Annotated in this window: 46 protein-coding genes and 4 pseudogenes; 39 read left to right on the top strand and 11 right to left on the bottom strand. The window is 33.4% G+C overall.

The features are described from left to right. The first annotated feature begins 146 nt into the window (after positions 1-146). Genes B5X64_RS19785 through B5X64_RS19775 form a run of 3 tightly spaced genes read left to right on the top strand, consistent with a single transcriptional unit; the run spans position 147 to position 6379 of the window. Positions 147-2426, top strand: a complete 2280-nt coding sequence (locus B5X64_RS19785; RefSeq protein WP_079466864.1) for an RHS repeat domain-containing protein — start codon at positions 147-149, stop codon at positions 2424-2426. Positions 2427-2434: 8 nt separating this feature from the next. Beyond that, complete coding sequence (locus tag B5X64_RS19780) at positions 2435-5995, top strand: DUF6443 domain-containing protein (protein WP_079466863.1); 3561 nt, start codon at positions 2435-2437, stop codon at positions 5993-5995. Then, positions 5996-6379 carry a hypothetical protein gene (locus tag B5X64_RS19775; protein WP_139377616.1) on the top strand — a complete coding sequence of 128 codons (384 nt, stop codon included), beginning with the start codon at positions 5996-5998 and terminating at the stop codon, positions 6377-6379. 55 nt (positions 6380-6434) lie between these two features. Here the strand turns inward: B5X64_RS19775 and B5X64_RS19770 are convergent, their stop codons facing one another. Next, positions 6435-6800: a helix-turn-helix domain-containing protein gene (locus tag B5X64_RS19770; protein WP_079466858.1), complete on the bottom strand. Its 366-nt coding sequence runs from the start codon at positions 6798-6800 to the stop codon at positions 6435-6437. A gap of 141 nt (positions 6801-6941) precedes the next feature. On the opposite strand from B5X64_RS19770, the gene B5X64_RS19765 reads away from it, so the two are divergent. The 7 genes and pseudogenes from B5X64_RS19765 to B5X64_RS19730 all read left to right on the top strand — a co-directional run bounded on the left by B5X64_RS19765 (position 6942) and on the right by B5X64_RS19730 (position 15110). Next, a complete protein-coding gene (locus B5X64_RS19765; RefSeq protein WP_228419032.1) occupies positions 6942-9317 on the top strand; it encodes a CHC2 zinc finger domain-containing protein in 2376 nt (791 codons plus the stop codon). Between the two features lie 148 nt (positions 9318-9465). Beyond that, on the top strand, positions 9466-10281 hold the full coding sequence (locus B5X64_RS19760) for a tyrosine-type recombinase/integrase (RefSeq protein WP_079466857.1): 816 nt from the start codon (positions 9466-9468) through the stop codon (positions 10279-10281). A 10-nt stretch (positions 10282-10291) separates the two neighbouring features. Continuing rightward, positions 10292-11179 (top strand): tyrosine-type recombinase/integrase, encoded by an 888-nt coding sequence (locus tag B5X64_RS19755; protein ID WP_079466856.1) that lies wholly within the window; start codon positions 10292-10294, stop codon positions 11177-11179. Positions 11180-12152: 973 nt separating this feature from the next. Beyond that, positions 12153-12329: pseudogene (locus B5X64_RS23405) on the top strand (RHS repeat-associated core domain-containing protein); the annotation flags it as partial. A 668-nt stretch (positions 12330-12997) separates the two neighbouring features. Beyond that, complete coding sequence (locus B5X64_RS19740; protein ID WP_079466861.1) at positions 12998-13771, top strand: hypothetical protein; 774 nt, start codon at positions 12998-13000, stop codon at positions 13769-13771. Between the two features lie 73 nt (positions 13772-13844). Continuing rightward, positions 13845-14036 (top strand): annotated as a pseudogene (locus B5X64_RS23400) (RHS repeat-associated core domain-containing protein); the annotation flags it as partial. A 690-nt stretch (positions 14037-14726) separates the two neighbouring features. Then, a complete protein-coding gene (locus tag B5X64_RS19730; RefSeq protein WP_139377616.1) occupies positions 14727-15110 on the top strand; it encodes a hypothetical protein in 384 nt (127 codons plus the stop codon). A 55-nt stretch (positions 15111-15165) separates the two neighbouring features. Here the strand turns inward: B5X64_RS19730 and B5X64_RS19725 are convergent, their stop codons facing one another. Continuing rightward, a complete protein-coding gene (locus B5X64_RS19725) occupies positions 15166-15531 on the bottom strand; it encodes a helix-turn-helix domain-containing protein (protein WP_079466858.1) in 366 nt (121 codons plus the stop codon). Positions 15532-15672: 141 nt separating this feature from the next. On the opposite strand from B5X64_RS19725, the gene B5X64_RS19720 reads away from it, so the two are divergent. The 5 genes and pseudogenes from B5X64_RS19720 to B5X64_RS19695 all read left to right on the top strand — a co-directional run bounded on the left by B5X64_RS19720 (position 15673) and on the right by B5X64_RS19695 (position 22120). Continuing rightward, positions 15673-18048, top strand: a complete 2376-nt coding sequence (locus tag B5X64_RS19720) for a CHC2 zinc finger domain-containing protein (RefSeq protein ID WP_228419032.1) — start codon at positions 15673-15675, stop codon at positions 18046-18048. A 148-nt stretch (positions 18049-18196) separates the two neighbouring features. Further along, positions 18197-19012, top strand: coding sequence for a tyrosine-type recombinase/integrase (locus tag B5X64_RS19715; RefSeq protein ID WP_079466857.1), 816 nt, complete (start codon positions 18197-18199; stop codon positions 19010-19012). A gap of 10 nt (positions 19013-19022) precedes the next feature. Then, positions 19023-19910 (top strand): tyrosine-type recombinase/integrase, encoded by an 888-nt coding sequence (locus tag B5X64_RS19710; protein WP_079466856.1) that lies wholly within the window; start codon positions 19023-19025, stop codon positions 19908-19910. Between the two features lie 973 nt (positions 19911-20883). Then, a pseudogene (locus B5X64_RS23395) lies at positions 20884-21060 on the top strand (RHS repeat-associated core domain-containing protein); the annotation flags it as partial. Between the two features lie 604 nt (positions 21061-21664). After that, positions 21665-22120, top strand: a complete 456-nt coding sequence (locus tag B5X64_RS19695) for a hypothetical protein (RefSeq protein WP_079466853.1) — start codon at positions 21665-21667, stop codon at positions 22118-22120. 76 nt (positions 22121-22196) lie between these two features. Here the strand turns inward: B5X64_RS19695 and B5X64_RS19690 are convergent, their stop codons facing one another. Together B5X64_RS19690 and B5X64_RS19685 are read right to left on the bottom strand one after the other, a co-directional pair. Beyond that, on the bottom strand, positions 22197-22388 hold the full coding sequence (locus tag B5X64_RS19690) for a hypothetical protein (RefSeq protein WP_079466852.1): 192 nt from the start codon (positions 22386-22388) through the stop codon (positions 22197-22199). After that, the gene (locus B5X64_RS19685; RefSeq protein WP_079466851.1) at positions 22388-22753 is read right to left on the bottom strand and encodes a helix-turn-helix domain-containing protein; all 366 of its coding nucleotides are present in this window, start codon (positions 22751-22753) and stop codon (positions 22388-22390) included. The genes B5X64_RS19690 and B5X64_RS19685 overlap by 1 nt, the downstream gene beginning before the upstream one ends. 134 nt (positions 22754-22887) lie before the next feature. Here B5X64_RS19685 and B5X64_RS19680 point away from each other — a divergent pair, with 134 nt between their 5' ends. The 12 genes and pseudogenes from B5X64_RS19680 (at position 22888) to B5X64_RS19625 (ending at position 32863) form a co-directional block, all read left to right on the top strand. Further along, entirely contained in the window at positions 22888-23193 is a 306-nt protein-coding gene (locus B5X64_RS19680; protein WP_079466850.1) for a CHC2 zinc finger domain-containing protein, read from the top strand. A 33-nt stretch (positions 23194-23226) separates the two neighbouring features. After that, complete coding sequence (locus tag B5X64_RS19675) at positions 23227-25185, top strand: toprim domain-containing protein (protein ID WP_079466849.1); 1959 nt, start codon at positions 23227-23229, stop codon at positions 25183-25185. Between the two features lie 152 nt (positions 25186-25337). Then, a complete protein-coding gene (locus B5X64_RS19670; RefSeq protein ID WP_079466848.1) occupies positions 25338-26162 on the top strand; it encodes a tyrosine-type recombinase/integrase in 825 nt (274 codons plus the stop codon). Next, entirely contained in the window at positions 26134-26988 is an 855-nt protein-coding gene (locus tag B5X64_RS19665; protein ID WP_079466847.1) for a tyrosine-type recombinase/integrase, read from the top strand. Before B5X64_RS19670 ends, B5X64_RS19665 begins: the two co-directional genes overlap by 29 nt. Before the next feature lie 1018 nt (positions 26989-28006). Continuing rightward, positions 28007-28192: pseudogene (locus B5X64_RS23215) on the top strand (RHS repeat-associated core domain-containing protein); the annotation flags it as partial. Then, positions 28190-28858, top strand: a complete 669-nt coding sequence (locus B5X64_RS19655; RefSeq protein WP_249414645.1) for a hypothetical protein — start codon at positions 28190-28192, stop codon at positions 28856-28858. The pseudogene B5X64_RS23215 and the gene B5X64_RS19655, both read left to right, overlap by 3 nt. A 4-nt stretch (positions 28859-28862) precedes the next feature. Further along, positions 28863-29228, top strand: a complete 366-nt coding sequence (locus B5X64_RS19650; RefSeq protein ID WP_123920745.1) for a hypothetical protein — start codon at positions 28863-28865, stop codon at positions 29226-29228. A gap of 78 nt (positions 29229-29306) precedes the next feature. After that, positions 29307-30194 carry an RHS repeat-associated core domain-containing protein gene (locus tag B5X64_RS19645; RefSeq protein ID WP_079466843.1) on the top strand — a complete coding sequence of 296 codons (888 nt, stop codon included), beginning with the start codon at positions 29307-29309 and terminating at the stop codon, positions 30192-30194. Further along, positions 30178-31071 carry a hypothetical protein gene (locus tag B5X64_RS19640; RefSeq protein WP_123920743.1) on the top strand — a complete coding sequence of 298 codons (894 nt, stop codon included), beginning with the start codon at positions 30178-30180 and terminating at the stop codon, positions 31069-31071. Before B5X64_RS19645 ends, B5X64_RS19640 begins: the two co-directional genes overlap by 17 nt. 24 nt (positions 31072-31095) lie before the next feature. Then, on the top strand, positions 31096-31683 hold the full coding sequence (locus B5X64_RS23275; protein ID WP_079466841.1) for a JAB-like toxin 1 domain-containing protein: 588 nt from the start codon (positions 31096-31098) through the stop codon (positions 31681-31683). Positions 31684-31788: 105 nt separating this feature from the next. Beyond that, entirely contained in the window at positions 31789-32280 is a 492-nt protein-coding gene (locus B5X64_RS19630) for an RNA polymerase sigma factor (protein ID WP_079466840.1), read from the top strand. Continuing rightward, positions 32270-32863 (top strand): hypothetical protein, encoded by a 594-nt coding sequence (locus tag B5X64_RS19625; RefSeq protein ID WP_079466839.1) that lies wholly within the window; start codon positions 32270-32272, stop codon positions 32861-32863. The genes B5X64_RS19630 and B5X64_RS19625 overlap by 11 nt, the downstream gene beginning before the upstream one ends. A 197-nt stretch (positions 32864-33060) precedes the next feature. On the opposite strand, the gene B5X64_RS19620 is transcribed toward B5X64_RS19625, so the two are convergent. After that, entirely contained in the window at positions 33061-33423 is a 363-nt protein-coding gene (locus B5X64_RS19620; RefSeq protein WP_079466838.1) for a response regulator, read from the bottom strand. 540 nt (positions 33424-33963) lie between these two features. Here B5X64_RS19620 and B5X64_RS19615 point away from each other — a divergent pair. Beyond that, positions 33964-34719 (top strand): ThiF family adenylyltransferase, encoded by a 756-nt coding sequence (locus B5X64_RS19615; RefSeq protein WP_079466837.1) that lies wholly within the window; start codon positions 33964-33966, stop codon positions 34717-34719. 29 nt (positions 34720-34748) lie between these two features. Here B5X64_RS19615 and B5X64_RS19610 read toward each other — a convergent pair whose 3' ends face one another. After that, positions 34749-35507 carry a helix-turn-helix transcriptional regulator gene (locus B5X64_RS19610; protein WP_079466836.1) on the bottom strand — a complete coding sequence of 253 codons (759 nt, stop codon included), beginning with the start codon at positions 35505-35507 and terminating at the stop codon, positions 34749-34751. A 153-nt stretch (positions 35508-35660) separates the two neighbouring features. Here B5X64_RS19610 and B5X64_RS19605 point away from each other — a divergent pair, with 153 nt between their 5' ends. From B5X64_RS19605 to B5X64_RS19580, 6 genes are all read left to right on the top strand, one after another. Further along, entirely contained in the window at positions 35661-36263 is a 603-nt protein-coding gene (locus tag B5X64_RS19605; RefSeq protein WP_123920742.1) for an N-acyl amino acid synthase FeeM domain-containing protein, read from the top strand. A 114-nt stretch (positions 36264-36377) separates the two neighbouring features. After that, entirely contained in the window at positions 36378-38549 is a 2172-nt protein-coding gene (locus tag B5X64_RS19600) for an outer membrane beta-barrel family protein (RefSeq protein ID WP_079466834.1), read from the top strand. Between the two features lie 69 nt (positions 38550-38618). Next, positions 38619-38798, top strand: a complete 180-nt coding sequence (locus tag B5X64_RS19595) for a hypothetical protein (RefSeq protein WP_079466833.1) — start codon at positions 38619-38621, stop codon at positions 38796-38798. A 97-nt stretch (positions 38799-38895) separates the two neighbouring features. Next, entirely contained in the window at positions 38896-40260 is a 1365-nt protein-coding gene (locus B5X64_RS19590; RefSeq protein ID WP_079466832.1) for a radical SAM/SPASM domain-containing protein, read from the top strand. Positions 40261-40269: 9 nt separating this feature from the next. Then, the gene (locus tag B5X64_RS19585; protein WP_079466831.1) at positions 40270-41211 is read left to right on the top strand and encodes a hypothetical protein; all 942 of its coding nucleotides are present in this window, start codon (positions 40270-40272) and stop codon (positions 41209-41211) included. After that, positions 41211-43403 (top strand): peptidase domain-containing ABC transporter, encoded by a 2193-nt coding sequence (locus B5X64_RS19580; protein ID WP_079466830.1) that lies wholly within the window; start codon positions 41211-41213, stop codon positions 43401-43403. The genes B5X64_RS19585 and B5X64_RS19580 overlap by 1 nt, the downstream gene beginning before the upstream one ends. A 1290-nt stretch (positions 43404-44693) precedes the next feature. Here B5X64_RS19580 and B5X64_RS19575 read toward each other — a convergent pair. The 4 genes from B5X64_RS19575 to B5X64_RS19560 all read right to left on the bottom strand — a co-directional run bounded on the left by B5X64_RS19575 (position 44694) and on the right by B5X64_RS19560 (position 47167). After that, positions 44694-45662 carry an alpha/beta fold hydrolase gene (locus tag B5X64_RS19575; RefSeq protein ID WP_079466829.1) on the bottom strand — a complete coding sequence of 323 codons (969 nt, stop codon included), beginning with the start codon at positions 45660-45662 and terminating at the stop codon, positions 44694-44696. 11 nt (positions 45663-45673) lie between these two features. Then, entirely contained in the window at positions 45674-46084 is a 411-nt protein-coding gene (locus tag B5X64_RS19570) for a nuclear transport factor 2 family protein (RefSeq protein ID WP_079466828.1), read from the bottom strand. A gap of 40 nt (positions 46085-46124) precedes the next feature. Then, positions 46125-46688: a TetR/AcrR family transcriptional regulator gene (locus B5X64_RS19565; protein WP_079466827.1), complete on the bottom strand. Its 564-nt coding sequence runs from the start codon at positions 46686-46688 to the stop codon at positions 46125-46127. A gap of 92 nt (positions 46689-46780) precedes the next feature. After that, a complete protein-coding gene (locus B5X64_RS19560; RefSeq protein WP_079466826.1) occupies positions 46781-47167 on the bottom strand; it encodes a tautomerase family protein in 387 nt (128 codons plus the stop codon). Between the two features lie 389 nt (positions 47168-47556). On the opposite strand from B5X64_RS19560, the gene nhaA reads away from it, so the two are divergent. Further along, complete coding sequence (gene nhaA, locus B5X64_RS19555) at positions 47557-48900, top strand: Na+/H+ antiporter NhaA (protein ID WP_079466825.1); 1344 nt, start codon at positions 47557-47559, stop codon at positions 48898-48900. Continuing rightward, positions 48893-50179, top strand: a complete 1287-nt coding sequence (locus tag B5X64_RS19550) for a DUF389 domain-containing protein (protein WP_079466824.1) — start codon at positions 48893-48895, stop codon at positions 50177-50179. The genes nhaA and B5X64_RS19550 overlap by 8 nt, the downstream gene beginning before the upstream one ends. 63 nt (positions 50180-50242) lie before the next feature. Here B5X64_RS19550 and B5X64_RS19545 read toward each other — a convergent pair whose 3' ends face one another. Next, complete coding sequence (locus B5X64_RS19545) at positions 50243-51013, bottom strand: 4-hydroxy-tetrahydrodipicolinate reductase (protein ID WP_079466823.1); 771 nt, start codon at positions 51011-51013, stop codon at positions 50243-50245. Positions 51014-51362: 349 nt separating this feature from the next. Between B5X64_RS19545 and B5X64_RS19540 the strand changes: the two genes are divergently transcribed. The 3 genes from B5X64_RS19540 to B5X64_RS19530 are packed head-to-tail and all read left to right on the top strand — an operon-like array spanning position 51363 to position 53818. Further along, a complete protein-coding gene (locus B5X64_RS19540) occupies positions 51363-52271 on the top strand; it encodes a universal stress protein (RefSeq protein ID WP_079466822.1) in 909 nt (302 codons plus the stop codon). A gap of 10 nt (positions 52272-52281) precedes the next feature. Then, the gene (locus B5X64_RS19535) at positions 52282-52728 is read left to right on the top strand and encodes a GNAT family N-acetyltransferase (protein WP_079466821.1); all 447 of its coding nucleotides are present in this window, start codon (positions 52282-52284) and stop codon (positions 52726-52728) included. 1 nt (position 52729) lies between these two features. Then, entirely contained in the window at positions 52730-53818 is a 1089-nt protein-coding gene (locus B5X64_RS19530) for an alanine racemase (protein ID WP_079466820.1), read from the top strand. The last annotated feature ends 74 nt before the right edge of the window (positions 53819-53892 follow it).

Below are 53892 nucleotides of genomic sequence, written 5' to 3'. Positions count from 1 at the left end.
CAAATATATAATCAACAAAAATTAGTAAGTTTATAAATCGAAAATCCTCCTTAAGGATTTAAACTAAAATGTCTAAGTTGGTTTGAAGACGTACATTCACTTATGAAAAAGGGCGAAATGATTCGAATTATTTTAATTCATCAGAATTGTATAAATTAAAATCTATACAAAGTAATATTATCGGACAAAGTACTAACCAATTTGTAGATAAATATACCTTTGATTATGATTATACCAGTACATCTTTCTTGACATTTCCTGACCCCTCGCTTAATCTCAAAAAACTTTTATTAAAAAAAATAACTAAATCAGGCGATACTAATAATCTAAATGAATATGAAATCAGCTATACCAACCAAAATAAAATATTTAAAAAAGACAGTTGGGGATATTACAGAGGTAATGATTTTTATGAACCTGTAGATATCACTCAAGATGTTATCAGCTCTATTACTTATCCTACTAAAGGAAAAGTGATGTTTGACTTTGGTGAAAATATTTATAGTCATTTTGCTGGATTCTCACAACCTATCGAGGCAGTAACTGGAGAGTGGATAGAGCATAATAATGATTTTGAATTAGAGGGGGTTAATTCATTTAATCCTAATATTAAGAAAGAATTTTTTACGATACTTTCTCCGCAGACCGTTAAATTACACCTAGATCTCGGAAATTTGGTTTACTCTAATTGGGAATTTAATATTTACAAACAAATTAGCCCGAATGTATTTTCAGCTCCTGTAACTACATTTGGAATGAGCTGGCAATCTTGTATAAGTACTAGTGGTGCCCAATGCCCAAATGCGGGAATTGGTGAAGGAGGAGAACCTGTTACAGAATTCTATAGAGAAGTAACTTTGGAGCCAGGAACTTACTATGCATCTCTTAGTGGAAGTTATGGGATAACTCAAAGACCAGTTTCCTATTATCTTACAGCATCTACAAAGGAGCGTTCTTTTCTTAGTTATGTGACTAAGAAAGGTGGTGGGCTCAGAATTAATGATATTAAGTATTTTGACGCCCCAGCTTCAACTGTACCCGCTAAGGAATTTGTATATGATTACAAGGATATAGAAAATCCTCAAAAAAGCAGTGGTGCTTTGGTTTTCCCAGAACCAATTTTTAATTATACGGAAATGATTACTTACGATTATATAGTTGTAGCTCCTGAAAGTATTTACTATAATGCCATTATTGATACAACTACAGACTTCAATATACTACCATCTGAAAAAACACAAGGGTCTGATGTGGGATATCAATATGTAACCGTAAAGCAGATTATAAAAGATACTAATAATACAATTACTGATAAAGGTAAAACAGTATACAAGTTCAGATCTCCAATAGACTTTCCGAATCCGGATACTTTTAGTCTCGAAATGCCTATAGTTCCTATTTCTAATCGGGATTATTTGAGAGGACAAATGATTTTTGAAAAAAAGTATGATGATAATGGAAAGATACTTTCGGAAGTGAATAATGAATATACTACACTTGAGTTTACGAAACTAGAAGGTATAAAAGCGAAGGATAATCACTATAATATAATTAACCCCAATTATTATATATATAATGATTATCAAGTATATATAGCTGACTATCCTCCAGGTGGTATTCCTTTAACAATTCCTTATAAATATTTTGCCACTTATGGTATTACACTCCCCTCAGAGAAAACAGAAAAATCTTACTTTTATAAAAACGGTATTCAAAGTTCTATTACATCAACAACAAATACGCTGTATAATAATCTAGACTACCCAACATCCGTGACACAAAGTTTTTCCGATGGAGAAACAAACAATGCCACCTATGCTTACGCTTACGAAAAAAACAATACCAAGCTCATCAATGCCAATATGATAGGTATTCCCTTAGAAACGGAGACTAAAAAAAATAACAAGACGATTTCTAAAGTTGAGACCAAGTATGATAATCCTGCCAACTTATTGCCGAGCTCTGTAATCTCGACCGACCTTAGCAATACCAATTCTACCGAAGTTACTTATGATCAGTATGACCCCAAAGGTAATCTATTACAATATACTACCAGAGATGGTATTCCTACAACAATCATTTGGGGCTACAACTCAACTCAACCGATTGCTAAAATTGTAGGTTATCCATATTTTTTAATAAGTGGTTTGGTAGGGGCTATTATTACAGCTTCAGATGAGGATGCTTTAAATCCTTCGAATGAGGGTGCATTGATAATAGCTTTGGATAACTTCCGTAATCTTCTGCAGTTAAAAGAATTTCAGATTACCACTTACACTTATGACCCATTGATTGGGGTAACGAGCATCACCCCACCATCAGGAATCAGAGAGATTTACAAATACAACTCTGCCAACAGATTAGAAAATATCAAAGATATTAATGGTAAACTGATAAAAGAATTCAAATACAACTACAAACACTAAAACCAGATATGAAAAAAATAATCATCCCGATAAGTACATTGTTTGTAGTGGGGCTTTCCCATGCGCAGACTTTAAACTTAAGCACAAATCAGAATTATGTCTATTCAAAAACCTATCTTGATTATAATGCAAGTACTGCGTCTAAAACAGCAGAAACCGTTCAGTATCTTGATGGTTTAGGCAGACCTAAACAGGTTGTGAATATAAAAGCTTCCCCATTACAAAAAGATGTGGTATCTCATATCACCTATGACGGATTTGGGAGACAGGCTCTGGATTACCTTCCCGTTCCACAAGGTGGAACAATGAATGGAGCAATTATTCCCGACCCTTTAGCAAATGCACCTAATACTCCTTTAGGCAACGAAGTTATTTTTGCTAAAAAAGAATTTGAAAATTCGCCATTAGACAGAGTTTTAGAACAAAAACAGGTAGGTCAGGCATGGAGCGAAAAGCCTGTAAAATTTAATTATGACGCCAATGCAGATGGGGAGGTGAAAAAATATACTGCTACATTTGATTATTCTACATTCGTTTCTGAAATTGTTTTATCATCAGTAGGTTATGGAGCTAATCAATTGTACAAAAATACGGTAACCGATGAAGATGGGAATAAAACCATTGAGTTTAAAAATGGACAGGGACAAACCATCTTGGTAAGAAAAATGCTTGACGATGTTACAAAAGCAGATACTTATTATATTTACAACGATTATAATCAACTGGCTTTTGTCATTCCACCTTTAGCAGCAGATGCGGTTAAAAATTTAACTACTGGTGCATTTCCTGATATTACATTAAATAACCTTTGCTACCAATATAAATACGACAGCAGAAACCGTTTGGTAGAAAAGAAACTTCCCGGAAAAGGTTGGGAATACATGGTGTATGATAAAGCCGACCGACTGATCTTTACACAGGATGCTGTAATGCACCCAACAGGAAAGTGGCTTTTTACGAAATATGATAAGTTCGGAAGGGTCATTCTTACGGGGATTGTAGGAGGAACAGACAGAGCTGATATGCAAAATATGATAAGTAATAATTTAATCATTGAAAATCGATCTCGATCAGGTTTTACGAAAAATGGAATGCAGATTTACTATTCTAATGATCATTTCCCGTATTTAGAAACCGTGTTATCAGTAAATTATTATGATACTTATCCTTACTATACACCCTCATTTACTCCTACAGTCACTAATCTACCGTTGTTGACGGATGATTCGAGTTTAAATGTCAGCACAAAAAGTTTACCTGTAGCTTCTTATGTGAAAAACATTGAGGATGATAATTGGACAAAAAATTATACCTGGTACGACCAAAAAGGAAGAGCAATCGGAACACATTCTGTCAATCATTTAGGAGGTTATACCAAAACAGAATCTGAGCTTGATTTTTCGGGTACGCCAAAGATGGTAGTTACCCGACACAAAAGGTTAGATAGTGATGCTGAAAGAGTGAGCAACGAAAACTTTACGTATGATCATCAGAACAGACTAGTAACCCATACCCATCAGGTTGATAATAATCCTGTGGAATATCTGGCTCAGAACAAGTATAATGAATTATCTCAGTTAGAGTACAAAAAAGTGGGTGGAACAAGTTCAAACACACCTTTGCAGCAGGTAGATTATCTCTATAATATCCGAGGCTGGATGACACAGATCAATGATCCTGCAAATTTAGGAAGTGATCTTTTGGGTTATAAAATTAAATATAATCAGGTAGAAGGTGAACAGACCCCTAATAATGATTTTTTAGCACTTCAGGTAAAACCTAAATACAACGGTAACATTGCAGAAGTAGACTGGAAAACTTCCACTCAGGAAAACGAACCTCTTAAAAGGTATGGCTATGTATATGATAGATTAAACAGATTGTTAGCGGGTTTTTATCAAAACGAAATTAATCCTACAGCGAAAGAATATTTTGAAAAAATAGACTATGACCTAAACGGAAACATTACAAGGCTCCAACGTTCCGCAGAGCTCATGACAGGAAATACTGCAGCGTTTAAGATTGACAATCTCAGATACGATCATACCGGAAACAGGCTTACAAAAGTTACTGAAGAAGAAATTGGAAAGAGTGATGGCTATCCTTATCTGGCAAGTCACAATACAATTGAGTATGATAATAATCTGGCTAACGGAAATGGAAATATGACCAAACATTTAGATAAAGGCATTTCATCAATTCAGTATAATTTTCTAAATTTACCAAAGCAGATTACTCAAAACGCTCAGGTGACCAATTATATATACCGAGCAGACGGAGTAAAAGTAAAGAAGCTCTTTGGAGATATAGAAACCAATTATCTTGATGGTTTTCAGTATAAAGCACTTAAACCTTCACAAGAAAACCCAGGTGGTTTGATAGGTCCTGATGATGTAGCAGTCATGAAACTCAGAATTATACCAACTTCTGAAGGATATTTTGATGCGATAACCAATCAATACATTTATAATTACACTGATCATTTAGGCAATATACGATTGAGCTACACTGACACCAATAAAGATGGAGTTATTCAGCCTCGACAATATTTCGTAAGTGAGTGTGATGGTAATTGGAATCCTCCATTTGAATTTCCTACATGTATAGATAACTGGAAACCAGGCGAAATTGTAGAAATTAATAATTATTACCCATTCGGATTGATGCATAATTATACAGCTACCACGCAGAATGCTTATCAGTACAAGTACAACGGAAAAGAACTACAAGAGACTGGCATGTATGATTATGGCGCAAGACTTTATATGCCGGATATTGGGAGATGGGGTGTGGTGGATCCGCTGGCGGAGAAGTATATCAATTGGTCACCGTATAATTACAGTATAAATAATCCTATTCGTTGGATTGATCCGGATGGACGTGGTGTAACTGATGTAGTTTTAAGAGGTGATCAGGCTAAAGAAGCTTTTGAGCAGTTAAAAAATGCGTCGAGTAATTTGAATCTAAAAATGGACTCAAAAGGAAAAGTTACTGGAACACTGAAAAAAGGAGCAACCGCGACAGATGCTGAATCAACTTTGCTTTCAGCTATGAGCAACAAAAGCGTGGTAGTAGATGTATTAGCTCAAAGTAGTAATGTAATAGAATCAGATAACACGGCAATATTTGGCGGAGCGTTTAGAGGAAGTACTATTAACTCCTCAATAGATGCATCTTTAGAAGGGTCGCCAAATACAATAACTCATGCAAACCAAACTATAAATCCTACAGATTTGGGTGAAATGGATACTTATTATAGTGCTGTAAAAGGCGTTGGAGTTATGCATGAAATATTGGAAGCTTATAGTGGTGCCATTAATAGTCCTGGTGCAATAAGTATTACAGGTAAGCAAAATAGAGCTTTGGGCAAAGATTGGTACTTAAATGCACATAATAACGCAAGTGCTTTAGATCCTCGAATAAATTATAATTTGGACTCTGAGAATAAAATTTTGCCAAGAACTGCAGGAGGTAATATAAGAATTGAAAGAACACTTTACAGGCAAGTAAATGGTATTAGAGAGTCAAAATCATTAGGAACTGTTGAAATTAAACCCAAAACAAAATAAATGAAAACCATATCATTTTTAATAATAATCTTAGTGATGAGTTGTTGTTCTAATAATAAATTATCTACAAGAAATGATGATACTAATAGTTTGTATGAGATCTTAAAAATTGACAGTACTAAAAGTATGTATTTAATACAAATCCGGAATGGTAAGATTAATGAATTAGTATTATCAGAAAGAAATTGTAAAGCAAAAAGTAAAAATAAAATAGTTGTAGGAAAGGAATATCCATTAAGAATTGATCCTTTAGATTCATACTTTAATGATGATGATTTTGAAAAGAATGGATTTAAAGTAGATGATATTAATGTTAAAAGTCTTACACAAGGAACTATATATATGAGCAATAATCTTTGCGGACTTTATATATCGGAAAAGTAAAATATAATTTCCATTAATCTTAAAAGACCTCGCATTTTGCGAGGTCTTTTGTGTTTTATAGAGCAGCTACATTTTTATTAAAGAAGTCTTTAAATTTTTTCTTTGTGAGGAAAGTATCAATCATTTTAAAGACCATTGTTTTTTCTTCAGGTTCGAGTTCCTGTATTAGTTTTACTTGTTCAAGAATCGTTTTATCTTCTACAGTAATCTCTGTAGGAGTTCCGTCTTCATAATTAATAATCTGATCGGTAGTCATCCCGAAATACTTTGCAATCTTACTAAGAGCATCAATAGAAAGTTCTCTTTGTCCGCTTTCAATTTTAGAATAATTAGAACGATGCATAGCAATAAGATCAGCAATAGTCTGTTGTGTAAGTCCTTTTTGTTCTCTTATTTTCTTTATGTTTATTCCTGTACTCATGATTGATAATATTACTTAGTAAAAGTAGTCAAATAAAGGACAAATATAAAAAAATGTTCCATTTGTTAAAATTTATGTTGTCTAATTGGAACATAAAGTATAATTTTGTAGAGTATCAAATAGGAACAAATATTTTTCTCTATGGAAATCTCCGCAATCAAACAACGTCTAAGTTTATCAGAAGTTCTGCAACATTACAGTTTGCAACCCAAAAACAATATGCTTAGATGCTTTATGCATGATGATAAAACGGCAAGTCTTCAAGTGAATTTAGAAAAGAACTTTTACAAATGTCATGCTTGTGGAAAAACGGGTGATATGATCCAATTTATAGAAGATTACGAGAAAATATCAAAACATGAAGCAATCAAAAAAGCTGAAAGTTTAATTAGCAATGAACAATTATCAGTAAAAAATACAAGAGGTACTGCGGAGAACCTTGGGCAGACTGATTTCTCAGGAGAAAGGTCTGCCCTCTTTTTAGAAAATACTTTTAGCTATTTTAGAAAAGCGCTGTACTGTTCCAATCCTGCAAAACAATATGTTGAGAAAAGAAATCTCGACAACTCCATTTTAGAGATTGGTTATAATAGTGGTCAGTTCCATCACGGAGAACGAAAAAGCGAAGAATTAATCAATAATGCTTTAGAAGCTGGATTGTTATTAGATAAAGGATTAATCAATAATAGAACAGGAGAAAAAGGCTATAGTATTTTTGCAAATAAATGTATTGCTTTTCCTTTGAAGAATAATGAAAATCAGATTGTCAGCTTTTATTTTAGAAGCATTTTAGAAAAGGATAATGCAAAGCATTTTTATTTAAAAAATCGTTCCGGAATTTATCCCTGTTATCCAAAAACTGAAACTAAAAAACTGATTTTAACGGAAGCAATTATTGATGCAGCTTCATTATTACAAATTAAAGAAATTAGAGACAATTACAGTATTATAGCGTGTTTTGGAACGAACGGATTAAATGAAGAAATCTTAAACTCAATAAAAAATTTAGAAAATTTAGAAGAAATTATTTTCTGTTTTGACCAGGATAAAGCAGGAAAAGAAGCGGTAAAAAAATATGCTAAAATGTTGAATGACCTCTTCCTTACCAAGGAAGAGGTCAACGATCACCTGTCTAATAATCAGGTAACCCTTAGTTTTGTAGAATTACCGAATAATGATGTAAATGAAACTTTACAGCTGCACGATGAAAAAATCTTTACAAAACTTTTAGAAGAAAGGAAATTTATTTTTTCAACTGAAAACGTGTCGAATAAGGTAACCGTCACGGAAGTGAATCAAAATATTGAAAAAGAAGAAGTTGCAAAAACAACAAAAGACGAAATAGTAAAAAATAGTAAAAACTTAACTACCATAGATTTTTTAGAGCAAAAAGACTTGCTAAAATCCTTAAACCAAGTCATCGAAAAAGCCGGAATTATCGGGGAAGAAAACAGCCGATTATTATTGTTTTTAATCACGATAAGTTACCTCAATAAAAGCCCATTACACGGAATAGTACAAGGAAGTAGCGGAAGTGGAAAAACCCATATCATCAGCAGAATTGCAGACATGATGCCACAGGAAGATGTACTGAGATTTACAAGAATTACAGAATCAAGTTTATACAATTGGGGTGAGTTTGATCTGTTCCAAAAGATCATTATCATTGAAGATTTAGACGGTCTAAAGGAAGATGCCTTGTATGCTTTAAGGGAATTTATATCGAATCAAGTGTTAAGAAGTTCGGTAACCATAAAAGACAAAAAAGGAAACAACAAATCTTCCCATAAAATAGTGAAAGGACAGTTTAGCAGTTTATCAGCAACGACAAAAGGAGAATTGTACGAGGACAATATGAACAGGAGTTTTATTGTCGCCATCAACGAAAGCGAGGAACAAACCGAGAAGATTATCAGTTATCAAAACCGCAGAAATGCAGGAGAAATTGACAAAAGCACCCAAGAAAAGGCAATCGGTTTTATACAGAAAATCGTCCGAAATCTAAAGCATTATGAAGTAATCAATCCGTATGCGACACAGATACAGTTACCTAATAATGTAAAAAATAAAAGACGTTTAAATGAAATGTTCCAATCCATTATTAAGCAAATTACCATTATCCATCAATATCAGCGAGAAACAAAAGATAATTTTTTAATCACAGAAATCGAAGATATAGAGAATGCCGTAGAAATATTATTCGAGAGTATTATTTTAAAGATTGACGAGCTGGACGGAAGTTTAAGACAGTTTTTTGAGAAGTTAAAGAAAGTCTTTAAGGAAGAGAGTTTTACAAGGTTTGATGCGATGGAGGTTACAGGATTTAAGAAAACACAATTACAATTTTATCTGAATGATTTAGTAAGATTAGAATATTTAAAACAAATCGGTTTTGCGAATAAAGGATTTAAATACAAAATATCTTATAGTGATAATATTCAAAAGGTTAGAAAAGATTTAAAAGAAGCTTTTACAAAACAGTTGGAACAACTGAAAATGAACGCTACTGAACACTAGCGAACACCAAACGGAAGCCAAACGAACGCTAAAGTATCAAATACGATAACATAAAATACTGACAATCAATAACTATTAACTGACAACTATGTAGCGTTCGGAAAAATCCAAAATATTGAGTAAGCAAAACCATCATACTTAATGAAAAATGACTGAAACAATCTTACAATTTAGAAAAGAATTACAGAATTTAGGCTATTGTAAAACCGTTGTAAATGCATACCCAAAGCGAGTAGAAGTCTTTTTGAGATACTGTAAAAAATCAAAAGAAGAAATCAAAACCAAGGATATTTTAGAGTATTATTCTTATCTGAAAACCATAATAAGCCAAAGAACACAACGAAATTTAAGTGAAAATTATCTACACTCTATTTTATTGGCAATCAAACTTTACTTTGATTATTTACAAAGAACCGGAGAAATAAAAACCACTCCTTATCAGCTGAAAATAAAAGCTCCGAAATCAGAAGAAAGAAAGGTATTTACAGACGAAGAAATGAGAAAATTATATCGCAAAAGCAGTCCGTTACAAACCATTATTTTACACCTGTGTTATGCGTGCGGACTCAGAAGAAATGAGGCAGTAGAACTGAAAGCAAACGATATAGATTTAGAAAATTGTTTGTTATATATCAAAAAAGGAAAAGGTAAAAAACGAAGAGTAATCCCATTTACAAAACAGGTTCAGAAAGATATTAAAGCTTTTATTTTTTCATCTGAAAGAAAAGAAACGTTACTCAATATTACAGCAATAAGAATCTACTACGAATTTAAAAAATTACTAAAAAAAACAGCACTTAGTAACAAAGGATTTACGTTGCACTGCTTGAGACATACGATTGCTACACAACTTTTGGAACAAGGAATGGAACTGGAGAAAGTAAGAGATTTTCTCGGACACGAATATTTAGGCACGACACAAATCTATACAAGAATAAATCAATATAACAATATGAAAATGTAAGAGTTTACCAATGATAAAGCCATCAACCGACAACCATCAACTAACAACTTTTTTAAGAAATGAATTATCAGAAAGCTCTGTGAAAACCTATGTCTATGAAATAGAAAAGTTCAAAAAACATTACAGAGATCCCGAGAAAATCAGCTATCAAAACCTAATGGAATATGTAGAATTATTAAGAAAAAACTACAACCCTCAGAGTGTAAAAAGAACGATTTACGCCATCAAAAAATACTACGATTATTTAGTAAATATTGGAAAGTTAAAACAGAATATCGCCACCAATATCAAGATAAAAGACGGCAAAGAAAACCCAATCCAATTACAGGAATTATTGACAGAAAAGGAATTACAAAAGCTTTTAGAACCCAGAAAAGAACGTTATCCGATGTTGGCGAAAAGAAACCAAATTGTCATAAGTTTACTCGTCAATCAAGCTTTGTTGGTTGGAGATATTGAGAAATTAAGCATCGAAGATTTAGATCTGAAAGAAGCAAAAATCAGAATCCAAAAAACCGGAATAACAAACAGCAGAATATTAGAATTAAAAGCAGAACAAATATTGTTATTTTATCAGTATTTAAAGGAAGAAAGAGAACAATTAAAAACCTTCAGAACCGAATCCGAAAACTATTTTTTATTAGGAAAATTAGGAACTAAAATTACTTCAGACGACATTAATTATTTAGTATCAACTTACAAGAAAAATTTTACCAAGAAACTCACCTCAATAACCATCCGACAAAGCGTTATCAAACTGAAATTAGACAACGGAGAAAATCTTAGAAAAGTTCAATATTTTGTAGGACACAAACACGCAGACACGACAGAAAAATACCGAGAAACAGGAATTGATGCTTTACAAACTGCGATAAACCAGTTCCATCCGATAAAATAAGAGCCAAGGAAAAAGTAAAAAAGAACCAAGAAAGTCCACCGCTTGCATTTTTGAATAATATCCCGCCCCCGAAGCTAAAAAAGACATTTTCCGCCAACCCTTTGCCAAAGCTCGCCCAACGCTTTAATGCCACAGCAAATTACATAATCGAAATTATACGCAATTGCCCACGCAAACCGTTGCCTTCCACTCCGCTGAAGCTTCGTTACTGGCAAACCAACACCATCTTTGCCTATAATTTGAGATTATGCAAAATGCTTTTCTTTGTTCCGTTTTTTGAAAAACTCCACAGCCTACGCTTTTAGCCATCAACTTTCCCGAATCTTTCCCAATCCGAAAAATACCTTTTTTGCCAAGGCTTCAACCACCTGAATAAGGAAAAAATGCGCCAACACTTTTGCTTAGTTTTTGATTGAAAATTTGTAAGCAAGAGGGAACGTGTCTAAAAAAGACAACGTTCTGAAAATTAGAGCTATATATTTTTATGGAATTGAAAAATTAATAAAATTATTATTAAAAAATATGTAAACATTTAATTTGTAATATTTTACAACCAGGAAAATTAAGAAAAATTTTAAATTATCAGTCCAATATGAAATATTAAAATATGGATAAAGCCAAGGCTAAAACCAGCTCCGCTTTTACCCACATTTTAACATTTACAACAACAGCGACAATCAATATTTGCCATAAAAAGAATGTGGATTTATGGAAAAATCCAATGCTGAATCCCGCGCTTTTTTTTCCACAATTCCACATTTACAACACCGACAACAGGAAGTTTACTAAACAAATTTTTGAAAATAAGAAGCTTTTTTTTCAGTTGAAAATAAAAAGTTAGAGAGATTTTATTTTTCAACTGAAAATCTTTACTTTTGAGAAAGCGAGCAAGAGCAGGCGTTCACAGTGTAAAGCCTCGCACGAAAAAAAATGAAGTAGGCAAATCCCAAAAAGTTGAGCGGAGTTGTAGAACTACAAGTACAACGGAAAGGAACTGCAAGAGACGGGTATGTATGATTATGGAGCAAGATTCTATATGCCGGATATTGGGAGATGGGGTGTGGTAGATCCGTTGGCAGAAATGAATAGAGCTTGGTCTCCATTTAGATATGGTTTTAATAACCCTGTAAGATTTATTGATCCAGATGGAAGGAATGAAGATATATGGGAATTAAATTCTGAAAATGGAAACCTTACCAAGGTTGAAGATAATAATAGACCAGATGAGCTGTATATAGTAGATAATAATGGAAATAGAAAAACAGATTCATCAGGTAATCAAGTGAAATTTACAATGGAGAGAGATGGACAGATAGAAGACAGGATAAAAGATTCTGGCACTGTAAAATATAGACCGATGGTAAATGGAAAAGCTACCGATACTCAAAAAGAAGTTCCTTTTGAGGTTTTTTCTTTTGAAAATCAAGATAATGCTAAATCATTTTTTGAGTTTCTGGAAAGAAACTCTAATGCAGGAAATGAGTTTGATTTATTAGAATATACTCAAAACGGACAAAATAAAGGTATGGTGGGAAGAACTCTTCAATTTAGTTATTTACCAATGTTTGGGAAGGATGGAACGCTTGGTGGTATTCTTCCAACGCTTACTTTAGATTATTATAAAAATATGCTCCTGAAAACCTCGGGTATTGAATTAATGAAATCAGTGTTTACACATTCACATCCTGGAGATGGAAATCACCCAGTACCATCAGGCAATGATCAAGCAACTGCAACAATTCCACAAATACCAATTCCAACCTTTAGAGTTTATAGTGGAGGCGTGTATAACACATTTAAAACCCCCTAATTAATACTATGAAAAAAATATTTTTTTTAATTTTATTAGGACCTTTATTGCTATCCCAAAATTTTCAAACAAAAGATTCTCTTAAAATTCTTGCTCAAAGTAATTTTAAATCAATGGAAATATTTAAAAATGAAAATGGAAAACTATTACCTACAGAAAGTTATAGCTATAACCAAGATAAGAGAGAATTTATAATAAAAAACATATCAGATAAAAATAAAGATTGGATAAAAACTATTGTCACATTAGATAATGAATATAATATTAAAGAAGAGGAGAAGATAATTGAAGGAATGATTATATCCGATAAGGAAAATATTCTTGTAAAAAAACAAGTTTCTTTAAAAAATAAATATGTTTATTCTAATAATACTGTTAGTATAAAAAAATTTAATGATAAGGGGAGTTTAATGGGAAAGAAATTTATGCTATTTGATAAAGAAAATCGGATAATTGAAAGTATAAGTTTATTTAATATTCCAGAAGATATTGTTATTACAGAAATTGAAAAATACAATTGGATTGATACTAGTTCATATAATTATGAGAAAATCACTTTTAATGCTCCAAAGTCAAAAGTAACTGGCGTATATAAATTAAACAAGTATGGCGATAGAAAATCTTTTAAAGGAAGTTTTATTGTTAATAATAAGGCAGAATTAATTGATTATCATTTTAATGAAAAAATAAAAAAAAATGATTCTAGAGGAAACTTGATTCAAGTATATGAAATTGAGAATGGAAGTAAGATACTTATTGAAGAAAGAAAAATAATCTACTAAAACAACACCTCTCGCTCCCGCACAGCTGCATCGTGTGGCAGATAACTAAAAAAAACTCGTAAATTGCGAGGTTAATTATAATTATAATTACAAGTACAACGGAAAAGAACTACAAGAGACTGGCATGTATGATTATGGCGCAAGACTTTATATGCCGGATATTGGGAGATGGGGTGTGGTGGATCCGCTGGCGGAGAAGTATATCAATTGGTCACCGTATAATTACAGTATAAATAATCCTATTCGTTGGATTGATCCGGATGGACGTGGTGTAACTGATGTAGTTTTAAGAGGTGATCAGGCTAAAGAAGCTTTTGAGCAGTTAAAAAATGCGTCGAGTAATTTGAATCTAAAAATGGACTCAAAAGGAAAAGTTACTGGAACACTGAAAAAAGGAGCAACCGCGACAGATGCTGAATCAACTTTGCTTTCAGCTATGAGCAACAAAAGCGTGGTAGTAGATGTATTAGCTCAAAGTAGTAATGTAATAGAATCAGATAACACGGCAATATTTGGCGGAGCGTTTAGAGGAAGTACTATTAACTCCTCAATAGATGCATCTTTAGAAGGGTCGCCAAATACAATAACTCATGCAAACCAAACTATAAATCCTACAGATTTGGGTGAAATGGATACTTATTATAGTGCTGTAAAAGGCGTTGGAGTTATGCATGAAATATTGGAAGCTTATAGTGGTGCCATTAATAGTCCTGGTGCAATAAGTATTACAGGTAAGCAAAATAGAGCTTTGGGCAAAGATTGGTACTTAAATGCACATAATAACGCAAGTGCTTTAGATCCTCGAATAAATTATAATTTGGACTCTGAGAATAAAATTTTGCCAAGAACTGCAGGAGGTAATATAAGAATTGAAAGAACACTTTACAGGCAAGTAAATGGTATTAGAGAGTCAAAATCATTAGGAACTGTTGAAATTAAACCCAAAACAAAATAAATGAAAACCATATCATTTTTAATAATAATCTTAGTGATGAGTTGTTGTTCTAATAATAAATTATCTACAAGAAATGATGATACTAATAGTTTGTATGAGATCTTAAAAATTGACAGTACTAAAAGTATGTATTTAATACAAATCCGGAATGGTAAGATTAATGAATTAGTATTATCAGAAAGAAATTGTAAAGCAAAAAGTAAAAATAAAATAGTTGTAGGAAAGGAATATCCATTAAGAATTGATCCTTTAGATTCATACTTTAATGATGATGATTTTGAAAAGAATGGATTTAAAGTAGATGATATTAATGTTAAAAGTCTTACACAAGGAACTATATATATGAGCAATAATCTTTGCGGACTTTATATATCGGAAAAGTAAAATATAATTTCCATTAATCTTAAAAGACCTCGCATTTTGCGAGGTCTTTTGTGTTTTATAGAGCAGCTACATTTTTATTAAAGAAGTCTTTAAATTTTTTCTTTGTGAGGAAAGTATCAATCATTTTAAAGACCATTGTTTTTTCTTCAGGTTCGAGTTCCTGTATTAGTTTTACTTGTTCAAGAATCGTTTTATCTTCTACAGTAATCTCTGTAGGAGTTCCGTCTTCATAATTAATAATCTGATCGGTAGTCATCCCGAAATACTTTGCAATCTTACTAAGAGCATCAATAGAAAGTTCTCTTTGTCCGCTTTCAATTTTAGAATAATTAGAACGATGCATAGCAATAAGATCAGCAATAGTCTGTTGTGTAAGTCCTTTTTGTTCTCTTATTTTCTTTATGTTTATTCCTGTACTCATGATTGATAATATTACTTAGTAAAAGTAGTCAAATAAAGGACAAATATAAAAAAATGTTCCATTTGTTAAAATTTATGTTGTCTAATTGGAACATAAAGTATAATTTTGTAGAGTATCAAATAGGAACAAATATTTTTCTCTATGGAAATCTCCGCAATCAAACAACGTCTAAGTTTATCAGAAGTTCTGCAACATTACAGTTTGCAACCCAAAAACAATATGCTTAGATGCTTTATGCATGATGATAAAACGGCAAGTCTTCAAGTGAATTTAGAAAAGAACTTTTACAAATGTCATGCTTGTGGAAAAACGGGTGATATGATCCAATTTATAGAAGATTACGAGAAAATATCAAAACATGAAGCAATCAAAAAAGCTGAAAGTTTAATTAGCAATGAACAATTATCAGTAAAAAATACAAGAGGTACTGCGGAGAACCTTGGGCAGACTGATTTCTCAGGAGAAAGGTCTGCCCTCTTTTTAGAAAATACTTTTAGCTATTTTAGAAAAGCGCTGTACTGTTCCAATCCTGCAAAACAATATGTTGAGAAAAGAAATCTCGACAACTCCATTTTAGAGATTGGTTATAATAGTGGTCAGTTCCATCACGGAGAACGAAAAAGCGAAGAATTAATCAATAATGCTTTAGAAGCTGGATTGTTATTAGATAAAGGATTAATCAATAATAGAACAGGAGAAAAAGGCTATAGTATTTTTGCAAATAAATGTATTGCTTTTCCTTTGAAGAATAATGAAAATCAGATTGTCAGCTTTTATTTTAGAAGCATTTTAGAAAAGGATAATGCAAAGCATTTTTATTTAAAAAATCGTTCCGGAATTTATCCCTGTTATCCAAAAACTGAAACTAAAAAACTGATTTTAACGGAAGCAATTATTGATGCAGCTTCATTATTACAAATTAAAGAAATTAGAGACAATTACAGTATTATAGCGTGTTTTGGAACGAACGGATTAAATGAAGAAATCTTAAACTCAATAAAAAATTTAGAAAATTTAGAAGAAATTATTTTCTGTTTTGACCAGGATAAAGCAGGAAAAGAAGCGGTAAAAAAATATGCTAAAATGTTGAATGACCTCTTCCTTACCAAGGAAGAGGTCAACGATCACCTGTCTAATAATCAGGTAACCCTTAGTTTTGTAGAATTACCGAATAATGATGTAAATGAAACTTTACAGCTGCACGATGAAAAAATCTTTACAAAACTTTTAGAAGAAAGGAAATTTATTTTTTCAACTGAAAACGTGTCGAATAAGGTAACCGTCACGGAAGTGAATCAAAATATTGAAAAAGAAGAAGTTGCAAAAACAACAAAAGACGAAATAGTAAAAAATAGTAAAAACTTAACTACCATAGATTTTTTAGAGCAAAAAGACTTGCTAAAATCCTTAAACCAAGTCATCGAAAAAGCCGGAATTATCGGGGAAGAAAACAGCCGATTATTATTGTTTTTAATCACGATAAGTTACCTCAATAAAAGCCCATTACACGGAATAGTACAAGGAAGTAGCGGAAGTGGAAAAACCCATATCATCAGCAGAATTGCAGACATGATGCCACAGGAAGATGTACTGAGATTTACAAGAATTACAGAATCAAGTTTATACAATTGGGGTGAGTTTGATCTGTTCCAAAAGATCATTATCATTGAAGATTTAGACGGTCTAAAGGAAGATGCCTTGTATGCTTTAAGGGAATTTATATCGAATCAAGTGTTAAGAAGTTCGGTAACCATAAAAGACAAAAAAGGAAACAACAAATCTTCCCATAAAATAGTGAAAGGACAGTTTAGCAGTTTATCAGCAACGACAAAAGGAGAATTGTACGAGGACAATATGAACAGGAGTTTTATTGTCGCCATCAACGAAAGCGAGGAACAAACCGAGAAGATTATCAGTTATCAAAACCGCAGAAATGCAGGAGAAATTGACAAAAGCACCCAAGAAAAGGCAATCGGTTTTATACAGAAAATCGTCCGAAATCTAAAGCATTATGAAGTAATCAATCCGTATGCGACACAGATACAGTTACCTAATAATGTAAAAAATAAAAGACGTTTAAATGAAATGTTCCAATCCATTATTAAGCAAATTACCATTATCCATCAATATCAGCGAGAAACAAAAGATAATTTTTTAATCACAGAAATCGAAGATATAGAGAATGCCGTAGAAATATTATTCGAGAGTATTATTTTAAAGATTGACGAGCTGGACGGAAGTTTAAGACAGTTTTTTGAGAAGTTAAAGAAAGTCTTTAAGGAAGAGAGTTTTACAAGGTTTGATGCGATGGAGGTTACAGGATTTAAGAAAACACAATTACAATTTTATCTGAATGATTTAGTAAGATTAGAATATTTAAAACAAATCGGTTTTGCGAATAAAGGATTTAAATACAAAATATCTTATAGTGATAATATTCAAAAGGTTAGAAAAGATTTAAAAGAAGCTTTTACAAAACAGTTGGAACAACTGAAAATGAACGCTACTGAACACTAGCGAACACCAAACGGAAGCCAAACGAACGCTAAAGTATCAAATACGATAACATAAAATACTGACAATCAATAACTATTAACTGACAACTATGTAGCGTTCGGAAAAATCCAAAATATTGAGTAAGCAAAACCATCATACTTAATGAAAAATGACTGAAACAATCTTACAATTTAGAAAAGAATTACAGAATTTAGGCTATTGTAAAACCGTTGTAAATGCATACCCAAAGCGAGTAGAAGTCTTTTTGAGATACTGTAAAAAATCAAAAGAAGAAATCAAAACCAAGGATATTTTAGAGTATTATTCTTATCTGAAAACCATAATAAGCCAAAGAACACAACGAAATTTAAGTGAAAATTATCTACACTCTATTTTATTGGCAATCAAACTTTACTTTGATTATTTACAAAGAACCGGAGAAATAAAAACCACTCCTTATCAGCTGAAAATAAAAGCTCCGAAATCAGAAGAAAGAAAGGTATTTACAGACGAAGAAATGAGAAAATTATATCGCAAAAGCAGTCCGTTACAAACCATTATTTTACACCTGTGTTATGCGTGCGGACTCAGAAGAAATGAGGCAGTAGAACTGAAAGCAAACGATATAGATTTAGAAAATTGTTTGTTATATATCAAAAAAGGAAAAGGTAAAAAACGAAGAGTAATCCCATTTACAAAACAGGTTCAGAAAGATATTAAAGCTTTTATTTTTTCATCTGAAAGAAAAGAAACGTTACTCAATATTACAGCAATAAGAATCTACTACGAATTTAAAAAATTACTAAAAAAAACAGCACTTAGTAACAAAGGATTTACGTTGCACTGCTTGAGACATACGATTGCTACACAACTTTTGGAACAAGGAATGGAACTGGAGAAAGTAAGAGATTTTCTCGGACACGAATATTTAGGCACGACACAAATCTATACAAGAATAAATCAATATAACAATATGAAAATGTAAGAGTTTACCAATGATAAAGCCATCAACCGACAACCATCAACTAACAACTTTTTTAAGAAATGAATTATCAGAAAGCTCTGTGAAAACCTATGTCTATGAAATAGAAAAGTTCAAAAAACATTACAGAGATCCCGAGAAAATCAGCTATCAAAACCTAATGGAATATGTAGAATTATTAAGAAAAAACTACAACCCTCAGAGTGTAAAAAGAACGATTTACGCCATCAAAAAATACTACGATTATTTAGTAAATATTGGAAAGTTAAAACAGAATATCGCCACCAATATCAAGATAAAAGACGGCAAAGAAAACCCAATCCAATTACAGGAATTATTGACAGAAAAGGAATTACAAAAGCTTTTAGAACCCAGAAAAGAACGTTATCCGATGTTGGCGAAAAGAAACCAAATTGTCATAAGTTTACTCGTCAATCAAGCTTTGTTGGTTGGAGATATTGAGAAATTAAGCATCGAAGATTTAGATCTGAAAGAAGCAAAAATCAGAATCCAAAAAACCGGAATAACAAACAGCAGAATATTAGAATTAAAAGCAGAACAAATATTGTTATTTTATCAGTATTTAAAGGAAGAAAGAGAACAATTAAAAACCTTCAGAACCGAATCCGAAAACTATTTTTTATTAGGAAAATTAGGAACTAAAATTACTTCAGACGACATTAATTATTTAGTATCAACTTACAAGAAAAATTTTACCAAGAAACTCACCTCAATAACCATCCGACAAAGCGTTATCAAACTGAAATTAGACAACGGAGAAAATCTTAGAAAAGTTCAATATTTTGTAGGACACAAACACGCAGACACGACAGAAAAATACCGAGAAACAGGAATTGATGCTTTACAAACTGCGATAAACCAGTTCCATCCGATAAAATAAGAGCCAAGGAAAAAGTAAAAAAGAACCAAGAAAGTCCACCGCTTGCATTTTTGAATAATATCCCGCCCCCGAAGCTAAAAAAGACATTTTCCGCCAACCCTTTGCCAAAGCTCGCCCAACGCTTTAATGCCACAGCAAATTACATAATCGAAATTATACGCAATTGCCCACGCAAACCGTTGCCTTCCACTCCGCTGAAGCTTCGTTACTGGCAAACCAACACCATCTTTGCCTATAATTTGAGATTATGCAAAATGCTTTTCTTTGTTCCGTTTTTTGAAAAACTCCACAGCCTACGCTTTTAGCCATCAACTTTCCCGAATCTTTCCCAATCCGAAAAATACCTTTTTTGCCAAGGCTTCAACCACCTGAATAAGGAAAAAATGCGCCAACACTTTTGCTTAGTTTTTGATTGAAAATTTGTAAGCAAGAGGGAACGTGTCTAAAAAAGACAACGTTCTGAAAATTAGAGCTATATATTTTTATGGAATTGAAAAATTAATAAAATTATTATTAAAAAATATGTAAACATTTAATTTGTAATATTATACAACCAGGAAAATTAAGAAAAATTTTAAATTATCAGTCCAATATGAAATATTAAAATATGGATAAAGCCAAGGCTAAAACCAGCTCCGCTTTTACCCACATTTTAACATTTACAACAACAGCGACAATCAATATTTGCCATAAAAAGAATGTGGATTTATGGAAAAATCCAATGCTGAATCCCGCGCTTTTTTTTCCACAATTCCACATTTACAACACCGACAACAGGAAGTTTACTAAACAAATTTTTGAAAATAAGAAGCTTTTTTTTCAGTTGAAAATAAAAAGTTAGAGAGATTTTATTTTTCAACTGAAAATCTTTACTTTTGAGAAAGCGAGCAAGAGCAGGCGTTCACAGTGTAAAGCCTCGCACGAAAAAAAATGAAGTAGGCAAATCCCAAAAAGTTGAGCGGAGTTGTAGAACTATAAGTACAACGGAAAGGAGTTGCAAGAGACCGGGATGTATGATTACGGAGCAAGATTCTATATGCCGGATATCGGGAGATGGGGTGTTGTAGATCCGTTGGCGGAACAAATGCGTCGTCATAGCACTTACAATTATGCGTTTAATAATCCAATCAGATTTATTGATCCTGATGGAAGAAAACCAGAATGGATAGTTGGAAGTGATGGAAAAGCAGTGACCTATAAACAAAATAAAGATGGCTCATTAACATGGAGTAAAAATGCAACTGCAGATACCAAAAGAATGGGTAATCAAATGGCTAGAACGGAAACAGGTTTAGGAAGACTTAATAAAATGAGGGATGCAAAATATGGAGTTGAATTAATTATTAATAAAACGGTAACAGATAATCCTAATTGGGGAGAGACAACTTATCCTAAAAAACTACAAGTTGTAGACAAAAAAACAGGTGAAGTAATTCCTTTATATGCAAAAATGGAAATTTTTGAAGCTACAATAACAAAATCAATGGAAGATTTAAAAGCAGCGCCTGAAGGATCAAAATTTGGAGGCGAAAATGCTACTAATACTAATGACTTGTTTGAATTGTGGAAAACCGAAGGAATAGATACTGTAATAGGCGCTATCACCGTTCATGAAGGTAATCACGGAACAGATAAAGAGAGTCTCAAATTAATGGGGGAAAATCTAATCAAAAAAACAACAAATGATTTAGAAGCGCGTCCTAATGCTGAAACAGCCAAACATATTCAAGAATTAAAAGAAATAAATAAAAAAAATGAAAGCCAATAAGATACTATTTTTAATTTTTTCTCTTATATCGGTGATTACTTCTGCTCAATATATAAATGATTCTAAAATTAAACCATATCAGGAAGAAGTTATAAATTTTTTAATTCGTAAAAAGAATTTTTCAAGTAGTCATAATTTAAAGGATATTCCAAATATGGTATATACTGCTGAGTTATTTAAAACTTCAAACAAGTTGCTTATTTATGAAATATCAACTACTTCACCTCATTCTTTAAAGTATTTTTCAATAGTAAAAGATGGGGAAATTTATTTATTTAATAGTGTTGATTTAAATGAGGATTTTAGTAATATACTTGACAAACTGAATGAATCGAAATTATCCAGTAACCAATTATTTAAAATATTTTCTGAAATATCTTCAATATATAAATATAATAGGAATGTTAAAAATCAAAATCCTATAATTACCTCTGGTAAGTAAAATCTTCGCTCCCACACGATTGTATCGTGTGGGAGATTATAAAAAAACCACTGCAATCGCAGTGGTTTTTTTATAATCAATTAGACTTATTTTCTTCTATTCTTTCCTGTTCTAGAACATTTGCCATAATTTTAGCTTGTGTTTTACAATCTTCGAGTTCGGTTTTTAGGCTGTCAATTGTTTTATTTTTTGCTTTTATAATTGTTTTATCAGAATTATCGTTACAACTTAATAGAAGAACAGAAAGTAGGATAATGTATTTTTTCATTATAAAGCTGCTGAATTTTTAGCGAAAAAGTCTTTAAATTTTTTATTGGTAAGCATTTTTTCTACGAGTCGGAAAATGGTTTGCTTGTCTTCTTCTTCGAGCTGCTGTATCAATCTGATTTGTTCGAGTTCCGTTTTATCTTCCAATACTACTTCTTTAGGAATAGAGCCGTCATGATTAATAATCTGATCTGTGTTCATATCAAAAAGTTGCGCCATCTTTTGGAGTTCTTCTACAGCTAAACTTCTTGTTCCTTTTTCAATTTTGGAATACGCAGATTTATCAACGCCAATATAATTGGCTACCTCAATTTGCTTAAGGTTCTTCTGCTCTCTTATATCTTTAATGTTATCTGCTAAACTCATAAGACAAAAGTATTGAAAATGGCAATTATTCACAAATAGTTGCAAATTTAAAAACATTTAAGTTGTTAAAATGAAAACTTTATTTTATTTTTGTAGTAGTGAAATTAACCACAAAATAGTAAAAGTCTTTATTCATGGAGATTACAGCAATTAAAGAACGTTTAAGTTTATCCGAAGTTCTGCAACATTACAGTTTGCAACCCAAAAACAAAATGCTCAAATGTTTTATGCACGAAGATAAAACGGCAAGTCTACAGGTTAATTTAGAAAAGAACTTTTACAAATGCCATGCTTGTGGAAAAACGGGTGATGTGATCCAATTTATAGAAGATTACGAGAAACTCACGAAACACGAAGCGATAAAAAAAGCTGAAGGAATGACAAATCCTGAATCAGCTTTAAAAAATACAAGTCTTGGAGATACTGGTGACTTTGGGTAGACGAAAATCTCTTCGGAGAAGTCTGCTCTTTTTTTGGAAAATACTTTTAGTTATTTTAGAAAAGCTTTGTACTGTTCCAATCCTGCGAAACAATATATTGAGAAAAGGAATTTAGACAACTCCATTTTAGAGATCGGTTACAACTCCGGACAGTTCCATCACGGAGAAAGAAAAAGCGAAGAATTAATTAACAATGCTTTAGAAGTAGGTTTATTATTAGATAAAGGATTAATTAACAACAGAACAGGAGAAAAAGGCTATAGTATTTTTGCGAATAAATGTATTGCGTTCCCTCTGAAAAATAAAGAGAATCATATTGTAAGCTTTTATTTTAGAAGCATTTTAGAAAAGGATAATGCAAAGCATTTTTACTTAAAAAACAGATCCGGAATTTATCCCGGATATCCGAAATCAGATACTAAAAAACTCATTCTTACAGAGGCAATTATTGATTGCGCGAGTTTACTCCAGATCAAAGAAATTAGAGATAATTACAGTCTGATAAGCTGTTTTGGAACGAATGGATTGAATGAAGAGATTTTACAAGCGATAAAAAGTTTAGAGAATTTAGAGGAAATTATTTTTTGTTTTGATAGTGATGATGCAGGAAAAAAGGCAGTTAAGAAATATGCAGAAGAGTTTAAGAATTATAAAGTCTCAACCGTTGAACTTCCTAATAATGATGTAAATGAGACTTTGCAATTACACGATGAAACAATATTTATACAGCTTTTAGAGGAAAGAAAATCTTTATTTTCTACTGAAGAAAAAACTGAAAAAATTACAGTTACTGAAGAAGTTCCGAGCGGGAACCGGACTCAAACCAATGACCTTAAAAATCCAATCGACTTTTTACAGCAAAAAGAATTACTTCAGAACTTAAACGGGCTTATAGAAAAAGCAGGAATAATCGGAGAAGAAAACAGCAGATTATTATTGTTTTTAATCATCATTAGTTACTTAAATAAAAACCCATTACACGCATTGGTGCAAGGAAGTTCGGGAAGCGGAAAGACACACATTATAAGCAGAATTGCAGATTTAATGCCACAGGAAGATGTCTTGAGATTTACAAGAATTACAGAATCTAGTTTATACAATTGGGGAGAATTTGATTTATTCCAAAAGATAATTATCATCGAAGATCTGGACGGATTAAAAGAAGATGCATTGTATGCGTTACGGGAATTTATCAGCAACCAAGTCCTAAGAAGTTCGGTAACCATCAAGGATAAAAAAGGGAATAATAAATCTTCTCATAAGATTGTCAAAGGTCAGTTTAGCAGTTTAAGTGCAACAACGAAAGGAGAAACTTATGAGGACAATATGAGCAGAAGTTTTTTATTGGCGGTCGATGAAAGCAAAGAACAAACGCAAAGAATCATCCATTATCAGAACAAGAGAAATGCCGGAGAAATAGACAGAAGCGAGCAGGAAAAAGCAATCGGTTTTATACAGAAAATCGTCAGAAATTTAAAGCATTATGAAGTGATCAATCCATATGCTACAAAGTTGCAATTACCCGAAAAGGTGCATAAAATAAGGAGATTAAACGAAATGTATCAAGCGGTTATTAAGCAAGTTACTTTTATTAATCAGTATCAAAGAGAAGTTAAAAACGGTTTTTTAATCACAGAAATCGAAGATATAGAACAGGCTACAGAAGTATTGTTTGAAAGTATAGTTTTGAAAGTTGACGAGCTGGACGGAAGTTTAAGACAGTTTTTTGAGAAACTGAAGAAGTTTATAAAAACGGCTGAAAAAGACTTTATACAAAGAGAAATCAGACAGGAATTTAATCTATCAAAAACGCAGTTACAGAGATATATTAACACCCTTTTAGAGTTAGAATATATTAAGCAAGTTGGAGGATATAATAACACAGGAATCCGTTACAAAGTAAGTTATTGGGATAATTATCAGAAGCTTAGAGCAGAAATAAAAGAATATTTATTGAAGCAGATTAAGGAACTTAAGACAGAGAAAAAATAAATGTGGGTCACTGTGGGTCACCATTGGTTCACGAGAATAGTTACCTACGATTAGTTAAGTTATTGAAAATCAATATTTATTAAAAATATAATAAAGTTGGCGACCCAAAATTTAAAATATTGAGTAAGCAAAACCATCATACTTAATAACAAATGAATGAAACGATCTTACAATTTAGAAAAGAATTACAGAATTTAGGATATTGCAAAACGGTTATAAACTCCTATCCAAAGCAGATTACAAAGTTTTTGAATTATACCCGGAAAGAACATTTTGAAATCCAAAGCAAAGATATTTTAGATTATTATACTTATCTGAAAACCATCATAAGCACAAGAACAAAAAAGCATTTAAGCGAAAATTATCTCCACACTATTTTACTGTCAATCAAACTTTACTTCGACTATTTGCAAAGAACCGGAACAATAAAAATAAGTCCTTATCAGCTAAAAATAAAAGCTCCCAAATCTGAAGAAAGAAAAGTATTTACATCTGAAGAAATTAGAAAACTATACAATAAAAGTAGCGGATTACAGACGATACTATTACATCTATGTTATGCGTGCGGAATGCGTAGAAATGAAGCGTCAGAGTTAAATATTAAAGATATAGATTTAGAAAATTGTTTGCTGTATATCAAGAAAGGAAAAGGTAAAAAAAGACGAGTAATACCATTTACAAAACAGGTTCAGAAAGATATTAAAGATTATATTTTTTCATCTGAAGGAAGAGAAAATTTATTGAATATTACATCAATAAAAATCTATTATGAATTTACAAAACTGTTGAAAAAAACAGGATTAGAAAACAAAGGATTTACATTACATTGTTTGCGACATACGATTGCAACGCAGTTATTAGAGAAAGGAATGGAGCTTGAAAAAGTAAGAGATTTTTTAGGACATGAATATTTAGGAACTACACAGATTTATACAAGAATGATGAGTTATGAATTTACAAAATTACCTGCAAAATGAATTATCTGAAGGAACAATAAAAACCTATCTCTACAAAATAGAAAAGTTCAAAAAGCATTACAGAAATCCGGAGAAACTGAATTATCAAAATATCATGGACTATGTAGAATTACTAAGAAAAAACTACAATCCTCAAAGCGTAAAAAGAACTGTTTATGCGATCAAAAAATACTACGATTATTTAGTAGAAATGGGAAAGATAAAAATTAATATTGCTGCCAATATCAAGATAAAAGACGGAAAAGAAAACCCAATACAATTACAAGAATTACTCACAGAAAAAGAGTTGCAAAAGCTTTTAGAACCGAGAAAAGAAAGATATCTGATTTTAGAAAAGAGAAATCAAATTATCATAAGTTTATTGGTGAATCAAGCGTTATTGGTTGGAGAAATTGAAAGATTAAAGATTGAAAATTTAGATCTGAAAAATGCAAAAATAAAAGTTCAGAAAACAGGAATTACCAACGAAAGAATATTGGAATTAAAAGCAGAGCAAATCTTGTTATTTTATCAATATTTACAGGAAGAAAGAGAGAAATTAGAAAGACAAAAAACTTCCTTTTTTCTACTGAATAAATTAGGTTCAGCAATTACAAAAGATGATATAAATTATTTGGTATCAACGTATCAGAAAGGTTTTACAAAGAAAATTACAAGCGTAAAAATCCGACAAAGCGTAATAAAATTAAAATTAGACAACGGAGAAAATTTAAGAAAAGTTCAATATTTTGCAGGACACAAAAACGCAGATACAACAGAAAAGTATAGAGAAATAGGAATTAATGCGCTACAAACAGCAATCAATCAGTTCCATCCGATAAAATAAGAACCCAAAAAGTCCACCGCTTGCATTTGAATAATATCCCGCCCCACCGCTAAAAAAAGACATTTCCTCCAACGCTTGTCCGAAGCTTACCCAACGCTTTAAAGCCACAGCAAATTACATAATCGACATTATACGCAAATTGCCACCGCAAAACGTTGTTCTCCGCTTCGCTACGCACAAACCAGCACCATCTTTGCCTATAATGTGAGATTATGTAAAATGCTTTCCGTTGTTCCGTTTTTTGAAAAAAACTCCACAGCAGCCGCTTTTAGCCAACACCTTTCCCCTTCCCTTCCAGCCACAGAAAAAGACTTTTTTGCCAACGCTTCCCACCCGAATAAGGAAAAATGCGCCATCGCTCTGAGGTTCTTCGATTGGAATTTTAGCCAACAATAGAACGGAAATGTGGATTTGTGGAAAAATCCGAGCTGAATCCCACAACTATTTTTCCCACAAGTCCACATTTACAACAACACCGACAACGGAACCACCAGCACCGCAAAACAAATCCAAAAAGTATATATTTGTAAAATAATAGTCCGCTCTGCAAAGCGGACTATCTAAAACTAAATAAAAGAAAAAGTGTTTACAACCGGGTTTGTAATCACTTTTTTGCTTTTCCTGCATTTTTAGAAACGATAACAAAAGCTGTCATCGCTAAAATAACCAGGAAAAGCATTGCTAAAATTGCTACTGCTTCACTCATGATACAAATGTAATTACAAGTTTAATTTATTGCAATGCAAAAGCAAGTATGTAAGGCAATGCTTTAAATATTTATGTTTTTAAAGCGTCTTTAATTACATCATTTTTTTGAAATATATCTGAAGACAGTATTTTATCCTGAAAATCCAACTTTATTTTTTCAATTGAAATAAAAAAATAGCGGAAAACCTTTTTATTTTTCAACTGAAAATATTTACTTTTGAAAAAAGCGAGCAAGAGCAGACGATCAAAGTGTAAAGCCTCGCGCGAAAAAAAATGAAGTAGGCAAATCCTGAAAATGTGAGCGGGATTGTACAATTACAAGTACAACGGAAAGGAGTTGCAGGAGACGGGAATATATGATTACGGTGCAAGATTTTATATGCCCGATATTGGGAGATGGGGTGTAATTGATCCGTTGGCGGAGACTTCGAGACGCTGGTCGCCCTATACTTATGCCTACAATAATCCTATTCGATATATTGATCCGGATGGAATGGAGAATAAAGATATTCATCTTTTGGGAAATTTAGCAGATAAGGCACTTGACCAATTAAATGCAAATAGTAGTCTTGCTATGACAAAGGATTCCAATGGGAAATTAGATACTGGAAAACTAAGTAAAAGTGACTATAATAACCTGTCAGATACTGATAAGGTTTTGTATGATGGTATAAAAAACAGCCCTAATACTGATTCTAGAATTTATGCTGAAAGTAAAAATATTACTCCAGATGGATATTTAATTCCAGGAGGTTCATTTGGTGGTGCTAATTATGACTCTATATCAAAAACCAGCATAGGAAAACAATATACTAACCCTGATGTGCTAGGAAGTGCAGAGAGTTTCTCAGAAGCTCCAAAAGGTACTGGAATCACTCACGAAGTTGTCGAAAATGTACTTCTTACAAAAGAATCTTTGAAAACAAAAAGTGACATCCCTATTAGTGTAGGTAATAATTCAAATCCTACTTTTGATAAGTTTCACAATATAACAAGGGAAATGATGAAGTATGACAATATAGTTATTTATGCTAGATCCCGATTAGACTCAAACAACAAGCCATATTATGAAGGGTTTGCTGGGAAAAAAGACGCAAATGGGAATTATCAAAAAAAACCATTATATCAAGTTTATAAAGACGACAAAAGATTAAAAAAATAATTTTATGAAAAAAATAATGTTTTTATTGTTTTTAAGTTTTTGCTTCTACAATTGTCAGACAAAAAAAATGACGATTAGCTCAGAGCCTTTTAATATTACAAAAAAAATAGTTTCTTTTAAAGAAAATGCAGAAGCTTATATATTGATATCAGATAAAAAAGATATTGTTGAAGTGTTTAAGGACAGTAGCAATATAAATTGTCGAGAAATTATATTAGGAAAGAAATATACATTTAAAGTCATTCCTGTAAGTGATTTAATACAACATGGAGCTAGTTCACCTCCAGAGTATATTTTAAATGATTCAACAATAATCAATTATAATCACTATTACAGCTTAGAAAAAAGACAAAACATTTGTGTCAAATAATACCAAGCTATCCCCACTGCGCAAAGAGCCTCGCGCGAGAAAAACCGGAGTAGGAAGATTTTGAAAAGTTGAGCGGGATTGTACAATTATAAGTACAACGGAAAAGAACTTCAAGAGACCGGAATGTACGCAATGGACTTCCGCCATTATATGCCAGACATTGGAAGATTTACCGGAATGGATAGAATATCTGAGATAATGCCTGATTGGACGCCTTACCGTTTTGCATTTAATAATCCATCTTATTTTTCTGACCCAACCGGATTGTTTGAAGAAGGAGGAAATGCTCTTGCAACTTGTCCTACCTGTCCTAATACGAAGGAATTTCAGCCGTTCATTAACGACCCAAACAATGTGTATGTTTATAATCCTGAGACAAACACTGCTGAAAGAGAAATACAGATTCAAGAAGTTGTTGTTACTGGACAGAAATCTTCATCAGTTAATTATGCAGGAGTTGACAACAATATTTCTTCAAGTCTTTGGTGGACCAATACAGCCGTAGGTGCTGCTTCTGCTTATACTGTTTATAAAGGGCAATATCATTTGAATAATGAATTATGGAGATATCAACCTTATGGAAAACAAAAAATTATAACTCCTTGGAGCAAAATGAAGAATGGAAGAAATTATTGGAATAACAGTTTAGCGTCAAAAGCAAGGTTGGGACAATTGGAAAAAGTGAAAGGCATAAGAAATATCAGTTCAAAATTAACAAAGGCAGGCGGAGTATTACTTGCAGCGGATATTGTTTTATCAGGAGAAATTAAGCCATCTCATATCATTAACGGAGCTATGTTAGGAGCCTCAACAACAGGAGTAGGTGCTATTGTAGCTGGTGCTTGGTTTATTGCTGATTTTGGAACAATGGGAGCTAATTATTTAATCAACGGCGAAGCTAAAGGCTTGGGGGATATGTTGGATGAATCAGTAGGAACTTATGAAATGTATGATGGAGTATATTAAAAGTAAATTTTCAGGAAACTCATTATTTTGGGGAGTTTTTTTATTGGTTTTTTCAATATTAGACTTATTTTTTATATTTAAAATTCTTAAGAAGAACATATTTAAATTTGGTGATGCTTTAGCTTTACTAGTTCTTGTATGTGTATTCTTGTTCTTGATAAATTATCTTAAACATATAAAAATATTGATTTTGAAAGGACGTGAATTGAAATATTACTCAATACTACGACCTTTTGGTAAAAATATAGAGCTAAATAGCACTGTAAGAAAAATTATCCTAACGGAAACTGGAAGTATAGGAAGCTATAGGGTAATATATTTGGTCAATAATCGAAATGAGATATTTTTTAAGTTAATGGAATTACACTATAAAAACTTTAATAATATCCTTGATGCTTTAAAGCTTGAAACTATAAAATTTTCTCCCAGTCCAGCACAATATTTTAAACTTCTTTTCTTTGAAAGCGTAGATTTAAATAGTGGTTCATCAGGCTCAAATAATAGTAATAAGATTATCAATGTAGTTTTAAAGTTGTTTAAAACAATTGTTTTAATAGGTCTTAGCTTATTGCTTATCCACAAGGTCGAGAAAACCCTGTGCCAGTTCATCGAGGATAGTAAGGTGTTCTTCTTGAAGATGGTAGAAGTTCCGGTACAGGTTTTTGGATGGGTTGAGGAACTCGAAGAAATCAAAGGGCAGTTTTTGGATAAGGTAGTCAAGGTTTTTTACCTTGTGGTCAGCGTGTTCACAAAGCTTCCAGAGGATGCGGATATTGATTTGATTGGGACGATATCGGAGGGCAACATAGAGGAATATCACGCAAGCCCTGTAGAAGAATCCGCTCAGCATCAGCCCCATTCCCTCATTGGATTTTAGCTCTTCCTGTGAGCGCAATATTTTATAATTTTCGAGCAACTCACTGCAAAGCCTGTAGTATATTTACTTCAAAAAAAACCAGAGGACAAATCCGACACATTATATGCAACAGATAAGAATGGTAATGTTGACAAAAGTAAAGGAAGTGTTACTGTTAAGAAAGATACTCCAGAATCGGGAAGTATAATCTCCGACCTATCAACCAATAGAAAGGATGAATTTGGATATACTAATGGTCCAGAGTTACGTATAGCAACAACGAGTAATAGGACAGACGCATTAGATGTATTCCAATTTGCGGCTCTAAATAGTACTAATGAATGGTCTATTGCAAGCAATACAAGTGATGGTAAAGCTCAGTATGCATTAGGAACTCGGCTCCACCCTACATTATCACCTAACTATCTTGCATTTGACAAGCTTGGCTTTTCCTCAAAAACCATGAATTGGGATATGCATTCTCACGGACATGAGAATGGTACTAATGGACCTTCTTCTGGCGATAAAGCTCATGCATTATCTATGCAGATCACCATTCAGGCAGGCACAAGGAAAACTGCTAGCAATGCTTTTAAAGCAGGACAGAATTCGAAGTCAGTTAATAAAAAATGACATCAACTTTCAAAAAAGTTAAAGCGTCCTAAATTTGGGACGTTTTTTATAGTTTAAAAGTGTAACATTTTCTGTTTATTACACTCTAAATTTCAAAACAAGACAATGCAGGTTTTAAACTTCGAAGAAATATACCATGATTACTGGAAAAAGATATTTCGTCTTTGTATGGGTTATGTTAATGATGATGATGCGGCGAAAGATCTCTGTCAGGAAACCTTTGTTGCGGTTTTCCAGCAGCTTCCCAAGTTCCGGCAGGAATCGAGCGTCGGAACGTGGATTTACAGAATTGCGACCAATATCTGTCTGAGGCAGATTAACATCGAAAAACGAATGCCGAAGAGCGAATTGCCTTATCAAATCAAAGATAATTCGGAGAAAGACAACAAGCTGGAGCAGGATCAAATGACCGATTTCCTTTACCAATGCATTTCAGAATTACCCGAACTCTCAAGGATCATTATTTCCCTGGAACTTGAGGAGATGAAACAGGCGGAAATTGCTGAAGTCGTAGGAATCTCCCCAGTCAATGTAAGAGTCAAAATACACAGAATCAAAGAAAAATTAACCGAAAAATTTAAGAATTATGTCAACTGAAAATATTAATTTCCAAGACATCTGGAACAAGAAAAGTGCGGATATTCCTGATATCCAAGAAATAAAATCTAGCGCCGATAAATACAAAAAGAGACAATTGCGGTTTACGATTTGTCATATACTAAGTCTTTCTGTAACTGCTGCGATGATTATTTTCATTTGGAATGTCATTGATTTTAAAACGTTTACCACCAGTTTAGGAATCGTTCTAATTCTGATTGCTTTGGCTATGTATATCTATTTGGTTTCGGAAAATATCACTGTGATTCGGAAGATCAATCCATCAATCAGTAATCAGGAGTATCTTGCTTCTCTAAAAAAGTTACAGCATCAACAACTTTATATGCAGACGAAAGGGATCAGCATTTATTATGTTTTATTAACTGTGGGTTTTGCGTTTTATTTCTATGAATTTGCACTCAGAATGTCAACATTAGGCAGAATTTCAGCTTATGGATTAACGTTTACCTGGCTGGCATTTGCGTGGTTTTTTCTAAGACCGAGACAGATCAAAAAACAAAATGAAAAAATCTCAAAGGTGATAGATTCTTTGGAAACTATTGAAAAAGATTTAGGAGAATAATTTTAAATACTTCAGCTTACTTCACCAGTATAACAACTTGTTCGAAAGAGTATAATGTATCGACTGCGTTCAAACAAACAATAAAGGCAGGACATAATTTGCTGGCAATTAATAAAAAATGATATGTAGATTAAGAAAATCTAAAAACTTTTTTTTTCGGAGGGCAGTTAATAAGAGATCGACCATCTCAATAAAATCTATTTATTTTCAATGATCTTCTGTACTTTCAAAAGCAGATTGTCAATATCAAAAGGTTTTGGAATAAAATCATCAGGTTGACAACTTTGACATATATGATCTAGTGTGGCGTGAGCACTCATGATAATGATAGGAATATCTTTGTTTTCTACGTCATTTTTAATTTCCTCACAGAGATCAATTCCGGATCCGTAAGGTAACATCACATCAAACATATACAGGTCAGAAGTTACATTGATATCTCTTTCCGTAAAAGTGCTAACAGTTGAAAACGATTGGACATCATAATTTTCAGAAGTCAAAACCATCACCGACACCTCTCTGATTGCCTGATCGTCTTCAACTAAAAAAATCTTTCTCATACCTGACTTATTTCAAAATAAAACCAAATGTGAAAAAATCATAAATTTCCAGGATAATTATCACATTTTTATGACACGTGCGAGTAAAGGTTTTATTTTAACTAAAAGAATATTCTAAATTCCAATGATATTGATCACTCAATTTCAATTCAAAGTGACCAAGTAATTTTGAGCGATACCGTTCTATCGAAAAACAAGAGAATTATACACAGATCTTTTGCTAAAAACGACTATAAAAAATTTTCACTCAATATTTATGAAATCTGATATCACATTTCGAAAGAGGAATACCGGACAAATTATATTATATCCTCTATTATCGGATATCTATCTCATCCCACAAACCTTGGTGGCTATCAGCATCAATATAATAGAAATGTATTTATATTACCAGCATGAGCTAAGATCTATCAGAACGATAATGAAAGAAAACAGAATATGCTAAAATGGTCGAAAATGATAACTTTTTACAAATGATAGTAGTATTACACTTATGTGTAGGCTATCTTATTGACATTATACATAATTTTGAAAATAAAAATGTTAGAATTATATTCCCGAAACCGGCTTTATGTAAGTAAAGAAGAGCAAGAGATTATTAAGGATGCCCCTATTCTACTAGCAGGATGCGGAGTCGGAAGTAATATTGCAGAATGTGCTTTGAGATTTGGCTTCGAAAATTTAACTCTCGTCGACGGTGATAATGTGGAGATGTCCAACCTAAACAGGCAAAATTATATTTCTGCCGACATTGACACTATGAAAGCTGAAGCACTCTGTGAAAGGTTGAAGAAAATAAATCCATATGCAAATATTAAATATCGGTCAGAATACATTTCAGAAGAAAATATCGAAAGCATTCTAGATGGGCACTCGGTCGCAATAAATGCGTTAGATTTCACTTCCAATCTTCCTTTAAAGTTTGACAGAGCTTGTCAGAAAAAAAAAATACACGTCCTACATCCTTACAATTTAGGTTGGGGCGGACTCATTACGGTCATTACTCCTGAGAGCCTGAATTTAGAATCCCTCACAAATGATAAAAATTTCAATGAATTAAAAATGGTGGAGTATGTTGCAGGTTATCACCGATTCTGGGGCAAACCACTTGAATGGCTGGAAAAAATCATCAGTGACTACAAAGCCGAAGAGGAGATTCTTTCTCCTCCTCAATTAGCGATTGCTTCGTTCATTGTTGCCGGAATGTGTACTCATCTTCTTTTTAAAATAACTACAGATAAAGCATTCAGGAAATTTCCAGAATGCTATTTGAATACTATCTTATCAAATGAATAATAACATATTTGAGTTGATGATTCAATCAACTACAGTAACTTATTGTTTATTGCGAAGGCTAACGCTTCTGTAATATTGTGAACGTCTATTTTCTCAAATAACTTTCTCCTATGAAATTTCACAGTATCAACAGAGAGAAAAATCCTTTCAGCAATCTCGTTAATGGTCAGCCCCATCGCATGCATTCTGATAATTTCCAACTCTCTCTCTGACAATTGTACTTTTTCTTCTGTGCTCCATATTTCTCTTTTGACATCAAATTTCCATATGGTGTCTGATGCATGTTTACTGATTGTTATATTACCAGACGTATTTTCTGTAGCGAGAGCAACAATACACATTGCTTTCCATATTTTGCCTTCTTCAGTTAGAAAGAGGGGTGTTAATTTGTGATTGATGAGTATATCTTTACCTTTTTCATTGATGATGTGAAAATCATAAGATATAGTGTATAACTTTCTTTCATTCAGTGACAATCTTTCAAAAAATTCAAATCCCACCTCGTTAATCTTAAAAAGAAGATTTAAATCGTCCTCTTTTACATTTCGGAAATAAAAAGCATATCCCAGCTCCTTTACTTCTTCAGGTCTCAGGCCGCAAAGGAAGAGAGGATTGTCTGCAACATACTCAAATGCTTTCTTCTGATAATCTATAATATAAATGCTTTTGTAAGAAATACGGGCGAAAGCCTCAACAATATCCAAATAATTTTCTGTCTGTAATAAATCATCCTCCGTTAATTTTTTCACTACATTTCTGTCAGAAAAAAAATTACCTAATTCTTTCATATTTATTCATTTTTTTAATTGTTCAAGCTTTGGTGTATTAACAAATCTACACAAAAGTGTAGCGAACGGCAAGGATCTAACCAATAAATTTACTTATCAACTCACATTAATATGATACACTATGATAATCTAGATCGAAAGAATCTATACAGATTGGCAAAATTTGTAGTTGAGGAAAACTACAGCCATCATGAATTTATACAACCTAAACAGTTGAAAAATGAGATTGACCTTGTATTTTCTGAGGAACAAGCGTTGCAAAATTCAAAAATATTCATTGCTGCTGATTCTAAAGATGAGATAATAGGCTCAATACGGGTCTTAAGATGGAATTTTTCTGACTTGCTGCCTATTGAAAAAATTTTTCATATCAGCCCCTTATCATTAGACACTCCGTGCAAAGTTTTCCATATAGGAAGATTTGCGATTAAGAAAGGGAGTGATAAGTCAGGCTTTATGGTATTTAAAACCCTTATGGCTTTAGCTATCAACGAGGTTTGCAGAAACGAAAATACCTTTGCACTTGCCGAATGCGATGCAAAACTACTTAAGATTTTGAGGCTTCTTGATATTGAAGCTAAGATCCTTGCAAAATCACAATACTACTTGGGCTCGGAAACAATACCTGTTTTACTGCCTTACAATGGACTAAAACGATTTTTAGAAAAAAACAGAAACCTTATTAGCGACAAATCGTCAAACCTACACTTTAGTGTAGATTTAAATGAAAGTTTGCAAACCTACACTTTTGTGTAGGTGATAAAAATGCACATAATCATAGTTTTGATTCAATAAACACAATGAAATAATTGCCTAAAAGCCAAATTACAAAACTGTTATAATAAAATCAGGTCTTGAACCACCACTCTTATGTCAAAAGTAATCTTCAGTCTTTTTATAACCTACTCTTTTTTTGTTTACGGACAAAAAACTGCTGCCGATTCAATTATCATTGAAAAGCAGATACAGGAGGTTGAGATTGTTGGAAAGAAAAAATTGATTGAAAGAAAAATAGACAGATTGGTTTTTAATGTTGAAAATTCCACCACTTCAATAGGTGGAGACGCATTAGATGCACTAAGGACAACACCTGGTGTAAGGATTCAGAATGATCAGATTTCCATGGTTGGAAAAAGCGGTATGTCGGTAATGGTTGATGACAGAATAATTCTACTTTCAGGAGATGATCTTGTAAATTTTCTTAGAACGCTAAAATCAGACAATATTAAAAGTATTGAGGTTATCACTTCACCGCCTGCAAAATATGATGCAGAAGGAAATAGCGGCATTATCAATATTAAGTTAAAAAAAGCCAAGGCTGACAGCTGGAGCAATACAATCAGAACATCTGCAAAACAAGCAACATACTCATCATTTAATGCTGGAAATAATTTTACTTATCAGAAAAACAAACTTGATTTGTTATTTGATGTTTCTGCTAGTAGGGATGTGAATATTTATACAAATGACATCAATTATTTTTATCCTTCAGAAAACTGGGTTAATAAAATTTACAACAAGTCCGAGGCCGATCGTTTGAGTGGAATTTTTAACATTAAATATAATATTTCAAAAACCTTTGATATTGGTTTTCAATATTTGGGAAATTCCGGTATCCTGGATAAAGATGAAGAAAGTGCTGCACAAATTTTCGACATCTCAAGCTTACAACTTAATAGAACCCTGAACGCTGAAGGTAATACCAGAAACAAATCAAACAATCACTCTTTCAATCTAAATATGTTGAAAAAACTGGACACATTAGGAAAAAGATTAAGTGTAGACCTTGATTACTTCACTTTCAATGCTAATAAAGGGAATACTTTTAATTCTCTGGATTTTGACAGGACAATAAACAGCATTCTGTTGGAGAGAACAGATAACAATAATGAACAAAAAATTAATAATTTTTCTGGAAAAGTAGACTTTGATATGCCCTTTAAATGGGCAAATATTTCCTTCGGAGGAAAAATAAGTTTCACAGAGACAAAGAACAATATTGATATTAATAGATATAATGTGACCAGTCCTATTTCATCTCTAATATCAGGTCAGTCAGATGAATTTATATATAGTGAAAATATTCAAGCATTGTACATCTCAGCAAATAGAAAGTTTAGCGAAAAATGGGAAGGAAAAGTTGGCCTTCGTGCTGAATCAACTCAAAATGAAGGATACTCAAAAATGTTTAACGAAACTAATACAAACGATTACATAAAACTGTTTCCCACTTTTTATCTCGCTTATCATGCAAATGAAGAAAACTCCATTGTTCTAAGTTATAGTAGAAGAGTAAATAGACCATCATATTCCAATCTGAACCCTGCAAGATGGTATCTTACTTCAAACTCCTATGAAGAAGGAAATCCTTTTTTACAGCCTTCTTTTACTTCGAATTTAGAGTTATCACATACTTTAAAAGACTTATTGACAACAACTATTTCATTCTCGAAAACAAGTGATGGCTTTGGACAGATTACCACCCATGACCTTGAAAACAATGTACAAAGCTTTATAAGGAGAAACTATTTCGATTACAGCAATTTTTTATGGTCGGAATATATAAACTACAATATATTTCCCTGGTGGAATACCAGTGCTGAAGCATCTGTTTATTATACTGAAACTAGGGCATATTCAGAGTTTTTAAATCCTAAATATTCTGGTTGGGGAGGATATTTTTCAAACAACAATAATTTTACCCTCAATAAGAAGAAAACAATTTCAGCACAGCTTGTTTACGAATACAATTATCCTACTATCTTCAATGAAAATAGATCTGATGCTTATTCAAATTTAGGGATTGGAGTAAAGTTTCTCTGCCTAGATAAACAATTGCAGATAGCATTGACCGCCAATAATATTTTAGGCTCAGACAGAGTAAAAACTAGTAACATTACCCAAGGAATCAGCCAAAACTTCAGACAGTACTACGATACTCAATTTGTAAGGCTTTCCTTATCGTACAAATTTGGAAACAAAAACTTAAATCTTGGTAAAAAAACTACCAGTAATGAAGAAGAAAAAACAAGAAGTTATTAAATAAAAGTCCGAAAAATGACCTGAAGACTTAAAAACGGTATGGGTCAATAACTAAAAAATCTTTCAATTATGAAAAATAAGAATTTAATTTCAAGATTAAAAGACTTAAAGAAGTCGCAAGCTTTGGAAACCGTAGAGGGATCTATGCTTCAAAGCGTCAGAGGTGGAAAGAACGGAATTGGTGATTCTACTCTTGATCCTTGTGGAACAAAATGTAAGCCGAACAGTGCTTGCAATGGAAACAATTAATAGTCAAATCCTGACTATCAACTAGCAGGTAACATCTCCGTTGCCTGTTAGTTTTTATATTTTCAAAATTCTATGTAAAATCTAACAAATATTATCTATGCAGTATAAAATATCTAAATATCTGGTAATTACTGAATCCTCGATTGATGACGAGCAGAATCAGAAGCTGGTCTATTCTACAAGGTCGGGACAGGTAATGCTTTTGAACAGTGATACAATAGAAGATATCAGAAATGGAAATATCTACTCACTGGATGAAAGCCTTCTTGATAAGCTTATTTTTGCCGAAATTATAGTTCCTGAATATGAAGATGAACTTGAAACAGTACTCAGCGAATTTGAAGTTTCAAAAGCAGATAATGATTCTCTGGGGATGGTTATAACGCCGTCTGCTAACTGTCAACTCGGCTGTAACTATTGCGGTCAAATACACAGTAAAGTTAACATTACAGAAGACCTATCATTGAAAATATTTACCCACATTGAAAATAAGCTAAAATTTAAAAAATATACAAGCTTAGATATTGTCTGGTATGGTGCGGAACCGCTGATGGGTATAAACTCTATTCGAAACCTCAGTATTCAGCTCATTAAGCTTTGTAAAGAAAAGAATATTCAGTACAGTGCATCGATGATCACCAATGCACTAAACCTGAATGAAAAGAATTTTAATGATCTTGTGTCCAATATGAAGGTTAAAAGCTTCCAGATAACTATTGATGGCATAAAGGAAACGCATGACAACAGCAGGTTTACCAAAAAAGGCAAGCCAACATTCGATATCATTATGAACAATGTCATCAATGCTGTAAACAATCCCGTGTATGACAAAGAAAAAGCATTAATCAGCATTAGAGTCAATGTACATAAAGAGAACTATCTTGATGTAGAAAAGCTCTTGGAGTATTTTGCGAAATTAAAGATTCAGGATAAAATAATGATCAATTTTGCTCCTGTACATGATTGGGGAAACAACAATGCAGATAAAGAAGTTGGGCTTAGTCTTGAGGAGTTTTCAAATTTGGAAATTGACTGGTTTTTGAAAATGAACGAACTAAAATTTAGAAACCAAAATCTTATTCCAGGAAGAATATACGGCACATGCATGACGACTACCGATGATGCCGAACTAATTGATGCAAAGGGTGAGGTTTCTTACTGCTGGGAGGTACCTTACACTCCTGATTTCGAAAACAATAAAGATTTGATCATAGGAAATGTATCTGATGAAGACCTTTATAAAAAAGACACCATTGATATGCCTTTACGAAATTGGTACGAAGATATTAGAAATAAAAATCATAACAGTGAAAATTGCAATAAATGCGAATATTTACCTGTTTGTGGTGGTCAATGTCCGGTATCGTGGTTCAAGGGAGTTAGAGCTTGCCCGTCATTCAAAGTAAATATGGAGGACAGACTTGTATTGCAGTACCTTAATGAAAAAGAAGTAGTCGTTTAAAATTTTATTATGAAGAATCAAATTAAAAGCATATTGGAAAATGAAATTGCAAGCCCAACAAAAGTTGATCAGTTTAACCGTAATCACATTTTCTATGATATTAAAAATATTGTGATCAAAAGTTCGGATAAGCAAAGTATTGCTGATTTGTACTATTGTTTTTCTTTGTATGAGAAATGCCTTTCTCTTGCCAGAGGTAATAACTTGGATTTGGCTGGGTACTGGCTTCATAAAATAAAGCAGGCACACTCCAACATACCCAACGAATTATTGCAGTATCTGAAAATTCTATATACCCCCTGTTTGGCATTTTATTATTACAAAAGAGAGAACTATTCCGCTTCAATGGAACTTTTATCCTCCGAAATGAATCATATTGATATGCTTTTGGCTGACAATAAGGCATTAAAGTTGGAAATGAAACTGGAACAGATTATAAACAAGTACCGAATATTGCATTCATCAAAAAATTACGAAACTTCTGTTTCGCTAGCCACCAACATTATTGATTTTGTCATCAACAATAAAAAATTTAATGATGTTGAAGATGATAGTATTCACTGGGTCGCAGATGGAAACCCTGAAAACTATAGAAACTGGGTTACATTCCTTGTAAATAATGTTGTAAGTAAAATTGAGCTCGACAACGAAATGCAGGAAAAAGAAAAGGAAATGATATATTACGCTATTTTTGGTAGTATTTCAAGTTTTCAGAATAGCGAATTTATAGAATTAGATTACTCCTTTAAGTCGTTAAAGAATTATTATCAGGGAGACATCGAAAAATTTCTTGAAAATGTATCAAAGGCCTTTCAAAAAATACACAAATTGCCTATAAATATTCAACGGATTTTACTGAATTGCCTCATAAAATCAAAGCATATCGATCCTGAATTAGGGTACGATTACATGACAAAAGTGTTGAAAATAAAGCTACCTGTATACCAATAATGAAATTTGTGGCCCAACATGATCAGATGGACTGTGCTCCTGCATGTTTGTGCATGGTCGCTAGTGCATATGGTAAAAGATACTCATTGCAGTATATGAGAGACATTTCATTTATGACACGTGAAGGGGTATCGTTATTGGGTATTACTGAAGCCTCAAAGAATATCGGATTTGAAACCATTTCCGCAAAACTTGGGTTAGATGTTTTAAATAGAGAAAAAGAAGCATTCCCATGCATTCTGCATTGGAATCAAAATCATTTTATTGTGCTTCGTAAAATCACTAAAAATTTTTTCTCAGGAAAAGAACAATATCATATATCGGATCCTGCATATGGTCAGGTAAAGCTGAATGAAGAGAAATTTAAATCCCACTGGATTGCTGATCGGAATAAAGGTATTGCTGTATTTCTAGAACCAACAGAAAAATTTTACGAAATAAAGCCTCGTAAAGAAGAGGAAATCAACTTTAAGTTTCTTTTCAAGCACCTTAAAAATTACAGGAAACAGCTGGGTCTAATGTTTATAATACTTTTTATCGGGAGTATTATTACCTTGACATTTCCATTTCTCACTCAAAACTTAATTGATAAAGGAGTAAATGCTAAAGACCTAAATACTATTACTGTAATTTTATTGGCTCAATTAAGCCTTTTTCTTGGATCTATAACTATTGAGGTGGTTCGCAATTGGTTAATGCTTTACATTGGAACAAAGCTTAGCATTTCCATTATCTCAGATTTTCTTCAAAAACTCTTATACTTACCTATTAAATTCTTCGACTCCAAAATGATGGGAGATTTTAACCAAAGAATACAAGACAATGAAAGAATTGAGCAATTCCTTACTTCTCAGAGCCTGCTCACTTTTTTCTCAATGATAACCTTTGCTGTTTTTTTTGGAGTATTATGGTATTATGAGATTAAGATTTTAATGGTGTACATCGTACTGACGATGATTGCTGTTATTTGGTCTGCATATTGGTTAAAAAAACGCCGAGAGCTCGATTACTTTCGTTTTAAGGAAAAAAGTAAGAATCAAGAATCCGTTTATGAGATGATCAGCGGAATAACGGAAATGAAAATAAACCAACTTGAAGATTTTAAACTTAAAGAATGGCAGACTTTACAGGATAAACTTTTTTCTGTCAATAAAAGAATACTGAAGATTGATCAGATACAATTGGCTGGATTTGACTTTATCAATCAACTAAAAAATATAGTGGTAACATTTTTAGCTGCTACTTTTGTTGTACAAGGTAAAATGACATTAGGTGAACTTTTAGGTGTATCCTATATTGTCGGACAAATGAATTCTCCGATCAATCAGTTAGTAAGTTTTTTCCGTTCATTTCAAGACGCTAAATTAAGTTTTGAAAGATTAAATGAGGTTCAGAATCAAGAAGCAGAAGAGATTAGCCAACAGATAAAGTTAGATAATGACAACTATAATACAACGGGAATCAGACTAAATAATCTAAGTTTTCAATATGAAGGCAATAATTCTGATTATGTACTGAAGGATATTAATATTCTGTTTCCAGAGGGTAAAACTACTGCAATTGTTGGAGCCAGTGGGAGTGGTAAAACAACATTAATGAAACTACTCTTAAAATTCTATAAGCCTACTATTGGACATATAGATTTCAATGGCTTTGATTTGGAAAAGCTTTCTCCAAAAAGCATAAGGCAAAATTCGGGTGTAGTCATGCAGGACGGTTTTATTTTTTCAGATACCATAGAAAGAAACATTGTAGCTGGAGAAGAAAAAATCAATAGATATATGCTGGATAGAGCAATACAGATTGCCAATTTAGGGGAATTTACTAAATCATTGCCTTTAAATCTTAATACTAAAGTCGGAGCATCTGGTAATGGAATATCGGGAGGGCAAAAACAAAGAATTTTAATTGCAAGAGCTGTTTACAAAAATCCACGTTATATATTTTTTGATGAAGCTACTTCTGCTCTCGATTCAGAAAACGAAAGGATCATTCATAACAATTTGAAAAATTTTTTCAAAAATAAAACGGCAATTATTATTGCTCATCGTTTAAGCACCGTAAAAAATGCAGATAAAATAATCGTTCTCAAACAAGGTAAGGTAATTGAGGAAGGGCAACACAAAGATCTTGTTGAAAAAAAAGGAGAATATTTCAACTTGGTAAAAAATCAATTGGAGCTAGGTGATTAATAAATTATTAGGAACAATTATATATTATCAAGAACCTAACTTGAAAAATATTTAAGATTTATTTAAAATATATACCTAATGTATAAGTAGATAATCTGCGACTTAAATTTCATTCAATTACACATTCATTTTCTAACTTTTTCTATGCAGTTTTAAAAAAAGAGAAGAGAATGTTATTCACAAGATAGTTCTTTCAAAAATGTCAGCGGTAACTTAATGTCAAAAATACTTTTACGCTAGCTGAACAGCGCAGTGTTTATTTAGCGAGTCTACATATATCTAAAATTATCACCTATCACAATATAAAGGGGGCTTTTGATTTATAAAAGGTTATTTACTAGTTTCAAAATTGTTAAGATTTCACATTTCAAAAATTGAATGAGGTTTAATAAAGTGTCTTCGGCTATCATAATAGCCAATTTTAAAAATAACAAATCAAGTATTGTCGAAATTTCAGCTGAAAGAAGTCGTTATTCGAATAATGGCTTAAAAAAATGGAAGTAATTCTAGAAATTACTTCCTTACACTATAAAATCTTAATTTACAGGTCTTACCTGTTTTAGAGTACCTTCTATACATTTCCTAATACTAATATTAAAACCTGATAATAGCACTGAATTTGTTCTCATAGTCATTGTGAAGGATTAGTGCTCAATATAAATACTTTACTTAATTTCTAGAATTTTTCCTGAATATCAATACAAGAAAAGAAATCAGCATACCCGGAACGACAGCATAAATCGGGAGCCATACGAAAAGTAAGCCGCTGGTTGATGATTTTGAGGCAAGATTGTTAATATCAAAATACCACATGATTTGTGCTGTCAGTGGAATTAGCAGCAATATTAATATTGAAAGAATATAGCAGATAAAAGATAATTTATCTGAACGCTTTATTTTGTTAAAAACTGTCAGTTGAAAAACATAAAAAACAGCTATTGGAAGTAACTGATATAAGGCAAAATAGTTGAAACCCACAACTAAGAAAGCTACTAAGGAGCATGATAGGCACAGTATAAGTGCAGTAATATTCTTCATAATCATATTTAAAGATTTGTTTTTTTATAGGAGTTGATAGTTCCACCGAAGACTTTTCATGTAATACCAATTTGCCTATTCAAGATAGATACAAGTATCAAAATTTTATTTTTTTACGGAATCATAGAAACCTTTATAAAGTGAGTCTGAATTTAAACCTTACCATTATAAAGCTTTCCGATTTAATCTTTTTCTTAATAAATAAATCGTTAATCAAGAAATCCGTAGCAAAAGCTGTGCGATTTCCTGCAATTAACGACCAACTTTCTTCATAAATACTCTAATTTTTTCTATTATTTCTTCTCCATCTTCTTCTAATGCAAAATGCCCTGTATCATAAATATTATAGTCGATTTCCTTTACATCTTTTTTGAAAGCAGCTGCTCCGCTTTCAGGGAAAAACTCGTCATTTTTACCCCAAACTATTAATAAAGGTGGCTGATTGTCTCTTAAATACTGCTGCCATTTCGGATAAAGTTTTAAGTTATTTTGATAATCGTAAAACAGATCCATATTCACTTTATGCGCATTTGGTCTTGAAAGTCTTAAATAATCCAGATGCCAGGTGTCGGGATTGATGGTTTCGATATTTCTTGTTCCGTGTGTGTATTGCCACTTTAGGCCGTCCAGTGAAAAGGACGGCATTATTGCTTTTTCGGTTTCAGGGTTTCGGTCTTTCCAAAGTGCTCTGATTCCAGCCCACGCATCACCCAAACCTTCTAAATATGCATTTCCGTTTTGATTAATTATTGCCGTAACCCTCTCCGGATGAGCGGTCGCTATTCTGAAACCGACAGGTGCTCCATAATCTTGTATCATCAATGCGTAAGAGTTAATTTTTTTCTTTTCTAAAAAAGCGTCTATTGTTTTTGCAATATTGTCAAAAGTGTATTCATATTCACTTGCCAATGGAAAATCGCTGTTTCCAAATGAGGGATAGTCTGGTGCGATCAAGTGAAAATCATCAGATAACTGTGATAAGACTTTCCGGTATTGATGTGAAGATGAAGGAAAACCGTGTAACAATACTATTGTAGGTTTTTTGGGGTTTCCTGCTTCTCTGTAAGTAATGTTGATTCCGTCAATTTCGATGGTTTTATATAATGTGGGATGTTTATGTGTCATATTTTTTAATTTATCGTTAGCATTATCACTTGTTTGGCTTGTACAACCAAATAATGTGAATAGGATAATTAGTTGTGATAAAAAAATTCTTTTCATATTCTGATTGTTTATAACCTTCTTTCGGTCTCTTCAATTTTTAGGTCATTGATGCTAGCGAACCTTTTTGCCATCAATCCATTTTCATCAAATTCCCAGTTTTCGTTTCCGTAAGCTCTATACCACTGACCATTTTCATCCCGATATTCGTACTCAAATCTTACAGCAATTCGATTGTCGTTAAATGTCCAAAGCTGTTTTTTAAGTTTATAATCCAATTCATTTTTCCATTTGTCAGCAAGAAAATCCTGTACTTCTTTTCTTCCGTCAATGAATTGATCCCGATTACGCCATTCTGTATCAAGAGTATATGCTTTTGAAATTCGGATTGGGTCTTTGCTGTTCCAGGCATCTTCTGCCATTTGAATTTTTTGTATCGCTGTTTCTTTGTTAAAAGGTGGTAGCGGATGTAATTGTACCATAATTTACCGAACGTTTGTTAATTTATTAATTCAAATTTTTTTACTCTATTGAGTATCGCTTTTCAATATTTTTTAAAGTATTTTTAAAAATATTGGTATCAGCCAACCCTTTTGTTACAATTAGACTGCCTTGCAATTCTATTAAGGTCTGAATAGCATTTTGTTGAGATTGCGTGGAAGTTAATTTTAAAGAAATACCCAATGCATTAAAAGCGATAATCCATTTATCCATACCAGATTTTATCTGTTGCTCAAATAATGATAATCCGCTATGCATTGAAAAAGCTCTTAAAACACAAGTTTCTTTTCCGCTATCATAAAGAATTTCAATATTTTTTAGAGCATCTTTTAATCTCAATTTCGCTGTTTTATTTTCGTCCATTAGAGGATAGAATATATTGTCATCAACCCACTGATCGATAGTGTTCAATACACATTCTGCCATCTCTTGTTTTCCATTTGGAAATCGATGATACAGACTTGCTTTTTTTAATCCGGTTACTTCTGCCAGATCATTTAAACTCGCTCCTTCATAGCCTTTATCTCTAAAAACCTTGGTAAGTCCAGCTATCATATCTGTATCTAAAATCTTCTGTGGTCTCATAGTGCAAATATACGTAAAAATTTCAATTACCTAACGTTCGTTAAAATATTTTTTCTAAGCATAATCATAAGATTTTTTACAAATAGAATGATTTAAAGTTCACCTGTTAAAAATTGTGCTTTACCCAGCCCGAATGACCAGTCTTCTTTTGTATTTTCTGTAAGGGAAATAATAAGATCAGTTGCTGGAATACCAATTTTCTCATGTTTTTGACTCATCAATGAATACATTTTCTCATTTTGCGCACGGTTGCGCCCTTGGTGCGTAATCTGGAGAATTACTATTTTATCAGTTCTTTTATAGCCAAGACCTGTGTCTAAAGCCTTTATCAAACCTTTCTTATGCTCGTGGATGATGTGGTATCGATCCAGTTCTGGAGCAGCAAAGGTTTCAATCAATACTTCCTGTATTACATATGCAAGTTGGGTAAGTTCTTTTTCAGATCTTCCTTCAGTAACATCTATTCTTACTAATGGCATAAATTTAATATTTTATTAAATATTAATTATGATTATTATACTGATTGAGAATAATTTTACTATTCATAAAGTGGAATATCGGGAAGCTCTATTTTAGTTAATTGTTCTTGAATATTTTGTTCAATCTTACATATTTTTCCAGCCCTTCGGACCATTCACTTAATCTAAATGGAGGCATTTTTTTGATTTTGATTCCAAAATAATCCAGATTAACGTTTAAAAATAATTAAATCAGCGGGATTAGTTTACAAATCCCAATTCTTAAGATACTATCATCGGGTTCAGTACCGATACTTTTACCACATATTTCTTAAAAAATAACTTTCGCAATGTTCCTCTATTTTTACCTTTAGTATTCATAAATTTGCAGTTATCTATTTTAATAAACTATGATCAAAAGTTACCCCACAAAGCCGATCGACAAGATCACACAGCCCGTTCAGCGATTTATCCAGCAGGAAAAGTCCGGAGGATTACTTTTAGGGATCAGTGTGATCATAGCTTTGATCTTGGCCAATTCACCATTATCCGATGGCTACCATCATTTTCTGGAACAGACCTTTGGATTTCAATGGAATGGGGAAAGTTTTTTCGATTTTACCGTCCATCACTGGATCAACGACGGATTAATGTCTGCTTTCTTTTTCGTAGTGGGGCTTGAGCTTAAACGGGAGATCATCGGTGGTGAGCTTTCCAATCCGCGAAAGGCCATGCTGCCCATTGTTGCGGCAATTGGGGGAATGGTAATGCCAGCATTGATATTCCTCATGCTCAATCCAACCGGGGAAATGCACAAAGGTTGGGGAATACCTATGGCCACGGATATTGCTTTTGCTTTGGGCGTGCTTTTTCTGTTGGGAAAAAAGATCCCACTTTCCCTCAAGGTATTTTTAACCGCCTTGGCAATTGTGGATGATCTGGGAGCAGTACTGGTAATCGCATTTTTTTATACATCGAACATCGAAATGACCTACTTGCTGATAGGACTTGGCATTCTTGCAGTGATGTACCTGGGGAATAAGCTTGGCGTCAGATCGATATTCTTTTTCGCATTCCTTGGCATCTGCGGTGTATGGACATGCTTTGTAATTTCAGGTGTTCACGCCACGATCGCTGCTGTTTTGGCTGCTTTTACCATTCCGGCAGATGTGAAGATCAAGGAAAACCTGTTCATCTCCAAGATCAGCAGCTATCTGGAAAGGTTTAAAAATTTAGACCCTACCGAAAATACACCTACATTGACCAACGACCAGCTGCATGTTCTGGAAAAGATCAATGAGGCGACAAATGCCGCCACTCCTCCCCTTCAGATATTGGAACACGCGATGCATCCCGTTGTAACTTTCGTTATCATACCGATCTTTGCAATAGCAAATGCCGGGGTATCGTTAAATATTGACCTTAACAGTTTATTTGACACCAATATCGCATTGGGTGTAGCATTGGGCTTGTTGGTCGGAAAGGTCTTGGGTGTTGTAGGTTTCACTTTCATTTTTATCAAACTGAAGATCGCACAATTACCTGAGGGGATGAATATCCGTAATCTGCTCGGACTTGGTTTTCTGGCATCCATTGGATTTACGATGTCCCTGTTTGTGACCTCCCTTGCCTTTAGACACGATGAATACCAGACACAGGCAAAGATCGGCATATTTGCAGCCTCATTGATCGGAGGAATTATAGGCTATATAATCCTCAACAAAGATTCTAAACAAACTCAAACCGATGAATAATATTTTTAATTTCATTAATCTTCACAATGGTGAGGAGAGAAAAGACAAAGTATTGGAAAACGTTACTTCCAATATATCTTTTCGAGGCTCCAATCTCTGGATCCTGGCCTGTGCGATCATCATCGCATCAATCGGCCTTAACGTCAATTCCACTGCGGTCATTATTGGGGCCATGCTTATCTCTCCGCTAATGGGGCCGATCGTAGGTGCCGGATTTGCTCTTGGGACCTATAATTTTCCTCTGCTCAAGAAATCTTTTAAGAATCTTATCATTGCAACGGTGGTGAGCTTATTGGTTTCTGGATTTTACTTTTACATAAGTCCCTTCAAAGATGTACAGTCGGAACTTTTGGCGCGGACAGCACCTAACATCTACGATGTTCTGATCGCTTTTTTTGGAGGACTGGTAGGTGTCATAGCCATAACAAGGGTAGAAAAAGGAAATCCTATTCCGGGTGTTGCGATCGCTACAGCATTGATGCCTCCCTTGTGTACGGCAGGATTTGGTCTTGCTACTTTTAATTTTTCTTATTTCATCGGCGCATTCTATCTTTACAGCATCAATTGCTTTTTTATATGCATTGCTACTTTTCTTGTCGTGAAATATCTGCATTATCCTTCCTCTATTGTTGACAGCAAATATGAAAAAAGGATCAGGTACAGCATATCTCTGTTAATACTGGTAATGATCGTTCCCAGTTCGTATTTGGCCTATAATCTTTACAATGAAAAGAAATTCACGAAGACCGCAGAAATTTTTCTTCAGAAAGAATTTGAAAAGAATGGATACACATTGATCTACAAAAAGATAAACTACAACGCAACCCCCAAAACCATCGACGTTGCATTCCTTAATAAAAAATTCACCGCTGAAGAGATCAAGTCTTACAACAAGATGCTGTCTGATAACGGGCTTTCAAATACAAAGATCAACATCAGGCAAAACAATTCCGATCTGAAATCAGAGATACTGAGTGAGATCAACAAAAACAATACAAACCTGTCAGAGAAGGACATCGCCTTATCCAGCCTGCGATCAGAACTCGACAGTTACAAAGTGTCAGACTCCACATTGGGGAAAGAGATACAGATCCTATATCCGGATATGTCCGGCGTTTCCTACGGAAAGATAGCTCAATATCCCGAAACGGACAGTGCAAGACTCCAATTTGTGATGATCTACTCTGGAAAGAAAGTGAATGAATTACAGCTCAAAAGCTGGCTTGAAAAAAGGCTGAATGAGAAAAATATCAAACTTTTAAACAATTCTGAAAACTAGATTGAAAAATACTTCAAAAATGCCATTCCAAAATTGGAATGGCATTTTTTCAATTGATAGATTTTAAGATAACATATCTGGAGTCTGAGCGAAAAAGTAAGGTCGCAGGATGTCTTCAAAATTATACAATCCCTTCAGTTTGCTTTTAAGATTTTCAGCGACAAACAATGCACCACTTCCAAATGCTTCCCGTGATATGGATTCGTGGACAAGCCGAACGGTCTGGTAGGGAAACCCAAAGATAACTTCGTGTTTTCCAACGATACCGCCAGCCCTGACAGAGTTGATGCTTTCTGTCTCTATATCCAAAGTTTCCGCAATTTTCATTGCTGTTCCAGACACGCCGGATTTGGCTTTGAAGTGTTCTTCGACCACTTCAATATCAACACCAGGCGCTATATTTTTTAACAGCGATGCCGCAAACAACAGGTAGTTGACGCCTAACGTAATATTCGGTGACCAAAAAACCACAGTGTCCCTTGCAAGTTCTTTCAGAACTCTGATCTCATTTTCTCCGTAATGCGAAATGGCTGAGATGATCTTGATCTTTTTACGGGCTGCGAACTTGCCATAGAGATGGATGCTTTCTTCATTGGAAAAATCAATAACAAAGTCTACAGGATGATCCTCAAGTAATGTTTCAATGTCCGTACTGCTTTGAGAATAGATCAATGCGTCATCCGGTGAAGATATTCCAAGAATATCTTTTGCAGAAAGCCTATTCAGCGTATCAGTTTTCTTCAGAACCCATTCCAGTGAAAAATCCTTGTGTTGAAGAATAACATTCGCTACCGCTTTACCTGCCTTCCCAAATCCTAATAATCCTATTTTCATAATTACAATTTTTATATTTTTTAATTGATGATTTCGAATAATTGATCGTAGTAATATACAAAAAAAATGAAAGATCGTTTTCTACTATACTTTAAGGATACAGATCTTATTGATTTCGCAGATGTAGAGATGCCTATGCCTTATCATTTTGGTATATATGTAATAACAAAATGTGAATTATAATTAAGATCATAACGCAATAGAAAGCGATCAAAATTAGTTTTCAGTTATACTCATTCTTAAAAGCTTGCCTATAAATTATACCACTTTCACAGCATTTTCTAACATACATTACTATAAACATTAGCGAACTTTGCAGATCAATATACTGATGTAAATACCATTTCAAATGCAAAATTCGATCAATACAATTCTTTTAACCACCGACTTCACAGAAAAATCGCAGAATGCATTGTTGATGGCATTAAATATCGCTTCTAGGCATCACTCACGTCTTATTGTACTGCACAATATTGATAATTTCTTTGTGATCGACAAGACCGGAAAACAATTATTGGGTGCTGATATTGTAAAAGACAATGTGCAAAGAGCCGAAAATACTTTGCGCCAAATGGAAATGTCTCTAAAGGCTCAGTATCCAACATTGATCATTGAAACCATCCTTAAAAATGATAGTCTTATACATGGCATCAACGAAGTCATCGAAGATCAGGATGTGGACCTTGTGGTATGCGCTACATCCGGAAAACAAAACTTCGTTCAGGTCATTGTTGGTTCATTGTCTTACGAGATCCTGACGGGTTCAAACACTTCCGTACTTTTAGTTCCGGAAAGTTGCAAAAAATATACATTTGAAAAAATACTTGTTCCCGTAAGGGTACTGGACGATCTGTCAGATAAGATCGATCTTTCGGTAACCATTGCCGAAAAGAATAAAGGCGTCATTAATCTATTAGGGATCAGCGATCAGGAAGATGTCAGTAAAATTAGAAGTGCCTATCTGGAAATCAAAAGAACACTTGAAGAAAGTTCGCAGGAATATAGATCTCAGTTTGTTATGACCGGCGAAAAGGCAATACAGATCTCAGAACATTCCAAGGATGACGAAGCAGACATTATCATTCTCAATTACCGGGATGAAAACAGCTGGAAATCATTTTTCCTGGAAAATTTCTTTAAACAAATAATCAACAACACGGATATTCCCTTATTTTTTCTAAAGAATAAATATGAAAAGAAGCAAAGTCTGTCAAATGCCAATGACGGTTATGATATCACGCTTCCGCATCCGGGATAAAATAAATTCTATGATCAAAATACAAAAATATTCAGAAAAAGATAAAATAGCAGAAGATCAGAAGGAAGAGATTGTGAAATTTCTCTTTGAACATCTGGAACAATATGGCGATCCACAAGGCGACATTGCTTCAGCAGTCAACTATTCCTTAGGCCATCAAAACAAACCGGGCGGAACCATTGTCACAGCTACAGACCAAAACAGTCAAAGACTTGTGGGAGCAGTCGTCTTGAACAAAACCGGAATGGGCGGTTATATCCCTGAAAACATACTTGTCTATATCGCAACCGATAAGCAATTGCGCGGACAGGGAATTGGCAAACTTCTCATGCAAAACGCCATTGACTCTTGTGAGGGGGACATTGCACTCCATTGTGAACCTGAAAATCCTGCCATGCAGCTTTACAAAAAATTAGGTTTCACCAGCAAATACCTTGAAATGCGATTAAAAAAATAAAATGTCATACATCACTCTAAATTCAAATAAACTAAAATATAATTACCATTATCTTGATCAGCTTTTTGCAGAACACAACATTGAATGGGCGGTAGTGGCCAAACTATTGTGTGGAAACGAGAAATTTTTGGAATGTCTGCTCGAATTTTCTGATAAAGAGATCTGTGACTCCAGACTGACGAACCTGAAGCACATCAAAAAAATATCACCTAAAACACAAACTGTCTATATAAAACCGCCGGCCAAACGATTGGCAAAAAGCATTGTAAAATATGCCGACGTCAGTTTCAACAGTGAAATTGAAACCGTAAAAGCACTTTCGAAAGAAGCCGTGTTGCAAAACAAGATACACAAGATCGTTATCATGATAGAAATGGGAGAATTGCGGGAAGGCATTATGGTCAGGGATCTCTCCCGTTTTTTCGGTAAAGTGAAAAAATTTCAAAACATCGATGTTGTCGGGATCGGAACCAATCTTAATTGTCTGAATGGTATTTTACCGGATGAGAAAAAGTTGATGAAGCTCTATAGTTTTAAAGAGATCATCGAAGAATCACATCAAACAAGAATACCTTTCATCTCTGCAGGATCATCGGTGACCATTCCTTTGATATTTCAGAATAAGATCCATTCCGGAATCAATCATTTCAGAATTGGAGAGTCTTTATTTTTCGGAACAGATGTCTACAATGATTCCACCATCAGCGGGATGTATCAGGATGTTTTCAAACTCACCGCCGAGATCATTGAGATTGCACAAAAGCCAATGATACCTGCGGGTGACGCCGGAACAAACCTTACCGGCGAAACACCGCAACACGATGTATCAAAAAAAGGAAAAACATCTGTGAGAGCTATTGTTGACGTTGGTGTGCTGGATATTGACCACAAGCAGATTGAACCAATTACGCAGGGTGTAAAGATCATAGGTGCAAGTTCGGATATGATGATCCTGGATCTATCGGATAACCCAAATAATTTGAAAGTTGGAGACACTGTAGACTTTAGCATGAGTTATCTGGCTGTTTTACGGGCGATGAATTCCGAATATGTAGATAAGTTGATTGATTGGAAAAGACGGTCAAATTGACCACCTAATTTCGGAGTAAATTGACCACTGATTTCGGAGCAAAGTGACCACCACTTTCCGGTCCAAAATGACCA

Source organism: Chryseobacterium balustinum, from assembly GCF_900168205.1.
GTDB classification, from domain to species: domain Bacteria; phylum Bacteroidota; class Bacteroidia; order Flavobacteriales; family Weeksellaceae; genus Chryseobacterium; species Chryseobacterium balustinum.
Note: the sequence above shows the minus strand (reverse complement) of the source record. Positions and strands in the feature narration are given on the sequence as shown.

Excerpts from the sequence above, each read along its gene's own strand:
- B5X64_RS19595 (WP_079466833.1), top strand. The coding sequence starts at position 38,619 with ATGAAAAATAAGAATTTAATTTCAAGATTAAAAGACTTAAAGAAGTCG.
- B5X64_RS19695 (WP_079466853.1), top strand. The coding sequence starts at position 21,665 with ATGAAAGCCAATAAGATACTATTTTTAATTTTTTCTCTTATATCGGTG.
- B5X64_RS19600 (WP_079466834.1), top strand. The coding sequence starts at position 36,378 with ATGTCAAAAGTAATCTTCAGTCTTTTTATAACCTACTCTTTTTTTGTT.
- B5X64_RS19755 (WP_079466856.1), top strand. The coding sequence starts at position 10,292 with ATGATAAAGCCATCAACCGACAACCATCAACTAACAACTTTTTTAAGA.
- B5X64_RS19615 (WP_079466837.1), top strand. The coding sequence starts at position 33,964 with ATGTTAGAATTATATTCCCGAAACCGGCTTTATGTAAGTAAAGAAGAG.
- nhaA (WP_079466825.1), top strand. The coding sequence starts at position 47,557 with ATGATCAAAAGTTACCCCACAAAGCCGATCGACAAGATCACACAGCCC.
- B5X64_RS19720 (WP_228419032.1), top strand. The coding sequence starts at position 15,673 with ATGGAAATCTCCGCAATCAAACAACGTCTAAGTTTATCAGAAGTTCTG.
- B5X64_RS19590 (WP_079466832.1), top strand. The coding sequence starts at position 38,896 with ATGCAGTATAAAATATCTAAATATCTGGTAATTACTGAATCCTCGATT.
- B5X64_RS19760 (WP_079466857.1), top strand. The coding sequence starts at position 9,466 with ATGACTGAAACAATCTTACAATTTAGAAAAGAATTACAGAATTTAGGC.
- B5X64_RS19685 (WP_079466851.1), bottom strand. The coding sequence starts at position 22,753 with ATGAGTTTAGCAGATAACATTAAAGATATAAGAGAGCAGAAGAACCTT.
- B5X64_RS19585 (WP_079466831.1), top strand. The coding sequence starts at position 40,270 with ATGAAGAATCAAATTAAAAGCATATTGGAAAATGAAATTGCAAGCCCA.
- B5X64_RS19680 (WP_079466850.1), top strand. The coding sequence starts at position 22,888 with ATGGAGATTACAGCAATTAAAGAACGTTTAAGTTTATCCGAAGTTCTG.
- B5X64_RS19580 (WP_079466830.1), top strand. The coding sequence starts at position 41,211 with ATGAAATTTGTGGCCCAACATGATCAGATGGACTGTGCTCCTGCATGT.
- B5X64_RS19740 (WP_079466861.1), top strand. The coding sequence starts at position 12,998 with ATGAAAAAAATATTTTTTTTAATTTTATTAGGACCTTTATTGCTATCC.
- B5X64_RS19570 (WP_079466828.1), bottom strand. The coding sequence starts at position 46,084 with ATGGTACAATTACATCCGCTACCACCTTTTAACAAAGAAACAGCGATA.
- B5X64_RS19530 (WP_079466820.1), top strand. The coding sequence starts at position 52,730 with ATGTCATACATCACTCTAAATTCAAATAAACTAAAATATAATTACCAT.
- B5X64_RS19610 (WP_079466836.1), bottom strand. The coding sequence starts at position 35,507 with ATGAAAGAATTAGGTAATTTTTTTTCTGACAGAAATGTAGTGAAAAAA.
- B5X64_RS19715 (WP_079466857.1), top strand. The coding sequence starts at position 18,197 with ATGACTGAAACAATCTTACAATTTAGAAAAGAATTACAGAATTTAGGC.
- B5X64_RS19690 (WP_079466852.1), bottom strand. The coding sequence starts at position 22,388 with ATGAAAAAATACATTATCCTACTTTCTGTTCTTCTATTAAGTTGTAAC.
- B5X64_RS19655 (WP_249414645.1), top strand. The coding sequence starts at position 28,190 with ATGGAGAATAAAGATATTCATCTTTTGGGAAATTTAGCAGATAAGGCA.
- B5X64_RS19640 (WP_123920743.1), top strand. The coding sequence starts at position 30,178 with ATGATGGAGTATATTAAAAGTAAATTTTCAGGAAACTCATTATTTTGG.
- B5X64_RS19765 (WP_228419032.1), top strand. The coding sequence starts at position 6,942 with ATGGAAATCTCCGCAATCAAACAACGTCTAAGTTTATCAGAAGTTCTG.
- B5X64_RS19535 (WP_079466821.1), top strand. The coding sequence starts at position 52,282 with ATGATCAAAATACAAAAATATTCAGAAAAAGATAAAATAGCAGAAGAT.
- B5X64_RS19670 (WP_079466848.1), top strand. The coding sequence starts at position 25,338 with ATGAATGAAACGATCTTACAATTTAGAAAAGAATTACAGAATTTAGGA.
- B5X64_RS19575 (WP_079466829.1), bottom strand. The coding sequence starts at position 45,662 with ATGAAAAGAATTTTTTTATCACAACTAATTATCCTATTCACATTATTT.
- B5X64_RS19620 (WP_079466838.1), bottom strand. The coding sequence starts at position 33,423 with ATGAGAAAGATTTTTTTAGTTGAAGACGATCAGGCAATCAGAGAGGTG.
- B5X64_RS19665 (WP_079466847.1), top strand. The coding sequence starts at position 26,134 with ATGAATTTACAAAATTACCTGCAAAATGAATTATCTGAAGGAACAATA.
- B5X64_RS19780 (WP_079466863.1), top strand. The coding sequence starts at position 2,435 with ATGAAAAAAATAATCATCCCGATAAGTACATTGTTTGTAGTGGGGCTT.
- B5X64_RS19710 (WP_079466856.1), top strand. The coding sequence starts at position 19,023 with ATGATAAAGCCATCAACCGACAACCATCAACTAACAACTTTTTTAAGA.
- B5X64_RS19545 (WP_079466823.1), bottom strand. The coding sequence starts at position 51,013 with ATGAAAATAGGATTATTAGGATTTGGGAAGGCAGGTAAAGCGGTAGCG.
- B5X64_RS19625 (WP_079466839.1), top strand. The coding sequence starts at position 32,270 with ATGTCAACTGAAAATATTAATTTCCAAGACATCTGGAACAAGAAAAGT.
- B5X64_RS19650 (WP_123920745.1), top strand. The coding sequence starts at position 28,863 with ATGAAAAAAATAATGTTTTTATTGTTTTTAAGTTTTTGCTTCTACAAT.
- B5X64_RS19725 (WP_079466858.1), bottom strand. The coding sequence starts at position 15,531 with ATGAGTACAGGAATAAACATAAAGAAAATAAGAGAACAAAAAGGACTT.
- B5X64_RS19565 (WP_079466827.1), bottom strand. The coding sequence starts at position 46,688 with ATGAGACCACAGAAGATTTTAGATACAGATATGATAGCTGGACTTACC.
- B5X64_RS19560 (WP_079466826.1), bottom strand. The coding sequence starts at position 47,167 with ATGCCATTAGTAAGAATAGATGTTACTGAAGGAAGATCTGAAAAAGAA.
- B5X64_RS19770 (WP_079466858.1), bottom strand. The coding sequence starts at position 6,800 with ATGAGTACAGGAATAAACATAAAGAAAATAAGAGAACAAAAAGGACTT.
- B5X64_RS19730 (WP_139377616.1), top strand. The coding sequence starts at position 14,727 with ATGAAAACCATATCATTTTTAATAATAATCTTAGTGATGAGTTGTTGT.
- B5X64_RS19630 (WP_079466840.1), top strand. The coding sequence starts at position 31,789 with ATGCAGGTTTTAAACTTCGAAGAAATATACCATGATTACTGGAAAAAG.
- B5X64_RS19775 (WP_139377616.1), top strand. The coding sequence starts at position 5,996 with ATGAAAACCATATCATTTTTAATAATAATCTTAGTGATGAGTTGTTGT.
- B5X64_RS19550 (WP_079466824.1), top strand. The coding sequence starts at position 48,893 with ATGAATAATATTTTTAATTTCATTAATCTTCACAATGGTGAGGAGAGA.
- B5X64_RS19540 (WP_079466822.1), top strand. The coding sequence starts at position 51,363 with ATGCAAAATTCGATCAATACAATTCTTTTAACCACCGACTTCACAGAA.